This window comes from Bradyrhizobium sp. Leo114 (assembly GCF_055229415.2).
In genome coordinates this window covers 285,188-340,432 of sequence record NZ_JBUYEN020000002.1, presented here as the reverse complement: position 1 = coordinate 340,432, position 55,245 = coordinate 285,188, and the positions used below count along the sequence as shown (strand labels likewise).

Annotated in this window: 58 protein-coding genes (2 of these 58 only partly in view); 33 read left to right on the top strand and 25 right to left on the bottom strand. The window is 64.0% G+C overall.

What is annotated here, in order from left to right:
- A protein-coding gene (locus ACZIRK_RS03895) for a dienelactone hydrolase family protein (RefSeq protein WP_130230663.1) crosses the window boundary here: on the bottom strand, positions 1–252 show its start. Its footprint begins 483 nt before the window's first position; 252 of the gene's 735 nt are visible here — the first part of the coding sequence; its start codon is at positions 250–252; its stop codon lies beyond the left edge, outside the window.
- 163 nt (positions 253–415) lie between these two features.
- On the opposite strand from ACZIRK_RS03895, the gene ACZIRK_RS03890 reads away from it, so the two are divergent.
- The 4 genes from ACZIRK_RS03890 (at position 416) to ychF (ending at position 3,555) form a co-directional block, all read left to right on the top strand.
- Positions 416–679 (top strand): accessory factor UbiK family protein, encoded by a 264-nt coding sequence (locus ACZIRK_RS03890; RefSeq protein ID WP_130230665.1) that lies wholly within the window; start codon positions 416–418, stop codon positions 677–679.
- A gap of 365 nt (positions 680–1,044) precedes the next feature.
- Entirely contained in the window at positions 1,045–1,755 is a 711-nt protein-coding gene (locus ACZIRK_RS03885) for a 50S ribosomal protein L25/general stress protein Ctc (RefSeq protein WP_028163892.1), read from the top strand.
- 27 nt (positions 1,756–1,782) lie between these two features.
- The gene (gene pth / locus ACZIRK_RS03880; RefSeq protein WP_130231213.1) at positions 1,783–2,388 is read left to right on the top strand and encodes an aminoacyl-tRNA hydrolase; all 606 of its coding nucleotides are present in this window, start codon (positions 1,783–1,785) and stop codon (positions 2,386–2,388) included.
- Between the two features lie 69 nt (positions 2,389–2,457).
- Positions 2,458–3,555 carry a redox-regulated ATPase YchF gene (gene ychF / locus ACZIRK_RS03875; protein WP_130231215.1) on the top strand — a complete coding sequence of 366 codons (1,098 nt, stop codon included), beginning with the start codon at positions 2,458–2,460 and terminating at the stop codon, positions 3,553–3,555.
- Here ychF and ACZIRK_RS03870 read toward each other — a convergent pair whose 3' ends face one another.
- Positions 3,556–3,855: a DUF4282 domain-containing protein gene (locus ACZIRK_RS03870; protein ID WP_028163889.1), complete on the bottom strand. Its 300-nt coding sequence runs from the start codon at positions 3,853–3,855 to the stop codon at positions 3,556–3,558.
- 208 nt (positions 3,856–4,063) lie between these two features.
- Between ACZIRK_RS03870 and ACZIRK_RS03865 the strand changes: the two genes are divergently transcribed.
- From ACZIRK_RS03865 to ACZIRK_RS03855, 3 genes are all read left to right on the top strand, one after another.
- Positions 4,064–4,525 (top strand): MaoC family dehydratase, encoded by a 462-nt coding sequence (locus tag ACZIRK_RS03865; protein ID WP_028163888.1) that lies wholly within the window; start codon positions 4,064–4,066, stop codon positions 4,523–4,525.
- A gap of 5 nt (positions 4,526–4,530) precedes the next feature.
- A complete protein-coding gene (locus ACZIRK_RS03860) occupies positions 4,531–5,010 on the top strand; it encodes a MaoC family dehydratase (RefSeq protein WP_463326976.1) in 480 nt (159 codons plus the stop codon).
- A gap of 141 nt (positions 5,011–5,151) precedes the next feature.
- Positions 5,152–5,295: a hypothetical protein gene (locus ACZIRK_RS03855; protein ID WP_028163886.1), complete on the top strand. Its 144-nt coding sequence runs from the start codon at positions 5,152–5,154 to the stop codon at positions 5,293–5,295.
- A 40-nt stretch (positions 5,296–5,335) separates the two neighbouring features.
- Here the strand turns inward: ACZIRK_RS03855 and ACZIRK_RS03850 are convergent, their stop codons facing one another.
- The 9 genes from ACZIRK_RS03850 to ACZIRK_RS03810 all read right to left on the bottom strand — a co-directional run bounded on the left by ACZIRK_RS03850 (position 5,336) and on the right by ACZIRK_RS03810 (position 14,413).
- On the bottom strand, positions 5,336–5,473 hold the full coding sequence (locus ACZIRK_RS03850) for a hypothetical protein (RefSeq protein WP_165435628.1): 138 nt from the start codon (positions 5,471–5,473) through the stop codon (positions 5,336–5,338).
- 235 nt (positions 5,474–5,708) lie between these two features.
- Positions 5,709–6,137 carry a hypothetical protein gene (locus ACZIRK_RS03845; RefSeq protein ID WP_028163885.1) on the bottom strand — a complete coding sequence of 143 codons (429 nt, stop codon included), beginning with the start codon at positions 6,135–6,137 and terminating at the stop codon, positions 5,709–5,711.
- Between the two features lie 157 nt (positions 6,138–6,294).
- Positions 6,295–7,227, bottom strand: a complete 933-nt coding sequence (locus tag ACZIRK_RS03840; RefSeq protein ID WP_245475155.1) for a hypothetical protein — start codon at positions 7,225–7,227, stop codon at positions 6,295–6,297.
- 228 nt (positions 7,228–7,455) lie between these two features.
- The gene (locus ACZIRK_RS03835) at positions 7,456–7,896 is read right to left on the bottom strand and encodes a nuclear transport factor 2 family protein (protein WP_028163883.1); all 441 of its coding nucleotides are present in this window, start codon (positions 7,894–7,896) and stop codon (positions 7,456–7,458) included.
- Positions 7,897–8,094: 198 nt separating this feature from the next.
- Positions 8,095–8,361 (bottom strand): hypothetical protein, encoded by a 267-nt coding sequence (locus ACZIRK_RS03830; RefSeq protein WP_130231219.1) that lies wholly within the window; start codon positions 8,359–8,361, stop codon positions 8,095–8,097.
- A gap of 1,034 nt (positions 8,362–9,395) precedes the next feature.
- Positions 9,396–12,314 carry an excinuclease ABC subunit UvrB gene (gene uvrB / locus ACZIRK_RS03825; protein WP_463326975.1) on the bottom strand — a complete coding sequence of 973 codons (2,919 nt, stop codon included), beginning with the start codon at positions 12,312–12,314 and terminating at the stop codon, positions 9,396–9,398.
- A gap of 320 nt (positions 12,315–12,634) precedes the next feature.
- Positions 12,635–12,835, bottom strand: a complete 201-nt coding sequence (locus tag ACZIRK_RS03820; RefSeq protein WP_035690098.1) for a hypothetical protein — start codon at positions 12,833–12,835, stop codon at positions 12,635–12,637.
- A gap of 11 nt (positions 12,836–12,846) precedes the next feature.
- Positions 12,847–13,086 (bottom strand): hypothetical protein, encoded by a 240-nt coding sequence (locus ACZIRK_RS03815; protein WP_035690096.1) that lies wholly within the window; start codon positions 13,084–13,086, stop codon positions 12,847–12,849.
- Between the two features lie 397 nt (positions 13,087–13,483).
- The gene (locus ACZIRK_RS03810) at positions 13,484–14,413 is read right to left on the bottom strand and encodes a LysR substrate-binding domain-containing protein (RefSeq protein WP_463326974.1); all 930 of its coding nucleotides are present in this window, start codon (positions 14,411–14,413) and stop codon (positions 13,484–13,486) included.
- Positions 14,414–14,509: 96 nt separating this feature from the next.
- Here ACZIRK_RS03810 and ACZIRK_RS03805 point away from each other — a divergent pair, with 96 nt between their 5' ends.
- Together ACZIRK_RS03805 and ACZIRK_RS03800 are read left to right on the top strand one after the other, a co-directional pair.
- Positions 14,510–15,271, top strand: a complete 762-nt coding sequence (locus ACZIRK_RS03805; RefSeq protein WP_130230854.1) for a sulfite exporter TauE/SafE family protein — start codon at positions 14,510–14,512, stop codon at positions 15,269–15,271.
- A 13-nt stretch (positions 15,272–15,284) separates the two neighbouring features.
- Entirely contained in the window at positions 15,285–15,518 is a 234-nt protein-coding gene (locus tag ACZIRK_RS03800; protein ID WP_028163877.1) for a hypothetical protein, read from the top strand.
- 30 nt (positions 15,519–15,548) lie between these two features.
- On the opposite strand, the gene ACZIRK_RS03795 is transcribed toward ACZIRK_RS03800, so the two are convergent.
- Both ACZIRK_RS03795 and ACZIRK_RS03790 read right to left on the bottom strand, forming a co-directional pair.
- Positions 15,549–16,154, bottom strand: coding sequence for an SCO family protein (locus ACZIRK_RS03795; protein ID WP_028163876.1), 606 nt, complete (start codon positions 16,152–16,154; stop codon positions 15,549–15,551).
- Positions 16,151–17,266, bottom strand: coding sequence for an MBL fold metallo-hydrolase (locus tag ACZIRK_RS03790; protein WP_130230852.1), 1,116 nt, complete (start codon positions 17,264–17,266; stop codon positions 16,151–16,153). Before ACZIRK_RS03790 ends, ACZIRK_RS03795 begins: the two co-directional genes overlap by 4 nt.
- Positions 17,267–17,474: 208 nt before the next feature.
- Here ACZIRK_RS03790 and ACZIRK_RS03785 point away from each other — a divergent pair, with 208 nt between their 5' ends.
- Positions 17,475–18,182 carry a glutathione binding-like protein gene (locus ACZIRK_RS03785; protein WP_130230850.1) on the top strand — a complete coding sequence of 236 codons (708 nt, stop codon included), beginning with the start codon at positions 17,475–17,477 and terminating at the stop codon, positions 18,180–18,182.
- A gap of 132 nt (positions 18,183–18,314) precedes the next feature.
- Positions 18,315–19,010, top strand: a complete 696-nt coding sequence (locus ACZIRK_RS03780; RefSeq protein ID WP_130230846.1) for a glutathione S-transferase family protein — start codon at positions 18,315–18,317, stop codon at positions 19,008–19,010.
- A 95-nt stretch (positions 19,011–19,105) separates the two neighbouring features.
- Here the strand turns inward: ACZIRK_RS03780 and ACZIRK_RS03775 are convergent, their stop codons facing one another.
- Positions 19,106–19,777 (bottom strand): HAD family hydrolase, encoded by a 672-nt coding sequence (locus ACZIRK_RS03775; RefSeq protein ID WP_463326973.1) that lies wholly within the window; start codon positions 19,775–19,777, stop codon positions 19,106–19,108.
- Between the two features lie 363 nt (positions 19,778–20,140).
- On the opposite strand from ACZIRK_RS03775, the gene ACZIRK_RS03770 reads away from it, so the two are divergent.
- A complete protein-coding gene (locus ACZIRK_RS03770) occupies positions 20,141–21,691 on the top strand; it encodes a DUF1800 domain-containing protein (RefSeq protein ID WP_130230840.1) in 1,551 nt (516 codons plus the stop codon).
- 2 nt (positions 21,692–21,693) lie between these two features.
- Positions 21,694–22,917, top strand: coding sequence for a DUF1501 domain-containing protein (locus ACZIRK_RS03765; protein WP_463326972.1), 1,224 nt, complete (start codon positions 21,694–21,696; stop codon positions 22,915–22,917).
- Between the two features lie 144 nt (positions 22,918–23,061).
- Here the strand turns inward: ACZIRK_RS03765 and ACZIRK_RS03760 are convergent, their stop codons facing one another.
- The 3 genes from ACZIRK_RS03760 to ACZIRK_RS03750 all read right to left on the bottom strand — a co-directional run bounded on the left by ACZIRK_RS03760 (position 23,062) and on the right by ACZIRK_RS03750 (position 26,007).
- Entirely contained in the window at positions 23,062–23,874 is an 813-nt protein-coding gene (locus ACZIRK_RS03760) for a hypothetical protein (protein WP_463326971.1), read from the bottom strand.
- A 74-nt stretch (positions 23,875–23,948) separates the two neighbouring features.
- Positions 23,949–24,890, bottom strand: a complete 942-nt coding sequence (locus ACZIRK_RS03755; RefSeq protein WP_130227932.1) for an aldo/keto reductase — start codon at positions 24,888–24,890, stop codon at positions 23,949–23,951.
- Positions 24,891–25,182: 292 nt separating this feature from the next.
- Positions 25,183–26,007 carry a PAS-domain containing protein gene (locus tag ACZIRK_RS03750; protein ID WP_130227931.1) on the bottom strand — a complete coding sequence of 275 codons (825 nt, stop codon included), beginning with the start codon at positions 26,005–26,007 and terminating at the stop codon, positions 25,183–25,185.
- A 226-nt stretch (positions 26,008–26,233) separates the two neighbouring features.
- On the opposite strand from ACZIRK_RS03750, the gene ACZIRK_RS03745 reads away from it, so the two are divergent.
- Entirely contained in the window at positions 26,234–26,587 is a 354-nt protein-coding gene (locus tag ACZIRK_RS03745; RefSeq protein ID WP_130227930.1) for a DMT family protein, read from the top strand.
- A gap of 64 nt (positions 26,588–26,651) precedes the next feature.
- On the opposite strand, the gene ACZIRK_RS03740 is transcribed toward ACZIRK_RS03745, so the two are convergent.
- The 3 genes from ACZIRK_RS03740 to ACZIRK_RS03730 all read right to left on the bottom strand — a co-directional run bounded on the left by ACZIRK_RS03740 (position 26,652) and on the right by ACZIRK_RS03730 (position 27,830).
- Positions 26,652–26,792 (bottom strand): hypothetical protein, encoded by a 141-nt coding sequence (locus ACZIRK_RS03740; protein WP_165435374.1) that lies wholly within the window; start codon positions 26,790–26,792, stop codon positions 26,652–26,654.
- 67 nt (positions 26,793–26,859) lie between these two features.
- Entirely contained in the window at positions 26,860–27,009 is a 150-nt protein-coding gene (locus ACZIRK_RS03735; protein WP_165435373.1) for a hypothetical protein, read from the bottom strand.
- 164 nt (positions 27,010–27,173) lie between these two features.
- A complete protein-coding gene (locus ACZIRK_RS03730) occupies positions 27,174–27,830 on the bottom strand; it encodes a glutathione S-transferase family protein (RefSeq protein ID WP_130227936.1) in 657 nt (218 codons plus the stop codon).
- A 339-nt stretch (positions 27,831–28,169) separates the two neighbouring features.
- Here ACZIRK_RS03730 and ACZIRK_RS03725 point away from each other — a divergent pair, with 339 nt between their 5' ends.
- The 7 genes from ACZIRK_RS03725 to ACZIRK_RS03695 all read left to right on the top strand — a co-directional run bounded on the left by ACZIRK_RS03725 (position 28,170) and on the right by ACZIRK_RS03695 (position 35,864).
- The gene (locus ACZIRK_RS03725; protein WP_130227929.1) at positions 28,170–29,372 is read left to right on the top strand and encodes a pyridoxal phosphate-dependent aminotransferase; all 1,203 of its coding nucleotides are present in this window, start codon (positions 28,170–28,172) and stop codon (positions 29,370–29,372) included.
- Between the two features lie 547 nt (positions 29,373–29,919).
- Positions 29,920–30,402, top strand: a complete 483-nt coding sequence (locus ACZIRK_RS03720; RefSeq protein ID WP_130227928.1) for a DUF992 domain-containing protein — start codon at positions 29,920–29,922, stop codon at positions 30,400–30,402.
- Between the two features lie 366 nt (positions 30,403–30,768).
- On the top strand, positions 30,769–32,817 hold the full coding sequence (locus ACZIRK_RS03715; protein ID WP_130227927.1) for an elongation factor G: 2,049 nt from the start codon (positions 30,769–30,771) through the stop codon (positions 32,815–32,817).
- Positions 32,818–32,868: 51 nt separating this feature from the next.
- Positions 32,869–33,657 carry a GNAT family N-acetyltransferase gene (locus tag ACZIRK_RS03710; protein WP_130227926.1) on the top strand — a complete coding sequence of 263 codons (789 nt, stop codon included), beginning with the start codon at positions 32,869–32,871 and terminating at the stop codon, positions 33,655–33,657.
- 3 nt (positions 33,658–33,660) lie between these two features.
- On the top strand, positions 33,661–34,293 hold the full coding sequence (locus ACZIRK_RS03705) for a YoaK family protein (RefSeq protein WP_463326970.1): 633 nt from the start codon (positions 33,661–33,663) through the stop codon (positions 34,291–34,293).
- Positions 34,294–34,331: 38 nt separating this feature from the next.
- A complete protein-coding gene (locus tag ACZIRK_RS03700; RefSeq protein ID WP_463326969.1) occupies positions 34,332–35,174 on the top strand; it encodes a shikimate dehydrogenase in 843 nt (280 codons plus the stop codon).
- Between the two features lie 111 nt (positions 35,175–35,285).
- Positions 35,286–35,864, top strand: a complete 579-nt coding sequence (locus ACZIRK_RS03695; RefSeq protein WP_463326989.1) for a hypothetical protein — start codon at positions 35,286–35,288, stop codon at positions 35,862–35,864.
- Between the two features lie 199 nt (positions 35,865–36,063).
- Here the strand turns inward: ACZIRK_RS03695 and ACZIRK_RS03690 are convergent, their stop codons facing one another.
- Positions 36,064–37,200 carry an alpha-hydroxy acid oxidase gene (locus ACZIRK_RS03690; RefSeq protein ID WP_028163858.1) on the bottom strand — a complete coding sequence of 379 codons (1,137 nt, stop codon included), beginning with the start codon at positions 37,198–37,200 and terminating at the stop codon, positions 36,064–36,066.
- A gap of 105 nt (positions 37,201–37,305) precedes the next feature.
- Here ACZIRK_RS03690 and ACZIRK_RS03685 point away from each other — a divergent pair, with 105 nt between their 5' ends.
- The 12 genes from ACZIRK_RS03685 (at position 37,306) to ACZIRK_RS03630 (ending at position 50,853) form a co-directional block, all read left to right on the top strand.
- Complete coding sequence (locus tag ACZIRK_RS03685; RefSeq protein ID WP_165435371.1) at positions 37,306–37,470, top strand: hypothetical protein; 165 nt, start codon at positions 37,306–37,308, stop codon at positions 37,468–37,470.
- Positions 37,471–37,686: 216 nt separating this feature from the next.
- A complete protein-coding gene (gene glmM, locus ACZIRK_RS03680) occupies positions 37,687–39,039 on the top strand; it encodes a phosphoglucosamine mutase (protein WP_028163857.1) in 1,353 nt (450 codons plus the stop codon).
- A 315-nt stretch (positions 39,040–39,354) separates the two neighbouring features.
- Positions 39,355–40,614 (top strand): MFS transporter, encoded by a 1,260-nt coding sequence (locus ACZIRK_RS03675; protein WP_463326968.1) that lies wholly within the window; start codon positions 39,355–39,357, stop codon positions 40,612–40,614.
- 302 nt (positions 40,615–40,916) lie between these two features.
- Positions 40,917–41,771, top strand: coding sequence for an outer membrane protein (locus ACZIRK_RS03670; RefSeq protein WP_130227924.1), 855 nt, complete (start codon positions 40,917–40,919; stop codon positions 41,769–41,771).
- Positions 41,772–41,955: 184 nt separating this feature from the next.
- Positions 41,956–42,780, top strand: coding sequence for an outer membrane protein (locus tag ACZIRK_RS03665; RefSeq protein ID WP_028163854.1), 825 nt, complete (start codon positions 41,956–41,958; stop codon positions 42,778–42,780).
- A 78-nt stretch (positions 42,781–42,858) separates the two neighbouring features.
- Positions 42,859–43,449: a glutathione S-transferase family protein gene (locus ACZIRK_RS03660; protein ID WP_130227923.1), complete on the top strand. Its 591-nt coding sequence runs from the start codon at positions 42,859–42,861 to the stop codon at positions 43,447–43,449.
- A gap of 17 nt (positions 43,450–43,466) precedes the next feature.
- On the top strand, positions 43,467–43,937 hold the full coding sequence (locus ACZIRK_RS03655) for a GNAT family N-acetyltransferase (RefSeq protein ID WP_028163852.1): 471 nt from the start codon (positions 43,467–43,469) through the stop codon (positions 43,935–43,937).
- 237 nt (positions 43,938–44,174) lie between these two features.
- The gene (locus ACZIRK_RS03650; RefSeq protein WP_028163851.1) at positions 44,175–44,363 is read left to right on the top strand and encodes a hypothetical protein; all 189 of its coding nucleotides are present in this window, start codon (positions 44,175–44,177) and stop codon (positions 44,361–44,363) included.
- A gap of 78 nt (positions 44,364–44,441) precedes the next feature.
- Positions 44,442–45,614 carry a phosphoserine transaminase gene (locus ACZIRK_RS03645; protein ID WP_130227922.1) on the top strand — a complete coding sequence of 391 codons (1,173 nt, stop codon included), beginning with the start codon at positions 44,442–44,444 and terminating at the stop codon, positions 45,612–45,614.
- 126 nt (positions 45,615–45,740) lie between these two features.
- A complete protein-coding gene (gene serA, locus ACZIRK_RS03640) occupies positions 45,741–47,330 on the top strand; it encodes a phosphoglycerate dehydrogenase (protein ID WP_130227921.1) in 1,590 nt (529 codons plus the stop codon).
- Between the two features lie 333 nt (positions 47,331–47,663).
- Complete coding sequence (locus tag ACZIRK_RS03635) at positions 47,664–48,836, top strand: thiolase family protein (RefSeq protein WP_130227920.1); 1,173 nt, start codon at positions 47,664–47,666, stop codon at positions 48,834–48,836.
- Between the two features lie 343 nt (positions 48,837–49,179).
- The gene (locus ACZIRK_RS03630; protein ID WP_130227919.1) at positions 49,180–50,853 is read left to right on the top strand and encodes a mucoidy inhibitor MuiA family protein; all 1,674 of its coding nucleotides are present in this window, start codon (positions 49,180–49,182) and stop codon (positions 50,851–50,853) included.
- A gap of 154 nt (positions 50,854–51,007) precedes the next feature.
- Here the strand turns inward: ACZIRK_RS03630 and ACZIRK_RS03625 are convergent, their stop codons facing one another.
- From ACZIRK_RS03625 to ACZIRK_RS03610, 4 genes are all read right to left on the bottom strand, one after another.
- Entirely contained in the window at positions 51,008–52,363 is a 1,356-nt protein-coding gene (locus ACZIRK_RS03625; protein ID WP_463326967.1) for an esterase-like activity of phytase family protein, read from the bottom strand.
- A gap of 209 nt (positions 52,364–52,572) precedes the next feature.
- On the bottom strand, positions 52,573–53,367 hold the full coding sequence (locus ACZIRK_RS03620) for a heme ABC transporter ATP-binding protein (protein WP_130227917.1): 795 nt from the start codon (positions 53,365–53,367) through the stop codon (positions 52,573–52,575).
- Positions 53,364–54,461, bottom strand: coding sequence for a FecCD family ABC transporter permease (locus ACZIRK_RS03615; RefSeq protein WP_463326966.1), 1,098 nt, complete (start codon positions 54,459–54,461; stop codon positions 53,364–53,366). The genes ACZIRK_RS03620 and ACZIRK_RS03615 overlap by 4 nt, the downstream gene beginning before the upstream one ends.
- A protein-coding gene (locus ACZIRK_RS03610) for a heme/hemin ABC transporter substrate-binding protein (protein WP_130227410.1) crosses the window boundary here: on the bottom strand, positions 54,458–55,245 show its 3' portion. 163 nt of this gene lie beyond the right edge of the window; only the last 788 of its 951 coding nucleotides appear in the window; its start codon lies off the right edge, out of view; the stop codon is at positions 54,458–54,460. Before ACZIRK_RS03610 ends, ACZIRK_RS03615 begins: the two co-directional genes overlap by 4 nt.

Sequence of the window (55,245 nt, the reverse complement as noted above, 5' to 3'; positions counted from 1 at the left end):
GCGCTCGGGCGATTCCGGGTCGGGATTGATCGGCCCGAGCTCCATGACGCCGGCGCGGTAATAGAGGTTCGGCAGCATCACATAGTAACCGGACGTCCCGAGCCGGCGCGCCATATCGCGCAGCTCCTCGCGGATCGCCGGCGCATCCATGTAGAAAATGATCACCGGAAACGGTCCGCCGCGCTCGGGGTGGGTGATGAAAGTGGTGATCTTGCCGTCTTTGGTCGGAATATCGATCTGCTGGTCGATCATGGGCGCTTCTTCGGTTTGCGATTCTCTACTCCTGCGCGCTGAATACGATTGCAAGGAAAACGGAGCATGACAAGGCGAGCGGCATCATGGGTCATTTGCGGCCTTGAACCCCGCGCCTTTGATTGCCATTGTCTTGGTCGCCCAAGGGAGTGCGGAGAGTTAGATGACCCAGACCACGAACCGTTTTTTTGACGAGATCGGCCGCCTCATGAACGACGCCGCCGGGGCCGCCCAGGGCGTCAAGCGCGAAGTCGACTCGGTCATGCGCAACCAGGCCGAACGCGTCCTGCGCGACCTCGATGTCGTCCGGCGCGAGGAGTTCGAGGCGGTGAAGGACATGGCCCGCCTGGCGCGCGAGGAAAACGAGGTGCTGAAGGCGCGGATCGCAGCCCTGGAGGCCAAGCTCGGGATCGCGCCGAGCACGTGAAGGCGGACGGGTAGGGCCGTTTCCCACGCACTCTACCGTGATGCCCGGGCTTGCCCGTCTTCGCTATCGCTTCGCCGGACTGACATTAGAGTGCCCGGCGAAGCCTCGGCGGAGTCGGGTCCCGGGCATCAACGTTCTTTCTTCCTGTCGACCGAAGGGCGTGGATGGCCGGGACAAGCCCGGCCATGACGAGCTAGGAGGCGTATCGCTTCCCAGATCGCCAGCCATTTTCCTTGTCATTTCGGCCCTTTGGAGCTAAAAGCCCGCGACGTCCGCAGCCCCCGCACCCCTGGAGGCTTGCTGCGGGACGCGAAACGGGGCCGCGATGCGGCCTTTAACTTTTTGCAAAACAAGGACTTAGACTGATGGCGACCGTCAAGGAATTGAAGGCGACCGCACGTCCGAAGAGCGGCAAGGGGGCCGCCCGGGCTGAGCGTCGCGCCGGGAAAGTTCCCGGAGTGATCTATGGTGACAACAAGCCCCCGCTGACCATCTCGGTCGACGACCGCGAGCTGCGCCAGCGCATCCTCGCAGGCCGCTTCCTGACGACGCTGTTCGACATCGATCTCGACGGCAAGAAGCACCGCGTGATTCCGCGCGACTATCACCTCGACCCGGTGAAGGACTTCCCGCTCCATGTCGACTTCATGCGGCTCGGTGAAGGTGCGACCATCCGCGTCAGCGTTCCGCTGCACGTCATCAACGCGGAAACGGCGCCCGGCGTGAAGCGCGGTGGAACCGTCAACATCGTCACCCACACAATCGACCTCGAATGCTCGGTCGAAAACATTCCGCAGTACATCGATGCCGATGTCGGCGCGCTGGAAATCAGCTATTCGCTGCATCTGTCCGACATCAAGCTGCCGAAGGGCGTGAAGGCGCTGTCGCGAGAGGACGCCACGCTGGTGACCATCGTGCCGCCGTCCGGCTACGCCGAAGAGCAGAAGGCGGCGGCAGGTGCGGCCCCGGCGGCAGGCGCTGCGGCTCCGGCTGCAGGTGCGGCTGCTCCGGCGGCGGGTGCTGCGGCTCCAGCGGCGGGTGCCAAGGCACCGGCCGGTGGCGACAAGAAGAAGTGATAGCGCGCCAGCGCGGGATGCCGCGTCATGCGACTCTTTGTTGGTCTCGGTAATCCCGGCGCGAAATACGCTGATAACCGGCACAACATCGGCTTCATGGCCGTCGAAGAGATTGCGCGGCGTCATGGTTTCGCACCATGGCGCCGCCGCTTTCAGGGCGAGACATCCGAAGGCCTGCTCGGTCACGAGAAGGTCCTGCTGCTGAAGCCGACCACCTACATGAACGAGTCCGGGCGCGCGGTGCAGGAAGCGCAGAATTTCTTCAAGCTTCCGGCGGGCGACATCACTGTGTTCCAGGACGAGCTCGAGCTGCCGGCGGCGAAGGTGCGCGTCAAGGTCGGCGGCGGCATCGCCGGGCACAACGGCTTGCGCTCGATCTCCGCGCATATCGGCAACGACTATCGCCGGGTCCGGCTCGGGATCGGTCATCCCGGGATCAAGGAACTCGTGCACAGTCACGTGCTGTCGGATTTCGCCAAGGGCGACTGGCCGTGGGTCGATGCGCTCTGCGAGGCCGTCGCCGACAATGCCGGCCTGCTGGCCGCGGGACAGGACTCGTCGTTCCAGAACAAGGTGCATCTGACGATGCAGGCAAAGGGCTTTTTCGACAGCAAAGAAGAGGGCGGAAAGTAACGCTCGTCATCGAGGGCGACCTCAGTCAATTCAGCCGCTGCACATTCGCGCGGGAGATCGGAAAGTACGATGGGATTCAAATGCGGGATCGTCGGGCTGCCCAATGTCGGCAAGTCGACGCTGTTCAATGCGCTGACCGAGACGGCCGCAGCGCAAGCGGCCAATTATCCGTTCTGCACCATCGAGCCGAATGTCGGCGAGGTCGCTGTCCCCGATCCGCGGCTCGACAAGCTCGCGGCCGTGGCAAAGTCGGCGCAGATCATTCCGACCCGGCTGACCTTCGTCGACATCGCCGGACTGGTCCGCGGCGCTTCCAAGGGGGAAGGGCTCGGCAACCAGTTCCTCGCCAACATCCGTGAGGTCGATGCGATCGCGCATGTGGTGCGCTGCTTCGAGGATTCGGACATCACCCATGTCGAGGGCAAGATCGCGCCGCTGGCCGATATCGAGACCATCGAAACCGAATTGATGCTCGCCGATCTCGACAGCCTCGAGAAGCGCGTCGACAATCTCACTAAGAAGGCCAAGGGCAACGACAAGGACGCCAAGGAACAGCTCGATCTCGTCAACCGTACGCTGGTGCTGCTCCGTGAGGGCAGGCCCGCGCGTGCGCTCGAGCGCAAGGTGGAAGAGGAGCGCGCCTTCCGCATGCTCGGGCTTCTGAGTTCCAAGCCGGTGCTCTATGTCTGCAATGTCGAGGAGAGCTCGGCCAAGGATGGCAACAGTTTCTCGAAGCAGGTGTTCGCGCACGCGAAGCAGGAGGGCGCGGTCGCCGTCGTGATCTCCGCCAAGATCGAATCCGAGATCGCGACGCTGTCACGCGAGGAGCGCACGGAATTCCTGGACACGCTCGGGCTCGAGGAAGCCGGCCTGGACCGCCTGATCCGCGCCGGCTACGAGTTGCTCCATCTCATCACCTATTTCACGGTGGGGCCGAAGGAAGCGCGCGCCTGGACCATCGACCGCGGCACCAAGGCGCCGCAGGCGGCCGGCGTGATCCATACCGATTTCGAGAAGGGCTTTATCCGCGCCGAGACCATCGCCTATGACGACTACGTCGCGCTCGGCGGCGAAGCCGGCGCCCGCGACGCCGGCAAGCTGCGCCTGGAAGGCAAGGACTACGTCGTCGCCGACGGCGACGTGATGCATTTCAGGTTCAATACCTGATCACCGCATTCCGCCCTGGCCCTGATCGCGGATCGCGCCAAGATGCTCGTTGATGCGGAACACGATCAGGATGAATTCGGCGACGATGCGCGAGAGCACGATGCCGACCACGATGCTGGTGAGCGAGGCGAGCAGCAGGATGAAGCCGCCGAACGGGCTGATCGCCATTGCGGCCAGGCTCCAGAGGATTCCGTAAATGCCGAACAGCACGATCACGCCGATGACTAGCCAGTAGAACGTCTTGATGATCGTGGGGGTGATAAAGCGGTCCCACTGAAACAGGTCTTGAAAATCGAACATCGGTGGATTCTCCCGGCCAATCGATCTTGAGTCGCGCGCAAGCAGGGCTAGCTCCGAACCTCAGTCCGGGCAAGTCGGGGGGCGGTACGCAAGGACGATGCTTCCCCGCTATGGTGGTCCCCCTTGAAAGCAAGCCATGCGGGCGGGCGGGTTGAGATTGCCGCAAATAACGGCCACAATCAGGCCCCTCTCTCCTGAAATCCCCAACATGACCACGCTCACTTTCGAAGACTTCAACATCGGCCATTTCGGCACCTTCGGGCCGCGCCACGTCACGCGCGAGGAGATACTGGCCTTTGCCGCCGAGTTCGATCCACAGCCGATGCATCTCGACGAAGAGGCGGCGAAACGATCGATGCTCAAGGGCCTGTCCGGCTCGGGCTGGCATCTCGGCTCGCTCACGATGCGGATGCTGGCCGACGGCTTTATCTGCCGCACGGCCTCGCTCGGCTCACCCGGCGTCAACGAGATGCGCTGGCTGTCGCCACTACGCCCGGGCGACGATTTGACGCTGGATGTCGAGGTGGTGGAAGCGCGCGTCTCGCAGAGCCGACCTTCGACCGGCATCGTGACGTTCAAGTGCACGGTGCGCAATGCGGCCGGCGTGATGTTGTGCGAGATGGAGTCGCCGATCATCATCGGTCGGCGCGCGGAAGCGGTGACGGGGTAGCATCGATGCGCTTCTTCGAGGACATTGAGATCGGCGCGCGGCGCGAGCTCGGCTCGTTCACCTTCACCGCCGAAGACATCAAGCGCTTCGCGGCGCAGTTCGATCCGCAGCGCTTTCACCTCGACGAGGAGGAAGGGCGAAAGTCGCTGTTCGGCGGACTGGCAGCGTCGGGCTGGCACGTCGCCTCCGTCTGCATGAAGCTCCTGGTGGCCGACGGCAAGCGGCTGGCGCAGGAGATGGCCGCGCGCGGGGACGAGGTCGCGGTATGGGGACCTTCGCCCGGCTTTCGCGAACTGCGCTGGATCAAGCCGGTCCTGGCCGGCGACACCATCAGCTACGCCAATGTGGTCGAGACCAAGCGCACCTCCGAGAAGCGTCCCGAATGGGGCATCCTGCAAGGCCGCAACACCGGCACCAACCAGCGCGGCGAACTCGTGTTCTCGTTTCTGGCCACCGCCTTCGTTCCGCGCCGCAAGGCGGCCTGAAACACAGCCGGCGTGGTTACGGGAACCTTGCCGCGCTCTTTAACCGTATTCGACGAATTCCGGATACGATCTATTTGCTAACCCATTTTGAACTTTCTGCCGGCCATATCAGACGCAAGGGTAAGCACCGTGGGGACGACTATGGCAGATCGTGTCGGACTGAAAGTTCTGGGCGCAATTTTCGCGACCATCACGGTTGCGGTGATGCTGACCACCGGCATGGTGGTGAAGGGCTATGCCGACGGCGCCTTCACGCTCGAGGGCAGCGCGATCGTCCGACGCTGATCTTCAGCTTCTGCTAACCATCAGCGGCCATCGTGCGGTGTCAGCGGCTCCAGATCAACACCATCACCACGGTCGCCGCGATCAATAGTCCGACGAAGCGGAGCATGATGGTGCCGACACTGTGCGGCGATTGCCGCAGCGGGATGGGATCGGTGTTGTCGGGCCGAACGCTTTGCATCAGTGCTGTTTTCCCCAAGAAACGGCGTGCCAAAGCGGCAGCATCCGTCGCGGCGTGATCCAGATTCACGCTCAGTCACAAATCATTACGCTCTAAGTTCGAGCATGATCTTTTCCCGATCACGCTCAGGCGCGCGTTGCGCTTTTATCTTTCAAATCATTTTAGTCAAATAGAAACCGCCGCATCCTCCGCATGGGCGATGCGGCGGTCATGAACTCCCAAGCAATCGCCGAGACTAGCTGTTGCGCAGCCCGTCGGCGGCGCGCTTCCACTGCGTGACGTTGTCGGCGATCATGCGAGTCGACTTCATCGCGGCCTGGCTGAGCTGGGCATAGCCCGAGATCTCGCGCTGGACGCGCTGGCCTTCGGCATGCAGGAGGTCGCGCAGGCTTTCGAGCTCGGAGATCAACTTCTCGATCTCCGCGAGCGACGTGCCGGCGACGCGCTGGATCAGCGAGTTGACATTGTTCACGGTGGCCTCGGTGTTGGGCTCGAGTGGTTCCGTGTTCACCTGCGGCTGCGGCGACCGGCGCAGATAGGCGATATCGTTGCGCACGAATTCGCGGATGCCGGCCTCGACGTCCGAGACGGCGGCGAGGTTGTTGTCGACTTCCGTCCCTTCTACTTCTGTTTCAACTTGCTCGGAACGATTGGTGGCGTTCATCGGCTATTCCTCTGTTACGCAATGACGCGAGCGCGGAAGTCCCCCCGCCGCACGACGACGTGAAGGGGCAACCATAGGCGCCCGATTTTGACCGCATCTAGGCCAAGTTGCGGCAATGGTTCGATCATTCCTTAAGGGATTGCGACCGCGGCCGGCCTCACCAGCTCCGCTTGAACCCGGCCGTTAGGCTCTTGTTAACCGGGCCCTGGGCGCTTTCGCCGATCGAGCCGGAGATGGTGACGCCGTCGAACAGCTTCTGCTCCGCGCCGATCCGGTGCAGCCATTTGTCGTCGCCGGTCGCGAGCGTCTGGCCGGCGATGAAGCTGGTTCCGCTGCTGTTGATGCTCAGCCTGGCCGATTGATCGGCCTCATAGCTCCGCGAGGGATGGCTGACGATGCCGGGCACCGGCACCACGCCCTGCTGGATCAGGTTGTAGCCGTTCTGCAGCGTCAGCGAATACTGGTCGGCGAGCGGCACCGATTTGCTGATTGAGGTCCCGAACCGGGTTTGGTCGCTACCGGGATCGACTCGGGCCTCGACCGAGGTCTTGTCCCAGATCGAGGCAACGCCCGGCGCGGTGATCGCGGCCCAGGCGGTGCCGGAGGATTGCGGCAGGCTGCCGCCATTGGCGAGCCGTTCCGACAGCAACTCGGAATTGGTCAGCGTGCCCTGGCGCGCGACCGTCATGTCGACGCCAATCCGCGTGTCCCAGAACGGCGAGATCGATTGCTTGACCGAGACCGCGGACGTGCCGTTCGCGTTGTTGTTCGACGACCATGCGGCATCACTGCCATCCGCCTTCTTCGGCGCGGTGGCCTTCTTCGGCGTCAACACGGTGTCGGAAGGCGAGGCATCGGCGCTGAGCAGGCTCCAGTCGAGCTTGTCCACGTCGACGTCCTTCATCACGTCGGCGTTATTTGCCTCGGGCTCGGACGCAGCCTCCTCGGCGGCCGGCGTCTCATCGTGGATACCGCTCCAAGGAGAAATTTGCGGCGACGTCTGCGCCATCGCCGGCAGCACCATCGCGATGCCAAGGCCTGCAGCCAGCATCGGCAACCACGCCCAGCCAGATCGTTGTTTGGAAGTCATTCCCGCAGCCCGCATTCCAGCCAGAGCGATACGTGATGGTAGCGCAAAATTATGACGGCGACATCGTTGTCCGGCGTGACAGCATGTAGCACGGATCGGATCGTCGTGGCCGGGCACAAGAGCGTGAAGGTGTCAGCTGATGTCCCGGCCATCCACGCCTTCCCGGGGCTGGCGAAGGAAGGCATTTGGATACCCGAGAGCGCCCGGGTACGACGAAACTGGAGGTGACTATTGCGCTGCTGCGATCCGCGGCAGGTGGATCGGATAGCCGACGGTCTGCTCGACCAGGTCGAAGCTGTCGACCAGCACGCGCAAGCGGGTCAGCAGGCCGCCACGGAATTGCGCGAAATGCGCGATCCGCACCGCGATCGGCTTGTTCGAATCCTGCGCAGTCAGCGAATAGCGCATCATCGATGCCGCGGAATCGACTCCAAGCATGATGGACTCGCGCTCGAAGCGGCGGACGCGGAAGTTCTCGCCGATCTGCCTGATCACCTCGAGCGCAGCGGGCTTGCCGTGGCGCGCACCGAAGAAAGAAAATAGATCGATCGGTCCATAGATCGCCCATTCGACGTCCTCGTCGAGCAGGGCGGCAATATCCGCGAATTGGCGTTCGTTGATCGCGCGGTGAAACGCGCGCGAAAAACGCCAGAGACTATGCTCTGTCATTCATCGTCTTCCCGAATCTGGATTGCAAATCAGCAACGGCAAAAAGGGCGTCCGCACCGACGCCGCGCCAGATTGCTGCACCTCAAATTTCACCGTTTCAAATAGAGCGACCGTGCCAGAACGCAATTGTTATTTTTGCATTGCACAAATGCAGACTTTTTTGCGGGATTTTGCCTGAATCCGCCGACCGCGGCCCCGTCAGCGGTCGCGACGGGCGACATGCTCGTGCTCGATTGCGACCTCGGCGTCGCGGATCGCGAGCACGGCGAACAGCAGCGCGCCGCCAATGCCGCCGATCACAGCGCCCAGCGGCATGAAGGTGAAGAACACCAGCGCGCCGCCATCGCCTTCAAAATTCGAGGTTTTGAAGATTCCGATCCAGGCAAGCCCAGCACTGATGCCGAGCGCGGCGCCGCTGAGCGCCCCGAATGCCAGACCCAAGAGCGCCAGCAACGCGATTTTCATGATGTCTTGTCAGCCCCGTCGTCCGCAGCATCCCGCGTAATTGGTCACGCAAGCGCCGGTGAGGTTCAACGTGACGGGGAAGTAATGCGAGTGTCGTTCCGTCGCGCGTGGAGCGGTCACAGCGTGTAAGTCGCGCTCTCGCATCTCACTCCGCTGTCGTCCCGTCGAAAGACGGGACCCATAACCACAGGCAGTTGTTATTGGGCGAGCAAGCGGTTGCAGCGAAGCGCATTACAAAGGCCAGTGGTTATGGGTCCTGGCCTTCGCCAGGACGACGGAGGAGAGGTTCTGATTCGAATTTCAAACAGCGGACCCGTAGGATGGATAGAGCGAAGCGAAACCCATCGGCTTCGGAACAAGCCGCGCAAATGATGGGTTTCGCTTCGCTCTACCCATCCTACGTCTGATTCAAGCGGCGGATGTGAGTTCGCGTTCTCGCGACGCGTTGCGTCCGAGGTTTGCTTCACTTTCCACCCTCCTCGATATCAGAGGGCGCAGGGAAAGCCGGGTGCTGGTTGCACCCGTGGGTCCCGTGCAACAAAAAGCACGGGGGTAGGACCACAGGTTCAACCGAAGCATTCCGGCTTTCCCTGCGCAGTGGTTTTAACGGTTTCCTTCGCGCTCTCCCCGGTGACCGGGCTTTCTTGCCACCGTCATCTCTCGCGCAAACTTGTTCGCGCAAAAAACTTAGCGCCAGCGTCGGGGCGCCAGGACCACACGACTTCGCCGTCCGTGCTGCGCGTGCTCGTCAGTCACACGCTTCACGTCCACCGCATCTCACCGCAACGTTCGTGACGATCGCGACCCGCCCCTCATTCGCCGTGAGACGCGCGGAGTTAAATCACTGATTTGCCCGACGACGGAAGCAGAATGTTTTTTCCGCAAGGGCTGGACAGGCTTTGGCTGATTTGCCCGTCGTGTTGATTTGTCGCACCTACTGCTTCCACTTCGTCATTGCGAGCGCAGCGAAGCAATCCATAGCGCCACACGCGGAGGCATGGATTGCTTCGCTGCGCTCGCAATGACGGGTATTGTCATCGCTTCTTCCACCCGCCTCTTTTCCCCGGCAGCCCGCCGCTCGATCGTGGCGACGGGCCGAACTCCGGCCCTGACTGCCGCGAGTCGGTTGGCTGGATGATCCGGCTGGTACTGCCGAACGGCTTTGCTGGCTTCGCACCAGGATTCGGGCGGAAGGGTAGGGACTCCGGGCCGTGCATTTCGTCGAGATGGGGCTTGTGGATTTTTGATCCGGAGCTGCCGCCGGCCTTGATGGCCGACGACACGCTTTTCTTCTTCATTGCGCTGACCGGCAAATTGGCGGCGTCGCCGTATTTCCTGGTGCCGGCGTAGGCGCCGGCCTTGCCTTGCACGGTGCGCTGCTTGACGGTGGGATCGTCGACGACGGCCATTTCGGTGGCGCGCAGGCGCTTGACCTCGTCGCGCAGGCGCGCGGCTTCCTCGAAGTTCAGGTCGGCGGCGGCTTCGCGCATCCTTGTCTCGAGATCGGCGAGCACCGCCTCGAAATTGTGGCCAATCGAGATCACGTCGTCGGTCACGCTGCCGTCGCGGATATCGACCAGCACATGGTCGCGCTCGTAGACGGAGTTGAGGATGTCGCCGATCGACTTCTTCACGCTCGCCGGCGTAATGCCGTTGGCGGCGTTGTATTCCATCTGCTTTTCGCGGCGGCGGTTGGTCTCCGCAATCGCGCGCTCCATCGAGCCGGTCATGCTGTCGGCATAGAGGATCACCTTGCCGTCGACGTTGCGCGCGGCGCGGCCGATGGTCTGGATCAGCGAGGTCTCGCTGCGCAGGAACCCTTCCTTGTCGGCGTCGAGGATTGCGACCAGCGCGCATTCGGGAATGTCGAGACCCTCGCGGAGCAGGTTGATGCCGACAAGCGCGTCGAACGCGCCGAGGCGGAGGTCGCGGATGATCTCGATGCGCTCGATGGTGTCGATGTCCGAATGCATGTAGCGCACGCGGATGCCCTGCTCATGCAGATATTCGGTGAGGTCCTCCGCCATGCGCTTGGTCAGCACGGTGATCAGCGAGCGATAGCCCGCCGCTGCCGTTGCGCGAACCTCGCCGACGAGGTCGTCGACTTGCGTGCGTGCGGGACGGATGTCGACTGGCGGATCGATCAGGCCCGTGGGGCGGATCACCTGCTCGACGAAGACGCCGCCGCTCTCGTTGAGCTCCCAGCCGCTGGGCGTGGCCGACACCGCGACCGTCTGCGGCCGCATCATGTCCCATTCCTCGAACCGCAAGGGTCGGTTGTCCATGCAGGAGGGCAGGCGGAAGCCATATTCGGCCAGCGTTGCCTTGCGGCGGAAGTCGCCGCGGAACATGGCGCCGATCTGCGGGATCGAGACGTGGCTCTCGTCGGCGAACACAAGCGCGTTGTCGGGCACATATTCGAACAGCGTCGGCGGCGGCTCGCCGGGACGGCGTCCGGTGAGGTAGCGCGAATAGTTCTCGATGCCGGCGCAGCTCCCGGTCGCCTCCATCATCTCGAGGTCGAAGGTGGTGCGCTGCTCAAGCCGCTGCGCTTCGAGCAGCCGGCCCTGGTCGTTGAGTTGGTCGAGCCGCTGCTTCAGTTCGCTCTTGATCGACTTGATCGCCTGCACCAGCGTCGGCCGCGGCGTCACATAGTGCGAGTTGGCGTAGATCTTGATGAATTCGAGCTCGTCCTGCTTGTGGCCGGTGAGCGGATCGAACTCCTCGATATTCTCGACGACGTCGCCGAACAGGTTCACGCGCCAGGCGCGGTCCTCATAGTGCGCCGGGAAGATGTCGATGACGTCGCCGCGGACGCGGAAGGTGCCGCGGGTGAAGTCGGCCGAGGTGCGCTTGTACTGCAGGGCGACGAGGTCGGCGATCAGTTGGCGCTGGTCGATGCGCTCGCCCTTCTTCAGCGCGAACGTCATCGCGGTATAGGTTTCGACCGAGCCGATACCGTAGATGCAGGAGACCGAGGCGACGATGATGACGTCGTCGCGCTCGAGCAGAGCGCGCGTCGCGGCGTGACGCATGCGGTCGATCTGCTCGTTGATCGAGGAATCCTTCTCGATATAGGTGTCGGTCCGCGGCACATAGGCCTCGGGCTGGTAGTAGTCGTAGTAGGAGACGAAGTATTCGACCGCGTTGTCCGGGAAGAAGTTCTTGAACTCGCCATAGAGCTGCGCGGCGAGCGTCTTGTTCGGCGCCAGGATCAGGGCAGGGCGCTGCGTCGCCTCGATCACCTTGGCCATGGTGTAAGTCTTGCCCGAGCCGGTGACGCCGAGCAGCACCTGGGTACGGTCGTTGCGGCCGATGCCTTCGACCAGTTCCGCGATGGCGGTCGGCTGGTCGCCCTTCGGCTGATAGTCGGACTTAATCTCGAAGCGGACGCCGCCCTCGGACTTTTCCGGGCGCGGCGGACGGTGCGGGGTCCACACCCGCATCGAGCCGTCGTCTTTCCGGAACTCGGGACGGCCGTCGCGGATCAGGTTCTCGAGCGCCTCGGCGGTCGCCTTGACCCCGAGCGCCTCCATCTTGTTGCGCGGCGGGCGGGCCAGCGCCTCCTCATCGTCCTCAGCGGTGGGCAGGCCGAGCTGTCGCGCCAGCTCCGGATCGAGCGTGGGCACCGTCGCCGCGGTGCCGTAGTTGGCCTGGGGCGCCTCGTCGAAGCCGCCATGCTGGTCAGCCGGAGCCAGGCGATCGCTCGGAAATTCCTTCGGCGTCGAGGCGCGCGCGCGGTGCGCTGCGGCCTCGCCGCCGGCGCGGCGGTCGCGTGAATTGTCCGGCGGCGGCTGCAGGCCCGTGGACGAGCCGATGCCGCTTTCGCCGCGGTTGATGGCGGGGTTCAAGAGTTCGGCGAGCGCCGGCGCGATCGGGAGAACGTCGGGCCGATGCGCTTTTGACTTGGGGGATTTGCCGGGCTTTTTGGGGGTATCAGGTTTCTTCGCCATGGGGCGAATATGGGACTGAAACCGCCGCCATGAAAGGGCAAACGTGGCTGTGGGCCCGCTCTGTCAGCAGGTGTCAGCAGGGGCGAAATGGCGGAGATTTTCGACGCGGCGGTTGCCTCTTCGCCTCTCCCGCTTGCGGGAGAGGCCGGATTGGGAGCGTGGCGACCAATCCGGGTGAGGGCTGTTTCCGCTTGTTAAGTCCAATGCTGTGTGACCGCGTCAGCGTGCGTTGTCGGTCACCGCATTCGCGGAGGCACCCCTCACCCGGCGCTGCGCGCCGATCTCTCCTCGCGAAGGGCGGGGCGAGGTGAAGCGAGCCGTCAGCAGGCGGGCGAGGTCTTCTCGACGATGTTGAGATGAATCCCGCCGCAGCCGGTGCAGCGCATTGCCCAGTATTCGGCCCTACCGGGAATGACGCGGAGCAGGGCGAGCTCGGCCTTGCATTCCGGGCAATTGTTCAGGAACGGCCGCGCGGGCGGAGGTGACGGCGCCGGCTCGGCTTCGCAGCGCGGCGCGACCACGGCGGTGCCGATTATCGCGAAGTCGGCGACGGTTCGGTTGAGATCACCCCATAGCGCCGGCCGTAGCGGTCGATCTGCGCTTTCGCGTGGGCGATCGCCGCATCCCGATCGGACCACGCAAAGCCGAGCTCGAGTGTCGGAAACGAGATGCCATCGATGACGACCGGCTCGCGATCGGCTCGTTGAATCCTGGCGTGCCATAGCCCCTTCCCTGCCTCAAATGAGTTGATCTCAAAGGCGCCGTAAATCATGCCTGCGATCCCAGGTTTTTCCCGCGGGGGACCAAAGCACGCCCTGGGCGGCGAACTTTGTGAACTGGATCACACTGCGCAAGAATCTTTCGTTACAGGCGCGCGGACCGGTGCGGAAGTGGCGTGACGAGCTCACTCCCTCCGGTAAGGCGCGCAAATGTATCGCTCCGTTGATGTGCAGACTCGGGAAAAGCTCGGCGCGGTTGGTGAATGCCATGCAACAACTCGTTCGCAATCATCTTCGGTGTGAGAGCGACCAGGAGAACTCTGCCCTTGGACATGGCGTTTTCCATCAACGCGACCAGGGGGTCGTCAAATATAAATGCAACCAATAATTGTTTATTATTGCCAGTCTCGGTCGCGCTGTCCAGCCGTCAGGGCTGCGACAATGTGATCATTACCTGCTCGTCTCGTCCCTCACGAGGGATCGCTGCCCCTTGGCCCGCGTGGCGGGCTCGGCCGCGGCGCGGATGATCCAGCGGCGGAAGGCGGCAAAGTCGCGCTGACCGGTGCGGAAGCCATGATAGACGAGATACCAGCGCATGCCCTTCGGCACGCTCAGCTCGAACGGCGCGACCAGCCGCCCCGCGGCGAGGTCGTCGTCGATATAGGGACGGATTCCCATCGCGACGCCAAGGCCGTCGACGGCCGCCTGCAGCGCCTGGCCGTAAAATTCGAACTCAGGCCCGCGCGCCGTGACCCTGGCAATGCTCGCGGCCTTCAGCCATTTCGGCCAATCGTCGGGCGAGTGCGCGACGCGGAGCAGGCTTCTCCCCTTCAGGTCGCTCGCGCGCTTGAGCTGGCTCGCCAGCCGCGGCGCGCACACCGGGAGGAGATCGGCGGCGAACAGCGGCTCGGCCACCAGCCCCGGCCAGTCGCCGTCCCCGAGCTTGATGCCGCAGCTCCAGTCGTCGCTGAACGGCTCCGGCGCCGCGGCGCCCCCGGTGGTGATGCGGACCTCGATCTCGGGCTCTTCCTTCTGGAAATCGGCAAGCCGCGGGATCAGCCATTTCATCGCAAACGTCGGCCCGACGCCGATAGTCAGGACACGGACGCTCGCGGGCGCGGTCACCTGTGCCGTCAGGCTCGCCAGCGCATCGAAGATCGGCGTCAAGCCGCTCTGGTAGAAGCGGCCGGCCGCCGTGGTGACGAGGCGATTGGCCTTGCGTTCGAACAGCGCCACCCCGAGCCGCTCTTCGAGCAGATGCACCATCCGGCTGATCGCGGCGGCCGTGACGTTGAGCTCGGCGCCCGCGGCGGCAAAGCTGCCGGTGCGCGCCGCCGCCTCGAATGCCTTGATGCCGTTGAGAAAGAGCAGCCGCCGCAAGCCTGTTACCCTCAGGAAAACTGATGCCAGGAGGAGATAACTCAGTTTGCGCGCCGTGTCCAAGCGGGGCAGAAAACATCATCAGGAGGAAACACGGTGAGCCCGCTTGTGATTGCAGCCCTTGGCGTGCTGATGGTCGCGACGGCATTCCTGTCGGGGCTGTTCGGCATGGCCGGCGGGCTGATCCTGATTGGCGTGCTGCTCACCATCCTGCCGCTGCCCTCGGCGATGGTGCTGCATGCGATCACGCAGATGGCCAGTAACGGCTGGCGCGCCTTGCTGTGGCGGGCGCATATCCGCTGGCGGCCGGTCGCGGTCTACCTGATCGGCTGCGGCGTGGCGCTGGCGATCTGGTCGGCGGCGCGCTACGTGCCGGACAAGCCGATCGCGCTGCTCCTGCTTGGCGTCACGCCCTTCATGGCACGGCTGATGCCGAAGGGAATAAAGCCGAACCCCGACAGCATCTGGCAAGGCAGCTTCTACGGCTCGGCCTGCATGGGGCTGATGCTGATGACCGGCGTCTCCGGCCCGCTGATGGACACCTTCTTTCTCGGCGGCAATTTCGGCCGCCGCGAAGTGGTCGCGACCAAGGCGACCTGCCAGGTGGCGAGCCATTTCACCAAGCTGATCTATTTCGGCGGCATCATCGACCAGGCCGCGACGCTCGATCCGGTGTTGGCGGGCGTGGCTGTCGCGGCCTCGATGCTCGGCACCACGCTGGCGCGGCGAATCCTGGAAGCGATGAGCGACACGCAATTTCGCACCTGGGCGAACCGGCTGATCACGACGGTTGCAAGCTACTACATCCTCTATGGCGGCTGGCTGCTCGTCGCGCGTAACAGCGCGATGGCGCATTGACGGAGGAAGTCCGATGGCGGAGGCGACGGATGCGTTGGTGCTCGATCTCGTCGAATGGATCGCGCGCGAGCCGCGGCCTTATGCCGAGGTGATCGAGACCTGGCGCACCTCGTGCCCACGGCTGACGATCTGGGAAGACGCCGTCGACCGCGGCTATGTCATGCGCCGCCCGACAGTCGAGGGTTTGCGGGTGGTGGTCACCGAAACTGGCGAACGATTCCTGCGCGAGCACGGCCGCGCTGGCTGAGTGCCCTATAACAGCGCAGTGGCAAACGCTCTACCTGGCGAGGTGCGGGCGGATGATCTCGATCATGCGGTCGGCCGAGGTGCCCGGCGGGAAGAAGCCGAGATAGCCGCCATCGCGATCCATCAGATAGATGAACGCGGTGTGATCGACAGTGTAGTTGTCTTTCCCAAGCGGCACCTTGGCGCTGTAGACCTTGTAGGCGTCCGCTGCCTTGCGGATCGCATCAAGGCTTCCGGTCAATCCGATCAGGCGCGGATGAAACAGCGGCACGTATTCCGCCAGATGCTGCGGCGTGTCGCGTTCGGGATCGACGGTGATGAACAGGGGTTGCACCTTGTCGGCATCATTGCCGAGCCGGTCCATAGCAAGCCCGATCGCCTGCAGATCGGTGGGGCAGACATCGGGGCAATAAGTAAAGCCGAAATAGACCAGCATCAGCTTCCCGCGGAAATCGCGCTCGGTGCGGATATGGCCGGTGTGGTCGACAAGCTCGAACGGACCGCCGACCGGCTCCCGGTTCCACATCAGGATGTCCATGATCTCAGCCGCCGATCGCGCCGGCGCATCGCCCGCGCAGGCAGGCGCCAGCATCAGCCACAGGCCGATGCCGACACTGCTGATGGCGCGCAGGATCATGCCCCGAAGGAGAGGCGGCTGCCCGTCGTGGTGACGAGCACCTTGTCGCCCATCTGCGCGCTTGCCTCCTGGACGAAGTTCAGCCCGCTGCAATGCATGGGCACCACGACATCAGGCTCGAGTTTCTTCATCTCGGCCACGACCTCGGTGAGGTAGTCCTTCGGCGCCGGTCCGAGATGGAAGCCGCCGACGACGGCGTGCACCTTCTGGATCCCTGAGACCTCCTGCGCCTGCTTCACCGAATTGACGATGCCGACATGGCCGCAGGAGCTGATCACCACCAGCCCCTTGTCTTTCACGTTGAAGCAGGTCGCATGCTCGTGGATGTGCTCGTCCGGGACGATCTTGCCGTCCATCTCGGCCGGCAAATAGTGGCTGGCGTTGCAGCCGAGCCCATCCTTCATGCCGAACTCGACCCAGGTCTGCGGCAGGATACGCTCGATGCTGCGTCGCGTGATCTTGCCCGTCGTGAACGCATGGCCGGCGATCACGGTCGGCGTTTCGCAGAGAACGGTCGTGACGTTATGCGCGGCAAGCTCGCGGCGGTCGAGCGTGCCGAAATCGGCGAACTGACCCTTGGTCGGCGTCGCGTTGACGCGATGGCAGAAATTGTCCTCGCCGCCGGCGTAGAGCTTCACGTCCGCCGGAAGCTTGCCGCGATATTTATCCAGAAAGCCGATCAGGCCGCCGAAATGATCGTAGTGCCCGTGGCTGACGATCAGCGCGTCGAGCTTCGCCGGCTCGACGCCCACCAGCTCCATATTGTTGATGAGCACGTCGGGCGTGTAGCCGTAGTCCAGCATCAGCGTGCGCTGGGTGTCTGCGGCCTGAGATTCCAGCCACAGCGACAGGCCCCATTCATTGTGCAGCGACTTGCGGAAGTCTGCGCTTCGTGCCGGCGGCGCGATCGATACGCCGTTTGCCTGTTTCGGGCGGAAGAACATGTCGTAGCTGCTGTCGACCAGCACGCGGATCGACAGTCTGTCGACGGTCGGCACCTCGATCGGCGCTGCACTCGCGATCTCGACGCAGGAAAATCCGCCGGCAGCCGCGATGCCGGCGAGCGCGGCTGAACCTTTCAGAAAATCACGTCGTGGCAAATCTCTCGTCATTGAATCCTCCCAGACGACATTCTGACTGCAAAGAGCGCTCAAGCGTAGGACCGAGGCGAGCCCGCCTCAATCGCGCGGCGGTGCACCCGCCGATCAAATTCGCGCGCATGGCGTCAAGAAGCGGATTGACTCGGCACCGGTTCTGCGAGATTCATGCATTCGCATCTTTCTCCGATGCGCGTTCCCTCCCAGCCGCAGGATCATGCCCATGATCGACCTCCATTACTGGACCACGCCGAACGGCCACAAGATCACGATGTTCCTCGAGGAGACTGGGCTCGACTACAAGATCATCCCGGTCAACATCGGCAAGGGCGAGCAGTTCGCGTCGGAATTCCTGGAGATCGCGCCCAACAACCGGATTCCTGCGATCGTCGACCATGCGCCGAAGGGCGGCAGCAAGCCGATCTCGCTGTTCGAGTCCGGCGCGATCCTGCTCTATCTCGCCGAGAAGACCGGCAAGTTCCTGCCCGCCGATCTCTATGGCCGCTATGACGCGATCCAGTGGACGTTCTGGCAGATGGCCGGCCTCGGGCCGATGGCGGGGCAGAACCATCACTTCCGCAACTATGCGCAAGAGAAGCTGCAATATGCCATCGACCGCTATGTGAACGAGACCAACCGGCTCTATGGCGTGCTCAACAAGCGCCTGATCGACCGCGAATTCGTCGCCGGCGACTATTCGATCGCCGACATGGCGAGCTATCCCTGGGTCGTCGGCTACCAGAACCAGGGCCAGAACATCGACGATTTCCCGCATCTGAAGCGCTGGCTGGAAACGATCCGGGAGCGGCCCGCCACGGTGCGCGCCTATGCCAAGGCGAAAGAGGTCAATCCGAATTTCGGCCAGCCCGCGATCCGCACCGAGGAGGAGCGCAAGATCCTGTTCGGCCAGACCGCGGCGGTGGTGCGGTAGCGCTGTTGTTGCCGTCATTGCGAGCGCAGCGAAGCAATCCATGTCGCCGCGTGCGGAAGCGTGGATTGCTTCGTCGCTTGCGCTCCTCGCAATGACGGCTAGTCTGACGGCCGACATCAGCGGGATTGATCCATGGCCATGAAACTGTTCGAACTCGTCGGCACGGACACGTCCCGTCCGTTCAGCCCGTATTGCTGGCGCATACGGATGGCGCTGGCGCACAAGGGGCTTGGCGCCGAGTCGATCCCCTGGTGCTTCACGCACAAAGAAGCGATCGCGCCGCACAAGTCCGACAAGGTGCCGGTGCTGCTCGACGGTGACACCACGGTGACCGACTCCTGGGCGATCGCCAATTATCTCGAGGACACCTATGCCGACCGTCCCTCGCTGTTCGGCGGCGAGGGCGGGCGCGCCATGGGGCGGATGCTGAACTGGTGGGGCGATGTCACTGTGGTCGGCGGCATCTTCCCGCTGATCGTCGCCGATATCCCCGCGCATCTCGCGCCTGACGACGTTGCCTATTTCCGTAGGACGCGCGAGGCGCGGCTCGGCAAGCCGCTGGAAGAGGCCGCGGCCACGCGCGATCACGCGGTCGAAGGCTTCTGTAGGAGTCTCGATCCGCTGCGGCTGACGCTGCGGACGCAGGCCTATCTCGGCGGCGACAAGCCGAATTATGCCGACTACATCGTGTTCGGCGGCTTCCAGTGGGCACGCGTGGTGAGCCCTTTCAAGCTGCTGGTCGAGAACGATCCGGTCTATGCCTGGCGCGAGCGCCTGCTCGACGCCTTCGACGGCATGGCGCGGAAGTCGCCGGGATACGAGGTGTAGAGTTCACCGTCATTGCGAGGAGCGAAGCGACGAAGCAATCCATGTCTTCACGCGCGGAGAGATGGATTGCTTCGCTGCGCTCGCAATGACGAGTGCTACAGCGCGCCGCGTTCGCGCAGCATCGCCAGCGCCGCGTTGAGGTCCGGCAGAACCGCGGCGCATTTGGCGCGCGTTTCCTCGGTCGGCGGGATCATGTCCGGCACCGTCAGCGTGATCGCACCGGCGGCGTGGGCCGCGGTCACGCCATGGTTGGAATCCTCGATCGCGACGCAGGCTTGTGGCTTTACGCGGAGCCGTTGCGCAGCCAAGAGATACAGATCCGGGCTCGGCTTGCAGTGCGTGACGTCGTCCCGCGTCAGGATAGTGTCAAAGCGCGCGCGGATTCCTGCGAGCGTGAGGTGCTGGTCGGCAGAGCGGCGCGAGGAGGAGGTCACGATCGCCATCGGACATTGCGCGGACCGAAGCGCGTCGAGCAGCTCGACGGCGCCGGCCTTCAGCGGCAACCCTGCGCGAAGCATTTCGTCACGGTTGGCGGCGAAAGCCTTGTTGATCTCGGCGAGCGGGAAATCGTCGCCGTAGCGCCTCACCAGCATCAACTCGCATTCCGGCCCGGGAAGGCCGATCATGGCGTGGCAGAGGGTAGTGACATCGTCGGTATAGCCACGCGCGTTCAGCGCCGCGACCAGGCTGTCGAAATACACCTTCTCGGTATCGAGCAGCGTTCCATCCATATCGAGCAGGACGGCGCTGATGTCCCAGCGGCTCATCACATCGCGGCCGTATCGGTTTGCTGACTCGCGAGCGCGCGGAGGCAATCCGGGCACAGGCAGTCGCCGCCATCATGGGCCGGCATCGGCAGGCGGAAGGGTTCCGCCGCGCACCAGCACTCGCCCGACAGGTCGCAGGTGAAGCCCGTGCCGCAGCGTCTGCAGGAAAGCTGACGCGGGGTGCTTTCTTTCCGATTTGTCATGTAACCGGCCGCTCTCCTATTGCGGAATTAATCCGTGGTTCATCCGCATGCGCGCTATAATGTTGCGCTTCTTTGTTTGAGCATGATCTTTTCGGAAAACCGGTTCCCACTTTTCCGGATCATGCAAATCATAGACCGAGGACGCCCGAAGGGAAATCCGATGGCCCGCGATTCGCAAGCAGCCCTTGTTGCGCTCAATCGCTTCGGCTTCGGCGCCCGCGGCGGCGCTTCCGGCGATTTCGTCGACGCGGCATCCGATCCGCGCGGCTTTGTCAAATCAGAACTCAATCGCGCCAATGCCGCGCTCCTGGAGATGCCCGGGCTTTCCTCGACGCCGGCGCTCGGCAAGGCCCTGTTCGACTATCAGTTCGAGATTCAGCAGGCGCGCGACGCCGTCGCAAAATCGGGAGCAGTAACGGAAGCGCCGCCGACGGAACCCAAAGCGCAGCGCCGCAATCCGTCGATATCCTCGATCGCCACGGACATGACGGCCAAGGAGTCGATGGCATCATCCGCCGACGGCAATAACGTGAATGCCGCGATGGCGCGGCCGGATGCGATGCAGCCCAATCCGCCGAAGCCTCCGCCGCAACCGCCCAATGTCATTCAGAAGACGTTTCGCACTGAAGCGCTGGCGCGCATCCAGCGCGCCAGCTTCGCCGATTGCGGATTCGTCGAGCGCCTGGTCGTGTTCTGGTCGAACCATTTCTGCATCTCCGCCAATAAGGGCGGTCTGGCGCGGATCTGGGCTGGCTCGTTCGAGCGCGAGGCGATCCGGCCGCATGTGCTCGGCCGCTTCGCCGACATGCTGATGGCGGTCGAGCAGCATCCGGCGATGCTGTTCTTCCTCGACAACCAGCAATCCTTGGGTCCGGACTCGCGCGCCGGCATTAACCGCAACCGCGGCCTCAACGAAAACCTCGCGCGCGAGATCATGGAGTTGCACACACTCGGCGTCGGCGGCGGCTATACCCAGGACGACGTCACCGCGCTCGCGCGCGTCATCACGGGCTGGACCTTTGCCGGCCGGCAGGGCCAGCTCGGTCCGCCCGGTACCTTTGTGTTCAACGCCAATGCGCATCAGCCCGGCGCGCAGCGCGTAATGGGCAAGGTCTACGAGCAGAGTGGCGTGGCGCAGGGCGAGGCCGTGCTCGCCGATATCGCCCGCCATCCTTCGACGGCAAAATTCATCGCCACCAAATTCGCGCGCCACTTCGTGGCCGACGATCCGCCGCCGGCCCTGATGGCGCGACTGCAGGATGTCTTCGGAAGGACCGACGGCGATCTGAAGGCGCTCGCGACCGCGCTGGTGGATTCCAGTGAGGCGTGGGACGCGCCGCCGACCAAGATGCGCTCGCCTTACGAATTCCTGATCGCCTCCGGCCGGCTGCTCGGGCGCAATCCCGAAGATCCCTCCCGCTATCTGGGCGGCCTCAACGTCCTTGGTCAGCCATTGTGGTCGCCCGCCGGACCGAACGGTTTTCCCGATACCAGCGCGGCATGGGCCGCGCCTGAAGGCATGAAGCTGCGGCTCGATATCTCGGCGCAGATCGCCTCGCGCCTTGGCGACGGCATCGACCCGCGCGAGCTGCTCGATCTCGTCGCCGCGGATGCCGCCTCGCCGGACACGCGGCGCACCGTCGAGCGCGCGGAATCGCGGCAGCAGGCGCTGGCGCTGCTGTTGATGTCGCCGGAATTCCAGAGGAGGTGACGATGCAATGCTGTGAAGGGCTGCGATCACAGGCCACCTCGCGCCGCTCTCTGCTGCTTGGCGGCGCTGCGTTCGCCGCCTGGGCGTACTTGCCGAAATTTGCGCGCGCGGCTGACGGAGGCGATCCGCGGCTGGTCGTGGTGATCCTGCGCGGTGCGCTGGATGGCCTTGCGACAGTGGCGCCGATCGGCGACCCTGAATACGCCGGCCTGCATGGCTCGATCGCGCTCCGGCCGGATGGCCCGAACGCAGCCGTCATGCTCGACACCTTTTTCGGCCTGCATCCGGCGATGCCGGAATTCGCGCGAATGTATCGCGCCAAACAGGGCGCCGTGATCCATGCGGTCGCGACTTCCTATCGCGAGCGCTCGCATTTCGACGGACAGGACGTGCTCGAAAGCGGATTTGCCGGTCCGGGCAGGGTGCAATCGGGCTGGCTCAACCGCGCGCTCGAAGCGCTGCCGAAAGGCGAGCGCGTGACGCGCGCGCTCGCTGTCGGCCCGACGACGCCACTGGTGCTGCGCGGCGCGGCGCCGACCGTCGGCTGGGCGCCAGTCGCGCTGCCGCAGGCCGATGACGACACCGCGATGCGCCTGCTCGAGCTGTATCAGCATCGCGATCCCGCGCTCGCCTTGGCGCTCACGCAGGGCTTGCAGCTCGAGAAAGTCGCGAAAGGCGACGAGATGAAGCCGAAGCCCGGCACCAATGGCATCGGTGCGATGCGGCTGGTGGCGCGCGGCGCCGCGAAACTGATGGCGGCCGATGACGGGCCGCGGATCGGCGCGCTCGCTTTCGACGGCTGGGATACCCACGCCAAGGAGGGCGGGCCGGTCGGCCGTCTCGCGCAACTGCTCGGCGGCCTCGATGGCGCGCTGGCGGAATTCGAAGGCGGGCTTGGCGACCGCTGGCGCGATACCGTGATCGTGGTTGCCACCGAATTCGGCCGCACCGCGCGCATCAACGGCACCGAAGGTACCGACCACGGCACCGGCACCATTGCGCTGCTCGCCGGCGGCGCGGTGAAGGGCGGACGCGTGATCTCGGATTGGCCCGGCCTGAAGCCCGCCAATCTCTATCAGGGCCGCGACCTCGCGCCGACCACCGATTTGCGCGCCGTGATGAAGGGGGTGCTGCACGACCAGTTCGGCCTCGCCGAGCGCGTGCTGGCGGAGAGCGTGTTTCCAGACAGCCGCGCCGCCAAGCCAATGCAGGGGTTGGTATCGTAAAGCTCACACCCCAGCCGCGCCGTCGTCCCCGCCCTTGAGCCGGGACCCACAACCACAGATGCTGATTGTAGAAAGCGACCGGAGCCCTAGCGTCTTCATGACCAACGTCTGCAATGAATTGACTCAGCTTTGTACGAGCGTCGACTATTGCGGGCGTGACCTGCTTCTCGCTTGTCGCTCGACGGTCTTTCGCGGGGAAGTCACCAGCCGCAACCAGTCGATAGCGCCTGGCGTGTTCGCCCATCCGGCCCGGAAATCCACCACATAGTAGATCGCTTCATCCTCGTCACCAGGGCTGATGTATGACGGCAATGATTTGGGAACTGGTCTCTCGCCCAACAGGTAAGCCACCACATGGCCGTTGTCAGTCACAGCTTGCGTCAGTCGCGCCCGGCTTTCCTTGCAGTCGCCGGCTCGCCGAAATGCCGCCAATGCCTCCGTCCAGGACCATGCGGCTGCACCGTCATCCGGATAGTCCTTGAGAAGCAAGGCGAGGTCGTGGTCCCGTTGCGCTTTGACAAGCAGCGCCGCCAGAACGTACCTAGCCCCCTGGTTATCGTTCGGGTTTAGCCGCAGGATGTCACGAAGGTGGTCGATTGCCTCGCCCTGAACACCGCGGGCCCACAATGCTCGCGCTAATCCAAAACGCGCGCGCATGTAGGGCCGTGTTTCTAAGAAGCCCCAGAACTCTCCCACGTACTCTTCGAAGGCAGCATCACCAAGGGCCTGCCTTCCGACTTCGACGCCACGACGCCAAAGATTAAGCTCCTCATCCGAACTTGGCTTGGCATGCTCGGCCAGCAAAACATAGGCGTCCGCGCACAGTGGACTGATTGTCAGTGCCTCCTCGGCAAGTGCGATACGGCGCCTAGCCGTGCCTGCCTCCCAAGCGTCATAGATGAGGTCTTGCGCCCGGGCGAGCGCATCATGAGCATCTTCTTCGGACTTACGAGCCATTCCCTGATGCCTTTGCGATCGAGCAAGAGCAGGTTAAGGCATCGCCGACCCGACAGCTAGAGCGCAAATAGGACTTATCCCTTCGTAATCGCGTCGATCTGCGTCAGCTCTTCCGCGCTCAACGTCCAGCCGATCGCCTTGACGTTCTGCTCGACCTGCTCGACGCGCGTGGCGCCGGCGATCACGCTCGAGACTTGCGGGCGGGCGGCGAGCCAGGAGAAGGCGAGCTCCAGCAAAGTGTGGCCGCGCTCCTTGGCGAAGGCCTGAAGCTTGTCGACGATGTCCTCGTTGCGCGGCGTGACGTAGCGGTCGCGCAGCATCGGCACCTTGCCAAAGCGCGTGTCCGCCGGCGCCACTGCGCCGCGCTGATACTTGCCGGTCAGCAGGCCGCTCGCGAGCGGGAAGAACGGCAACAGGCCCAGATTGTATTCCTGCGCCGCCGGCAGCAGGTCCTTTTCGATATCGCGCACGAGAAGGCTGTATTCGTCCTGGCAGGAGACGAAGCGGTTCACGTTCATCGCACGCGCGACATATTCGGCTTCGGCGATGCGCCAGGACGGGAAGTTCGAATTGCCGATGTAACGCACCTTGCCCTGCCGTACGAGATCGTCGAGCGCGCGCAGGGATTCATCGATCGGGGTCAGCGGGTCGTAATCATGCTGCTGGTAGAGATCGATGTAGTCGGTCTTCAATCGCTTCAAGCTCGCTTCGACCGCCGACATGATGTAGCGCCGCGAGGCACCCTGCTTGGTGCCGTCAGTCGCCATCGGCTTGGAATATTTTGTCGCCAGCACGATGTCCTTGCGGCGATCGCCGAGCACGGTGCCGAGCACCGTCTCCGAGCCGCCCATGCCGGCATAGATGTCGGCGGTGTCGAACAGGGTGATGCCGAGGTCGAGCGCGCGGTGGATCACTTGGCGCGAGGTTTCGAGGTCGGTGCGCTGGCCGAAATTGTTGCAGCCGAGGCCGACGGCGGAAACGCGTAAGCCCGAGCCGCCGAGATTGCGAATTTGCATGGAGCGATCCGAAAATTGGAGGAAAGAGAATGTATTGTGGCCCGCACGCCAGTTCCTCGCAAGGCGGCGGCGGGCTCGCACATCATCGTCGGCTGCAGTGCAGCCATGAGCGGATGTCGCGCAAAAAAAAGCGGCCCCGGTCAGACGCGGCGACTGACGGGGACCGCTCGGGGGGCGTGTGATCCGAGACGGGGGGCCTGATCAAACGCGTAAGAAAGCCTAGCCGTGCTTTGTTACGCGCGGGTGACAGGCAAGTTATCCACAGCCGGCGGCGTGGCTCGCTTAATTCATGCTATTCGGCGGCGCGCAAAGCCGGGCCAAGCCCGCGATCAAGGGCGCGACCGATGCCGCGCAGGGAACGATAATAGTCAGCCTTATCAGGATCGTCGGTGCTGCGCACCAGATCGGTCACCGGCGTGTAGCTCAGCATGCGGCCGCCGTCGGGCAGCGCCGTGCAACTGAAGCGCAGCACCTGGCCATCGGCGAGGTTGATGTTGATCGGGGTGGAATCGCCGATCCGCATCATCTCGATGCGTCGCGCGATGAAGTCGTTCAATTCGTGCTTCGGCAATTCGTAGGCGCCGGTGTCGCGGCCATGATACATCAGCGCGATGAACGGCGGTTTGCTTTCGGCTTGCTCGTCGGCAAGCGCGAAATAGTCGCGGAAAGCGCGATTGATGAACTCCGCCCGCGTGTCCGAATCCAACAGCACGATGCCGATGTCGACCCGGTCGAGCGCGGCCTTCAGGCGCTCGGCAGTGGCATGATGCTTCTGCTCCCAGGCGAAGGCATCGATCCATTTTCGCCTGAGCAGACCGGTGATGACGGCTGTGACAATGGCGGTCGCCGCCAGCATCGCCATCCGCGCCAGGTCCGACAGGTCGTAGCCTGGCGTGGCGCGATGGTTGAGGAAGAAGATCGCCGAGCCCGCCACCGCGATGGCCGCACTCACGAGTCCCGACGCGATGCCGCCGATGGAACTTGCCAGCGCGACGATGCAAACGAACAAGGGCGCCGGATTCGGCACGGCGGCGAAATGTCTGTCGACGGCGAAGGCGGATAGCGCTGTCGCCATCGTCAGGGCAGGGCCCAGGATCGTGCGCCAGTTCAACTGCATGTTTGCGCCTCGTTACAACCGACGATAGGCGCGCAGTTTGACGACGGATTTCGCTTGCGGCGGGATTTTGCGCGTCACGCTTAAGAGCGGTTTGATGGCGCGCGCCAAGCTTTCGCATTGTTGGAGTCAAATGCTATGCGAATTGCGTCAAACCAGTTCCGTGGCATGGAGCGCTCAAGAAGATCTGCTCGGTCATGCTGTGGCGGACCATTGCAAGAGGATATCGATGCCCACGATTTCGCCGACCATCCTGCCGATCCTGATGCTGTTTGCCTCCAACGTCTTCATGACCTTTGCCTGGTACGGGCATCTGAAGTTCAAGGCGAGCCCGCTGCCCGTGGTGATCTTGGTAAGCTGGGGCATCGCCTTCTTTGAGTATTGGCTCGCCGTGCCGGCCAACCGCTGGGGCAGCGCGGTCTATTCGGCGGCGCAGCTCAAGACCATGCAGGAGGTGATCACGCTGGTCGTGTTCGCGGGCTTTTCGGTGCTCTATCTCAAGGAGCCGCTCGGCTGGAACCACGCACTCGGCTTTGCGCTGATCGCCGCCGGCGCGTTCCTGATCTTCCATAGGTTCACGTGATGGGTTGCGGCACTGTTTTGAGTGGAGAGGGAATCCCTGCCGCTCCAAGCGGAACCATCTCGCGCTACTTCGCGGCGCGAGGCAGGACCCGCACCACCGGCGCACCATCCTCGCCACGGGTGCTGGTGACGATCAACAGCGAGGCCGCGAGCAGGATCGCGACGGTCAGTCCAACTGTTACCAGTCCAACAGGTGTCTTCAACATGCTCTGGTCGCGATCTCAGTCATCGCGCCTTGCGTTGGTGACGATTGTAGAAAAGGAAACCACCGGATCAGGTCGAAAGCGGCATCGCCATCGTGACCTCGACACACAGTGACAACGCGCCGATCGTGACCGAAATGGCGATTGCGCTCGCCAGTCGGGACGGGACTGCTGGCGCGGGGCGGCTCTTGGAGCCGGCCGTGCCGGGCGACCATGTCATGGTCAAAATCCTCGCATGCGCGGGCGAATCACCCGCGTTGTCTGGCCCGAGGATTCGCAATCGTCGCCGGCAATATTGCGGCGGTGACCGTGAGAAAAATGGCAGAACCACGGCATAGCGCGAGGTTTTACCCGTAATTCTACGGGCTATGCCCGCAATTCCCGCTATTCAGCCCCTGCCGCGATGCCGGTGGCGTCGTCGAATTCGGCCTCCGGCCGCCAGTCCATCGCGACGAAGCCGGGGACCTGCTCGACCCGCCTGAGCCAGGCGCGGATCGCGGGAAAGGTGACGAGGTCGAAATCACAGCGGTCGGCGAGGTGGGTGTAGCCGTAGAGCGCGATGTCGGCGACCGTGAGCTGGTCGGCGGCGAAGAAGCGCGCGATCTTGAGATGGTTTTCCATCACCTGCAGCGCGGCATAGCCGCGCTCCATCCAATCCTCCAGCGCATGGGTCTGGAGGTCGCGGCCGCCCTTCACCAGCGATAGCCAGAAATAGGCCGCGCCGATATTCGGCTCCAGCGCATGCTGTTCGAAGAACATCCACTGCAGCGCCTCGGCCCGCTCGATCTTCGACTCCGGCGCGAGCGGCGTGCCGCCGGCGACATACCAGAGGATGGCGTTGGATTCGGCGAGATAGCGGCCGTTCTCGACTTCGAGCAGCGGCACCTGGCCGCTCGGGTTCTTCGCCAGAAACTCCGGCGTGCGACTCTCGCCGCGCAGGATGTCGACCTCGACCGCCTCATAGGGCGTATTGAGCAGCGCCAGCGCAAGGCGAACCTTGTAGCTGTTGCCGGAGCGCTGCATCGAATAGAGCTTGTACATCTTGCCCGAGTTCACCAATCGAAGCGCGTGAGCGGCAGTTTGGCGCCGCAAACGCAACCCCACAATGATGCCGATGGGGGTGCGTCGCAAGAGCTGCGGGATGGAAAAAGTCGAAAACCGCTCCCGCAACGCACGCGTGCAGAATGATTCCATTGGCGCAGCAATGATCACGCCTCTGCTATCAGGTGATGGCAGCGGGTCTGATCGAGGGTCCGCCACGTGAGGCTGCGGCAAAAGTGCCGAGGAAACCCCGCTTTTCGCTTGCCGCTGCACCGCAACAGTCCTAGAAACGAGGTCGCGCTGTTGTTGCGCTTTTCCCAACATAGTCCGGAGACGATGATGTCCTTCCTGTCCGCTGCGCTTGACCGTGTGAAGCCGTCCGCGACGATTGCGGTCACGGATAAAGCACGCGCGCTGAAAGCGGCGGGCCGCAACGTCATCGGGCTGGGCGCCGGTGAGCCGGATTTCGATACGCCGGCCAACATCAAGCTGGCGGCCATACATGCGATCGAGGCCGGCAAGACCAAGTACACCGATGTCGGCGGCATTCCCGAGCTGAAGGAGGCGATCATCGCCAAGTTCGAGCGGGAGAACGGCCTCACCTACAAGCCGAACCAGGTGATCGTCGGCACCGGCGGCAAGCAGGTGCTCTACAACGCGCTGATGGCGACCATCAATCCGGGCGACGAGGTCATCATTCCCGCGCCCTATTGGGTGAGCTATCCGGAAATGGTTGCGCTCGCGGGCGGTGAATCGGTGCCGGTGGTGTGCACGGCCGAGCGCGGCTTCAAGCTCAGCGCGGAGGATCTTGAAAAGGCGATCACGCCGAAGACCAAATGGATCATCCTCAACTCGCCGTCGAACCCGACCGGCGCCGCCTATACGCGCGCCGAGTTGAAGGCGATCACTGATGTGTTGGTGAAGCATCCGCATGTCTGGGTGATGACCGACGACATGTACGAGCACCTCGTCTATGACGATTTCGTCTTCACCACGCCGGCGCAGATCGAGCCGAAACTCTACGACCGCACGCTGACGGTGAACGGCGTCTCCAAGGCCTATTGCATGACCGGCTGGCGCATCGGCTATGCCGGCGGGCCCGCGCAGCTCATCAAGGCGATGGCGACGATCCAGTCGCAGTCGACCTCGAACCCGTCGTCGATCTCGCAGTGGGCCGCCGTCGAAGCGCTCAACGGTCCGCAGGAGTTCATTCCCGTGAACAACAAGGTGTTCAAGGAACGGCGCGACCTCGTGGTCTCGATGCTGAACCAGGCGGCCGGCATCGACTGCCCTCGGCCGGAAGGCGCGTTCTACGTCTATCCGTCCTGCGCCGGCACGATCGGCAAGACATCGCCGGGCGGCAAGGTGATCGAGAACGACGAGGACTTCGTCACCGAGCTCCTGGAGAGCGAGGGCGTCGCGGTCGTCCACGGTTCTGCCTTCGGCCTCGGCCCGGCGTTCCGCATCTCCTACGCCACCAAGACCTCGGATCTCGAAGATGCCTGCAAACGCATCCAGCGCTTCTGCGGCAATCTGCGATAGTTCGATCGGTCGAGCGAGAATGAGAGGCCCGCGCAAGCGGGCCTTTTTCGTGTTCGCACGCTCTCTCTCCGCCGTCATTGCGAGGAGCGTAGCGACGAAGCAATCCATATCGCCATTTGTGGAGGCATGGATTGCTCGGCTGCGCTGAGAAGAAAGTGAGTTCCAAGCCGCTGGCCATGGTCCGGGGCACGCGTAGCGCGAGCCCGGAATCCATCTCACCGCAGACTACGGCGCCCGATGGATTCCGGGCTCGTCCTTCGGACGCCCCGGAATGACAGCGGTGATGGGCGCGTCTCTGCGCATCAGTAACGCTCCGCTGCTTTCATCGATCCGGGTCGGCTTCGCAGGCCGGTCCGAAACTCGCAATGACGTTGGGCTGATCTGACTTCGTATCGTGCGTCCTGAAGATGACGACGCGGTACAACTTGGTTGTGTCGCCAATCTGGCACTGCCTTGAAGCTTGTGGCATAGACGGACACGCGCCGCGGGCGGGCGCGCGGTCCTTCGTCTCACCTCACGTCAGATTTTTTCAGCCGGAGATATCTTCATGCGTCGCTTCGTCCTTCGCGCGGGCACGGCCATCGTCATGCTCGCATCCCTCATCGCCGGCGCCAGCGCGCAGCAGCCAGAGCGCGTGCGGGTTGGCGTTCTGGAATGCCGCGGCGGCGCCAGCGTCGGCTTCATCGTGGGGTCGGTCACTCATCTCGGCTGCGTGCTGCGCGCCGAGGGCGTACCGGAGGACCGCTATATCGCGACGATCCAGAAGGTGGGCCTCGATATCGGCATCACCGAGGAGACGGCGCTGGCCTGGGGGGTCTATGCGCCAGTCTCGCGCATCGGGCCCGGTGACCTCTCCGGCAATTATGCGGGCGCGCAGGGCAGCGCGACGCTCGGCGTCGGTGTCGGCGGCAACGTGCTGGTCGGCGGCTCCAACAATTCGATCGCGCTGCAGCCGCTGAGCCTGCAGGGCCAGGTCGGCCTCAACGTCGCCGCCGGCCTAGCGAGCCTGGAACTCCGGCCGGGACGCTAATACAAGCGTGGGCAAAGCGTAGCGCCCACCATCCAAACCATGCGTGCGCACTGCCAGTTGGCGCGCCTTCTCCCCTTGTTGTGGGAGAGGGCAGCTCAGGCGCGGGCTACCAACACGTTTGGGTGAGGGGTCCTCTCCACGAGCACTGTCGCCCGCGGAGACAATCCCTCATCCGTCGCGCATTGCATGCGCGCCACCTTCTCCCACAAGGGGAGAAGGGAAGGAGTCGTGCACGCTTCATTGCATTACATCGCAACGCAGCGACGTTTTGGCGCGTGTTCCCGCTTGCCAAACGCCCGCGACGGGCGGAGCATTGTTGATTGCCGACCCAATCAAGGGCCGAGCTCCAGACGAGGAGACGGCAATATGGGACAAGACGTCAGAAGTCCCCGAGGTCCACGGTGCGTCGCACTGGTGGGCCCTTTCCAAAGCGGTAAGACCACACTACTCGAAGCGATCTTGGCGCGAACCGGTGCGATCCGGTCAGCCGGCAGTGTCGATGCCGGAACTTCCGTTGGCGATGCCAGTGCGGAAGCGCGCAATCACAAGATGAGCGTCGGTCTTACCGCCGCCACCACGACCTTCATGGGCGACAGTTACACCTTCCTCGATTGTCCCGGCTCGGTCGAATTCGCGCACGACATGCGCATGGCGCTTCCCGCGGTCGATGCCGCGGTCGTGGTCTGCGAGGCCGACGAGAAGAAGCTGCCGCAATTGCAGCTCATCCTGCGCGAATTGGAAGAGCTCGCCATTCCCCGTTTCCTGTTCCTGAACAAGATCGATCGCGCCAACAACCGCGTCCGCGAGACGCTCGCGACGCTGCAGCCGGCCTCGCGCGTGCCGCTGGTGCTCAGGCAAATTCCGATATGGAACGGCGATCTGATCGAGGGTTTCGTCGATCTGGCGCTGGAACGCGCCTTCGTCTATCGCGAGCACAAGCCGTCGGAGGTGGTCGCGCTCGAAGGCGGCAATCTCGATCGCGAGAAGGAAGCGCGCTTCTCGATGCTGGAGAAGCTCGCCGACCATGACGACGCGCTGATGGAGCAGTTGCTCGAGGACATCCAGCCGCCGCGCGATGCCGTGTTCGACGATCTCGCCCGCGAACTGCGCGAAGGCGTGATCTGCCCGGTGCTGCTCGGCTCGGCGCTGCGCGAGAATGGCGTGCTGCGCCTGCTGAAGGCGCTGCGCCATGAATCGCCCGGTATCGCCGACACCGCCAAGCGCCTTGGCGCCCCCGAAACCAAGGATGCGCTCGCCTACGTGTTCAAGACGGTGCATTTGCAGCACGGTGGCAAACTGTCGCTGGCGCGGCTGCTCGCCGGCCGTCTCGACGATGGCGCGACGCTGACGTCCTCGTCCGGCGAGACTGGCCGCGTTTCCGGTATCCTCGCCGCTGGCGGCGCGTTTGACACCAAGCGCGCCTCCGCGGAAGCCGGCGATACGGTTGCGCTCGGCAAGATCGACGCGATCAAGACCGGCGACACCGTGGCGAGCGGCAAGACCGCGCCGCCCTCGCTGGTGAAGGTCGAGCCGACCTCGCCGGTGCTCGCGATGTCGGTCGCGGCAACCGACCGCAAGGACGACGTCAAGCTCGGGCAGGCGCTGCTGCGGCTGAACGAGGAGGATCCGTCGCTGACCCAGATCCAGAACGCACGCACGCACGATACCGTGCTGTGGGGGCAGGGCGAGATGCATCTGCGCGTCGCGGTGGAACGGCTGCGTGACCGCTTCGGCGTCAACGTCAAATCGCACCCGCCAGCGATCGGGTATCAGGAGACCATCCGGAAACCGATCACCCAGCGCGGCCGGCACAAGAAGCAGTCCGGCGGCCACGGTCAGTTCGGCGACGTGGTGCTCGAGGTAAAGCCCTTGCCGCGCGGTTCCGGCTTCAGCTTCGAGGAGACCGTGGTCGGCGGTGCAGTGCCGCGGAACTATATCGGCGCGGTCGAAGAAGGCGTGGTCGACGGCCTGCAGAAGGGGCCGCTCGGCTTTCCCGTGGTCGACGTCCATGTGTGCCTGACCGACGGTTCCTACCACAGCGTCGACTCCTCCGATCTCGCGTTCCGCACCGCAGCGCGGATCGGCGTCAGCGAGGCGCTGCCGAACTGTCATCCGGTGCTGTTGGAACCGATCCACATGGTCGAGATCGTCTGCCCGACCGACGCCACCGCCAAGATCAACGCGATCCTGTCGGCGCGGCGGGGCCAGATCCTCGGTTTCGACACCCGCGAGGGCTGGGCGGGCTGGGACTGCGTCCGCGCCACCATGCCGGAAGCCGAAATCGGCGACCTGATCGTGGAACTCCGCTCGGCCACCGCCGGCGCCGGCAGCTTCACCCGGCAGTTCGATCACATGGCTGAAGTGACCGGCCGGACCGCCGATCAAATTATTGCGGCGCATCGCGTGGCGGCATAAGTGTTGCTAGGATCATGGCCCCGGATCGAGGGTCATGATCCCCGCATCGCCATGGACGTTGTCGATCTCTCCTTGAAAATGCGGCGGCTGACGCAATGGCTGGACGGCCGTTGTCAGCCCTACCGCCTCGTGCGCCGGCAGTTCGACGGTCCGCCGTTCGGTCACTGCTACGTGACCATCGATCCCGAACGTCAGGCGCCCTTTCCATCCGCCAATCTCAATCGCGTCTATCTCTGCGGCGCTGATCCCGCGATGGCGGATGATGCGGTCCCGCGCTTCATCGATCTGTTCACGGCTGAGGGTGTGAAGCGCTTCTTCGTCTGGTTGAGCCCGGGTCCCGATATGGACGTGATGCGGGCGCGGCTCGAGGCGTGCGGCCTGTCGCGCGCGCGTCGCACCGGATATCCGACCTTGTGGCGCACGGCCTGTTCGCCGCTTCAATTCACGACCGGTCTTGGCATCCGCGAAGTGACCACCGACGAGATCGACGCCGCGCGCGATCAGCTCGGCGACACGCTGTGGCCGGAATATGCGCGCTCGGCCGGCCGCAGGGGCTTCGTTCACTACATGGCGTTCGACGGCAATCAGCCGGTGGCGATTGCCGCGCTCTGCCTGTTCGAGGACATCGGCTATCTCCTGGCCGCGACCACAGCCGAAAGCCATCGCAAGCGCGGCGCGCAGCAGGCGCTGATTGCGAAGCGGGTCGAACGTGCCGAGCAGATGGGCTGCAGAGTGCAGGTCTCCGAGACCATGTACATGCTGGAACATTCGTACCGTAATCTGCTGCGCGCCGGCTTCACCGAAGCCTACGAGAAAGAGGTCTACGAGTGGACGGCGTGACGCATGCTTGACTCGCGCCGTAACATGACGCTGGCCTGCGCGCTGAGCGCGCTCGCCGGTTATCTTGACGGCATCGGTTATCTGCATCTCGGCGGCCTGTTCGTCTCCTTCATGAGCGGCAATTCGACGCGTCTTGGCGTCAACCTGACCGAGGCGAACTGGTTCGCGGCGGCGCAAACCATCGGCATCATCGTGACCTTCGTGTTCGGCGCGGCGGCGGGCAGCCTGATCGTGCTCGCGCGCGGCGGCCGTCGCCAGACCTGGCTGTTGCTGACGGAAGCGCTGCTGCTCGTCGGCGCCGCGCTCGCCTACACATTCGGCTGGCCGACGGCCGCGGTTGGCGGCATCGTGTTCGCGATGGGGCTGGAGAATGCGACGTTCCAGATCCGCGGCGGCGCCGGCCTCGGCCTCACCTATGTCACCGGCGCGCTGGTCAAGGCTGGCCAACTCCTTGGGGCGGCGCTGACCGGCGGCCCGCGCTGGGCCTGGCTGCCGAACCTCCTGCTATGGGCGGCACTGGTGCTGGGGTCGACCGTCGGCGCGCTCGCTTATCTCCACCTCAATCTGTCCGCGGTCTGGTTCGCCGCTGGCGCCGCCGTCGGGCTTACGGCGTTCGTCGCGGTGCGGGATAAGTGAATGTTGACAGTCCGCATTGCTTGTCCGATTGGACTGCAATGACCGCACCGACCAAAGCCCGCGCCGCATGCCTGATCGGATGGCCGGCCGCGCATTCGCGCTCGCCGCTGATCCATCACTACTGGCTGAGGAAGCTCGGCATCGAGGGCGGCTACAACATCGAAGCGATCCCGCCGGAAGGCTTTGCCGAGTTCGTGTTGCATCTCGCGTTCCACGGCTTCGTCGGCGCCAATGTCACGATCCCGCACAAGGAGCGCGCGCTGGCGCTGTCGCTGCCTGACGAGCGCGCCCGTGCGGTCGGCGCCGCCAACACGCTGTGGTACGAAGGCGGCGAGCTGCGTTCGACCAATACCGACGTCGAAGGCTTCGTCAACAATCTCGACGCCTCCGCGCCCGGCTGGGACCAGGCGACGGAAGCGCTGGTGCTGGGCGCCGGCGGCTCGGCGCGCGCCGTGGTGTTCGGATTGCTCGATCGCGGCACGACGCGCATTCACCTCGTCAATCGCAGCATCGAGCGCGCCCGCGCGCTTGCCGATCAGTTCGGTTCTCGCGTCGAGCCGGCTGGCTGGGATGCGCTTGCCGATCTGTTGCCGCGCGCAGGGCTGCTCGTGAACACCACCTCACTCGGCATGCACGGCCAGCCGGCGCTCGCGCTCGACGTCGGCTTGCTGCCGTCAAATGCTGTTGTTGCCGACCTCGTCTATGTTCCACTGAAGACGCCGCTGCTTGCAGCCGCCGAGGGGCGCGGATTGAAGACGGCCGACGGGCTCGGCATGCTCCTGCACCAGGCGGTGCGCGGCTTCGAACTGTGGTTCGGCCAGCGCCCGCAAGTGACGCCGGAACTGCGTGCGCTGGTCGAGGACGATCTCACAAAGGCTTGAGGGCGGGAAATATCGCCGCGAAAGCGGGGTCTCTGTAGAGATGATCCACCCGGAGCTCTCGCTATGCCTCCCTACCGTTCCACGCTCGCCCGCCCGCTGTTTGCCGTCGCCATGGTTGCGGCATCAACCCTTTATGCGATCGCGCAGCAGCCGCCGGTGTCGTCGCGCCTGCGCGGCACCATCGAAAGCGTCGACGGCGACACGCTCGCGGTCAAATCGCGCAGCGGCGAGGAGGTCAAGCTGCATCTGACGGGCGATGCGCGTGTCGCCGGCATCGTCAAGATCGCGTTATCCGACATCAAGGTCGGTTCCTTCATCGGCGCTACGACCGTGCCGGGTTCCGACGGCACGCCGAAAGCGGTGGAGGTTCACGTCTTCCCGGAGGACATGCGCGGCACCGGCGAGGGCTCGCGGCCCTGGGACACGCGCCCCAACAGCAGCATGACCAATGCGACGGTCGCCGAATCCGTGGTCAGCAATGACGGCCACACGCTGCTCGTCAAATACAAGGACGGCGAGAAGAAGATGCTGGTCTCGCCCGATACGCCTGTCGTGACCTACGTCCCCGGCGACAAGTCCGAGCTCAAGGCGGGCGCCAAGATCATCGCATTCACCAAAAAGTCGCCCGACGGCTCGCTCGAGGCCGACCGCATCAGCGTCGGCCGCGACGGCATCACGCCGCCGATGTAAGTGCGGGTTGCTGCCTTCCCTTCTCCCCTTGTGGGAGAAGGTGGCGCGCATCAAATGCGCGACGGGTGAGGGGTTCTCTCCGCGGGCGACTGCACTCGCGGAGAGAACCCCTCACCCAAACGCGCTCGATGCCGATGCCGGAGCTGCCCTCTCCCACAGGGGGCGAGGGCACATCAATCGGCATCGCGCGCGTGTTGACTTAAACCGCCAGCACCTTGTCGTCGATCTCGGCGATGGTGTTGACGCCGCACAGGCCCATGGTCGTCAGCAGTTCCTTCGCCAGCACGTTAATCGCCTCGGTGACGCCGGCCTGTCCGCCGGCGCCGAGGCCGTAGGCATAGGCGCGGCCGATCATGCAGGACTTCGCGCCGAGCGCGAGCGCGCGCATCACGTCCATGCCGGTGCGGATGCCGCCGTCAAACATGACTTCGACCTGCGAGCCGACGGCGTCCACGATCTCGGGCAGCACCTCGATCGAGGAGGGGGCGCCGTCGAGCTGGCGGCCGCCATGGTTGGAGACCACGATCGCCTGCGCCCCGGTCTTGGCCGCGATCTCCGCGTCCTCGACGTCGAGGATGCCCTTGAGGATCAGCTTGCCCGGCCAGATGCTGCGGATCCAGTCGATGTCTTTCCAGTTCAGCGAAGTGTCGAACTGCGAATTGATCCAGGTCGACAGCGACGTGATGTCCTGGTCGATCTTGAGATGGCCCGCCAGATTGCCGAAGGTGCGGCGCTTGCCGCGCAGCACGCCCGAGACCCAGGCAGGCTTGGTGGCGAAATCGATCAGTTTCGACAGCGACCATTCCGGCGGCACGGTCATGCCGTTCTTGATGTCCTGGTGCCGCTGGCCGATCACCTGCAGGTCCACGGTCAGCACCAGCGCGCTGCACCTGGCGGCGATGGCGCGCTCGATCAGCGCCTTGATGAAGCCGCGGTCCTTCATGACGTAGAGCTGGAACCAGAACGGCTTGTCGACGGCGGCCGCAATGTCCTCGATCGAGCAGATCGACATCGTGCTCTGCGTGAACGGAATCCCTGCGGCCTGTGCGGCGCGGCAGGCATAGATCTCGCCGTCGCCATGCTGCATGCCGAGCAGGCCGACAGGGGCGAGGATCAGCGGCATCGCGGCCGGCTCGCCCAGGATCGTGGTCCTGAGGTCACGCTTGGAGACGTCGACCAGGATGCGCTGGCGGAATTTGATCTGCTGAAGATCCTCGCTGTTGGCGCGCAGCGTGTCCTCGGTATAGGAGCCGCGGTCGGCATAGTCGAAAAATGCCTTCGGCACGCGGCGCTTGTGTAGCTGGCGCAGATCTTCGATGCAGGTGATGTGCTTCATGGACGCTCCCGGCCCGTCTTGTATTTCGCGAATGCGCCGTCATCTAGCATGGTTGGATCATCTGCCAAATCGCCCCCGCGAAATCCGACCTAGTAGGAGGCCACCATGACCGGATCGACCCCCAAGCCGAAAGATGCCGAGAGCGAAAAGCGGGCGCTCGAGGAGTCCCTGGAGGAGGGGTTGGAGGAGACTTTTCCGGCCTCCGACCCGGTCAATGTGACCCAGCCGGCGCCGTCCAAGGACGACCATCACATCCTCCGCAAGCGCTAGAGTGGCTGCCGGCCGCTGTCCGTAGGAACTCCGGCCTCCGAAATATACATTATTTTACAATATATTAACCTAAACTCTTGCCTTCAGGCGACGGTAATGATTCATCATATATTTTGAAGCCGTCTTGGCGGCCGACGCACTATAACGCCTGCCTGATGATGTTTCGGGCTTCTCGCTGAGGTGGCTGGAGAAGCCCAGGCCTTACTTGGGGGTGATATGAGCCGTAAATATTTCGGGACCGACGGGATTCGCGGCCGTGCCAATGGTCTGATTACGCCGGAGCTCGCCCTCAAGGTGGGGCAGGCCGCCGGCCTGGTGTTTCAGCGCGGCGACCATCGCCATCGCGTGGTGATCGGCAAGGACACGCGGCTGTCCGGCTACATGATCGAATATGCCATGGTCGCGGGCTTCACCTCGGTCGGCATGGACGTGCTGCTGCTCGGCCCGATGCCGACGCCGGCGGTCGCGATGCTCACCAAGTCGATGCGCGCCGATCTCGGCGTGATGATCTCAGCCTCCCACAATCTGTTCGAGGACAACGGCATCAAGCTGTTCGGGCCGCAAGGCTTCAAGCTGTCCGACGACGTCGAGAAGCAGATCGAGCAACTGCTCGACGAGCCGATCGAGCGCCGGCTCGCTCAGAGCGCGAGCCTCGGCCGCGCCCGCCGCATCGACGGCGTCCATGACCGCTACATCGAATTCGCCAAGCGCACGTTGCCGCGCGAATTGAGCCTCGACGGCCTCCGCGTCGTGATCGATTGCGCCAATGGCGCCGCATACAAGGTGGTGCCGGAAGCGCTGTGGGAGCTCGGCGCCGACGTCGTGCAGATCGGGGTCGAGCCCGACGGCTTCAACATCAACAAGGAATGCGGCTCCACCGCGCCGGAAACGCTGGCCAAGAAGGTGCGCGAGATGCGCGCCGATATCGGCATTGCGCTCGATGGCGACGCCGATCGCGTGATCCTGGTCGACGAGCGCGGTCATGTGGTCGACGGCGATCAGTTACTCGCAGTGATCGCGCAGAGCTGGAAGGACGAGGGCCGGCTCGCCAAGCCCGGCATCGTCACCACCGTGATGTCCAATCTCGGGCTCGAGCGTTTCCTGCAGGGCATTGGCCTCGACATGGTGCGCACGCCGGTCGGCGACCGCTATGTGCTCGAGCGGATGCTGAGTGATGGCTACAATCTCGGCGGCGAGCCGTCGGGCCACATCATCCTTTCCGATTACGCCACCACGGGCGACGGCTTCGTCGCCGCGCTGCAGGTGCTTGCCGTGGTGCAAAAGCTCCGCCGCCCGGTGTCGGAAGTCTGCCACCGCTTCGATCCGCTGCCGCAGATCCTGAAGAATGTGCGTTATCGCAGCGGCAGGCCGCTCGATGATGCCGAGGTCAAGTCCGCCATCGTCGACGCCGAGAAGCGGCTCAACGGCCACGGTCGCCTCCTGGTCCGCTCCTCCGGCACCGAGCCGGTGATCCGCGTGATGGGCGAGGGCGACGACCGCCTCCTGGTCGAGGAAGTCGTCGATCACATCGTCTCCGCACTCGGCCATGCCGCGGCTGCTGCTGCGTAACACAGTAGAGAAGCGGACGCGCCCACCTCGCCCCGCCTGCGGGGAGAGGTCGGATCGCATCGCAGATGCGATCCGGGTGAGGGGGAGCCTCCGCGAATTCGTCGGTCACCGTGTTCGCGGAGAGAGCCCCTCACCCAACCCTCTCCCCGCGAAGGGCAGGGAGAGGGAGAAGCACCGCCATCGCTTCTCTAAATGCTCTTGATCCAACGCGCGCCGGTAGCATCGCAGCCATCATCTATTGTCGGTGGTCGCAGCGTTTGCTGCGGCGTAAGCAGCACCGATTGCCGCTTCGCCGCTCCCTGCCAGGAATTTCCGTTGAACAAGCCCGTTGCCGTCTCAGAAGAAGCGCTGGCTGAACCGGTGCTGGTATCAGACGTGACGCCGCGCGTGGCAGCCCGCGCGACCGCGGTGGGGCCGGCTTACATCGTACTGGCGGGCATCAGCTTCTCGCACTTCCTCAACGACACCATGCAGTCGTTGATCGCCTCCGTCTATCCGATCCTGAAGGACGCCTACGCGCTGGACTACACGCAGATCGGCATGATCACGCTGGCGTTCCAGTTCACGGCGTCGCTGCTGCAGCCGCTGGTCGGGCATTTCACCGACAAGAAGGCGCAGCCGTTCTCGCTTGCGATGGGCATGGGCTTCACCTTCTTCGGCCTGCTGCTGCTCGCTGGCGCGCATCACTACGGCATCATCCTGATCGCGGCGTCGCTGGTCGGGCTCGGTTCGGCGGTGTTCCATCCGGAATCGGCGCGGATCGCGCGGCTCGCTTCGGGCGGCCGTTACGGCTTTGCGCAATCGGTGTTCCAGCTTGGCGGCAGCTTCGGCACCTCGATGGGCCCGGTGCTCGCGGCGCTGATCGTGGTGCCGTTCGGGCAGCTCTCGATCGCGTGGTTCTCCTCGATTGCGGGTCTTGCGATCCTGATCCTGTGGCGCATCGGTGCCTGGTACAAGCCGCAGATCGTGACCAGGAAGGCGGCGGTCGTCGAGCGGCACCCGGACGCGCCCACCGGGCGGCGGGTGACGATCGCGCTCGCCGTGCTGGTCGCGCTGTTGTTCTCGAAGCAGCTCTATGTCTCGAGCCTCTCGAGCTATTACATCTTCTATCTGATCGAGAGGTTCGACGTCTCGACGCAAGCGGCGCAGTTCTATCTCTTCATCTTCCTTGCAGCGAACGCAGCTGGCGCCTTCGTGGGCGGACCGCTCGGCGACCGCTTCGGCCGGAAATACGTGATCTGGTTTTCGATCCTCGGCGCGCTGCCGTTCACGCTGGCACTGCCCTATGCCGGCCTCGTCACCAGCGCCGTGCTCAGCGTGTTCATCGGCCTGATCATCTCGTCGGCGACGCCCTCGATCATCGTGTTCGCGCAGGAACTGATGCCGCATCGCTTCGGCATGATTTCCGGCCTGTTCTTCGGCTTTGCCTTCGGCATCGGCGGTTTGGGCGCGGCGGTGCTCGGCAAGCTTGCCGATCACACCGACATCGCCTTCATCTATCAGCTCTGCGCGTTCCTGCCGGCGATCGGGTTGCTTGCGGTGTTCCTGCCGAAAATGCCGAACCACGCGCATTAAAGCGTTTTCGAGCGAAGCACGCCCTCGGACTTGATCTGAGAGTGGATTCCGGTTCGCGTGAAGAAATCGCGAAGACAAGAGCCAAGATTTCGTCAACGCATCGTTAGCATTTGTGGCGCGACCGCTTTCTGTTCGACAGCGGGAATAGCGCAATACCGCGAGCTTTCGGGAAAATCGTCAGAGGTTGTCAACCTTAATAATTAGGGTTAAGCGCCGCTTAAGCATTTAGTGCCATCGTCCGGCCGTGGGTTTTCAGACGTGAGGCTTCCCTGCTCGCCTCACTGGCCAAAAGGACGAAGCCAATGCGTTGCGTTAAATCTCTCTTTGCCGCTGGTGCGGTCTCCTTGATTTCCTCGGTGGCATTCGCCGCCGATATGCCGATCGCGCCGCCTCCGGCCTATGGACCGCCGCCGGTAGAAGATTTCGGCGGCTGGTATCTGCGCGGCGATATCGGCTTCAGCAATCAGAGCGTGAAGGAAGTGCGCAACGGCAACAACGCCTTGTACGCGCCGCTGCTCTCCTTGAACCAGCAGACCGGCTTCGACACCGGCGGCATCTTCGGTCTTGGTGTCGGTTATCAGTTCAACAACTGGTTCCGCGCCGACATCACCGGTCAGTATCGTGGAAGGACGAATTTTCACGGACAGGATCTCGTGACCTATCCGCTTGGCGGCGGAGTTATTGGCGCAGGGTCCGACAACTACAACGCAAGCAAGTCGGAATGGCTTGTCCTTGCCAACGCCTATGTCGATCTCGGCACCTGGTGGTGCGTGACGCCGTTCATCGGCGCCGGTGTTGGCGCAGCGCGCGTGACCGTCTCCAATTTCACTGATCAAGGTCTTGCCGATTTCTCACCCGGCGTGATTGCGCCGGGCTTTGCGACCGCCGCTTCGGCTTCCAAGTGGAATTTCGCATGGGCGGCGCATGCAGGTCTTGCCTACAAGGTCAGTCCAAACCTGACGCTCGAAGTCGCCTATAGCTACGTCGACCTCGGTTCGGGACTGACCGGACCCGTGACGACGTTCCAGGGCTTCACGACCAACAATCCAATGAACTTCAGGGATATCACCTCGCACGATCTCAAGCTCGGCGTGCGCTGGAATCTGGACAGCCCGCAGCCGGTCTACGCACCGCCGCCGCTGGTGCGCAAAGGTTAATACGAACCTTCATCGGTTAACGATTGCAAACGGCGCGGGATGCTCCCGCGCCGTTTTCGTTTTGTGGAAAGCGCGGCCATCACGCGGAAGATTGTGGCAAACGCGGCGCGTGACAACCATTGGTTAAGGTTAACGAGCGATGATCGTCTCCGGGTTTGGTTAAGTCGATTTGGGGGCGTGTGCGATGCGTAGGTTTCTGCTGGCGGCGGCAATGTGTGGCGCGGTGACGAGCGCAGAGGCCGCCGATCTTCCCGATCTCCCGGTGCTTCGCGGCAGCTTCACCGATGGGCTGACAACCTCCAGAGCTTACTGGGAAGGTCTCTACATTGGTGGCCAAGCCGGCTACGGATCGTCCGATGCCAATTTCGACAGCAAGCCGTCATCTTTGATCTCCTCGCTGATTTCCGACAACATCGTCCAGCAGATGGGCGTTGCGCAATGGAATCTCGGTCTCGGAAAGCAGACGGCGCGTTCGTCCGCATACGGAGCCTTTGTCGGATACAACTGGCAATGGAGTGACGTCGTGCTCGGCCTGGAGGCGAGCTACGTGCACGGCAGCTTCGGCGGCGCGGCCAGCGCCAGCAAGGAGCTTGTGAGCGGCGCCCCTCTCACCGACACCCGCTACCATGACGTCGGAGTCACCTCGGCGTCCTCGATCTCGATCTCGGACATCGCGACGTTCCGGGGGCGCGCAGCCTATGCGTTCGGATGCTTCCTACCTTATGCGTTCGGCGGCTTCGCGCTAGGCAAGGCCGACATTTCGCATAGTGCACTCGTTACGGACGCGGTGAGTGCCGATCCGTTTGGACCTTTCAGGCCGTTGATGCCATTGCGCGCGACCGATGCCGTGCACAATCACCTGATCTACGGCTACACGGCCGGCCTTGGCATCGACATCAATCTGGTCGGGGGCCTCTTCATGCGCGCGGAATGGGAATACATCCGCTTCACCACAACGGTCGATACCAACATCAACACAGTGCGCGCCGGTCTCGGCTACAAATTCTAGGCGCATTTGTGCCCCATGTGTTGACAGCTTCTGTTTCCACTGGTGCTCTGTCATTCGGGAGCAGGACAGCAGCCAGCCATGAAAATCTACGGTGACGACAAATCGGGCAATTGCCTGAAGGTGAAATGGGTGTGCGATTACCTCGCGCTGCCCTACACATGGATCGACGTCGACATCCTCAAGCAGGAGACGCGCAGTGCGGACTTCCTGAGCATGAACAGCGCCGGACAGGTGCCGACGATCGTGCTCGACGACGGCCGCGCTTTGGCGCAGTCCAACGCCATCATCCGCTATCTCGCCCGTGGCAGCGACCTCATCCCGTCAGATGATTTCGCCGCCGCGAAGATGGATGAGTGGCTGTTCTGGGAGCAATACAGCCACGAGCCCTATATCGCCGTGTGCCGGTTCCAGATGCGCTATCTCGGCAAATCCGCTTCCGAGCTCGATCCGGAGAAGGTCAAGCGCGGCCATGCGGCGCTGGCGCGGATGGAGCAGCAGCTTGCGCTGACGCCGTTCCTGGCCGGCAAGGCGCTCTCGCTCGCCGATGTGGCGCTGCTTGCCTACACGCGGCTCGCGCATGAGGGCGGCTTCGATCTCGGCGGCTATCCCGCGCTTCGCCGCTGGATTGGCGAGGCCGAGAACTCACTCGGGCTTGTGCCAGCACGCTAATTTTTTCGGAACACATCATGGCAACTGCGTCCTCGATCACGATCCGCCGCGCCCGTCGCGACGATGTTCCCGTCATCGTCGGCATGCTTGCGGATGATCGGCTTGGCAGCGCGCGCGAGCGGATCGAGGATCCCTTGCCTCAATCCTATTTCGCCGCGTTCGAGAAGGTCGATCGCGATCCGAATTTCAAGCTCGTGGTCGCCGAGGACGCTGACGGCGCAGTGGTCGGCTGCCTGCAACTATGCATCCTGCCGGGCATAAGTTCGCAAGGCGCCTCGCGCGGCCTGATCGAGGATGTGCGCGTTGCAACCCACTGCCGCAGCCGCGGCATCGGCGAGCAGATGGTGCAATGGGCGATCACTGAAGCGCGCGCGAGCGGTTGCATCCTCGTCGAACTGCTGACGCATCACACCCGCACCGACGCGCAGCGCTTCTATGAACGGCTTGGATTTCAACGCAGTCATATCGGCATGACGATGCGCTTCTGACTTGCGCCAAGCTGCGCGGGCAAGATCGCTGATCGCAGTGGTAGTCGTCGCTCTGCGTTCCGGTTAACAAGCGATAAACTACGCCGGCCTCCGTAATTTTACGGCCGGGAACGCTGCTGCTAGTTACGCGTCTCCCAGCGGCAGAACATGATCCGCAAGAGATCATGATCAAGCAAAGATCGAACGCGATGCCGGTCCAAAGTCTTCGCGTTCTGGGACAGCTTGGGGATATTTCAGATGAAGCGATATTCAATCGTCAGGGCGGGCAACGAATACATCGTGCAGGCCGATGAAAAGAGCATCATGAGAGTCTCCAGCCGGCGGAAGGCCGTCAAGCTGGTGAACGATGCGGCCGGACTGCTTGATCAGGCGCCATCGCCCGACGAGGCGCCATCAATCGCCTGTGATCATCAGGAAGTTCCTTGACGAGTCTTTACCCTTCCACTATCTCCGGCGGCGGGAAACCTCTCCCCACCGAGAGGCAGCTATCTGGAAGGGTAGATCATGACTGCAGCGAAGCCCGCTTCGCGGCCGAACGTGCCGCATTTCTCCTCCGGCCCCTGCGCCAAGCGCCCCGGCTGGACTCCCCAAAATCTCAAGGACGCCGCGCTCGGCCGCTCGCATCGCGCGAAGATCGGCAAGGCCAAGCTCAAGCAAGCTATTGAGCTGACGCGCGAAGTGCTGGAGGTGCCGGCCGACTACAAGATCGGCATCGTGCCAGCCTCCGACACCGGCGCTGTCGAGATGGCGCTGTGGTCGCTGCTCGGTGCGCGGCCCGTCACGACGCTGGCCTGGGAATCGTTCGGCGAGGGCTGGGTCAGCGACATCGTCAAGGAACTGAAGCTCAAGGACGTTACCAAGCTCAACGCCGGCTATGGCGAGATCCCGGATCTCTCCAAGGTCGATCCGGCAAGTGACGTCGTCTTCACCTGGAACGGCACCACCTCTGGTGTCCGCGTGCCGAACGCCGACTGGATCAGCGCGACCCGCGAAGGCCTCACCATCTGCGACGCGACCTCGGCGGCATTCGCGCAGCCGCTCGACTGGCCGAAGCTCGACGTCATCACCTTCTCCTGGCAGAAGGCGCTGGGCGGCGAGGCCGCGCATGGCATGCTGATCCTCTCGCCGCGCGCGGTGGAGCGGCTCGAGACCTACAAGCCGGCCTGGCCGCTGCCGAAGATCTTCCGCATGACCAAGGGCGGCAAGCTCAACCAGGGCATCTTCGAAGGCGAGACCATCAACACGCCGTCGATGCTCTGCGTCGAGGACTATCTCGATGCGCTCGACTGGGCGAAATCGATCGGCGGCCTGAAGGCGCTGATCGCGCGCGCCGACGCCAGCACCAAGGTGCTCGCCGACTGGAAGGCGCGGACGCCGTGGATCGATTTCCTGGCCAAGGATCCCGCGATCCGTTCCAACACCTCGGTGTGCCTGAAGATCACGGATCCCGCGATCACCTCGCTCGCGCCGGACCTGCAGGCCGACTTCTGCAAGAAGCTGGTTGCCCTGGTTGAGAAGGAGAATGCGGGCTTCGACTTCGCGCACTATCGCGATGCGCCGGCAGGCCTGCGTATCTGGTGCGGCGCCACCGTGGAAGCCAAGGACGTCGAACTGCTCACGCAGTGGATCGACTGGGCCTTCGCTGAGACCAAGGCCTCGCTGCCGAAGGCCGCGTAAGTAACGTCACCTCTTCATCGTCATGGCCGGGCTTGACCCGGCCATCCATCACGAAAAGAAGATGGATTCGCGAGGCAGGTTCGCGGGTGACGCCATCAGTGCATCGTCCATCGAGGGACCACTCCCATGAGCAAACCCAAAGTTCTCATTTCCGACGCCCTGTCGCCCGCGGCCGTGCAGATCTTCAAAGATCGCGGCGTCGAGGTCGACTTCCAGCCCAATCTCGGCAAGGACAAGGAAAAGCTCGCCGAGATCATCGGCAACTATGACGGCCTCGCGATCCGCTCGGCGACCAAGGCGACCGCCAAGATCATCGAGAAGGCCACCAGGCTGAAGGTGATCGGCCGCGCCGGCATCGGCGTTGACAACGTCGAGATCCCGGCGGCGACGGCCAAGGGCATCATCGTGATGAACACGCCGTTCGGCAATTCGATCACGACCGCCGAGCACGCGATCACGCTGATGCTGGCGCTCGCTCGCGAGATCCCGCAGGCCGATGCCTCGACGCAGGCCGGCAAGTGGGAGAAGAACCGCTTCATGGGCGTCGAGATCACCAACAAGACGCTCGGCGTGGTCGGCTGCGGCAATATCGGCTCGATCGTCTGCGACCGCGCGCTCGGCCTGCGCATGAAGGTGATCGCCTTCGATCCGTTCCTGTCGCCGGAGCGCGCCAAGGATATCGGGGTCGAGAAGGTCGAGCTCGACGATCTCTTCAAGCGCGCCGATTTCATCACCCTGCACACGCCGCTCACCGACAAGACCCGCAACATCATCGATGCCGCAGCGCTTGCGAAGATGAAGCAGGGCGTCCGCATCGTCAATTGCGCCCGCGGCGGCCTCGTCGACGAGCAGGCACTGGTCGACGCGCTCAATTCCAAGCATGTCGCGGGCGCCGCCTTCGACGTGTTCTCCGAGGAGCCGGCGACCTCGAACATCCTGTTCGGCCATCCCAACGTGATCTGCACCCCGCATCTCGGCGCGTCCACCACGGAAGCGCAGGAGAATGTCGCGCTGCAGGTCGCCGAGCAGATGTCGGATTATCTGCTCACCGGTGCGATCTCCAACGCCATCAACTTCCCCTCGATCACGGCCGAGGAGGCGCCGAAGCTGAAGCCGTTCATCGAGCTCGCCGAGAAGCTCGGCTCGTTCGCCGGCCAGCTCACCGAGAGCGGCATCGTCAAGACCCAGATCACCTATGAGGGCCATGTCGCCGAGATGAAGATCAAGGCGCTGACCTCGGCGGTGCTGTCGGGCCTGCTGCGGCCGATGCTGGGCGACGTCAACGTCGTCTCCGCGCCTGTCGTTGCCAAGGAGCGCGGCATGGTGGTCGACGAGGTGACGCGCGCCGCGCAGAGCGACTATGAGAGCCTGATCACCGTGACCGTGACGACGGAGCGGCAGGAACGCTCGGTGTCCGGCACCGTCTATCACGACGGCAAGCCGCGGCTGGTCGACATCAAGGGCATCCGCGTCGACGCCGAGTTCGGCAAGTCGATGATCTATGTGACCAACGAGGATAAGCCGGGCTTCATCGGCAAGTTCGCAAGCCTGCTCGGCGACGCCAAGATCAACATCGCGACCTTCCATCTCGGCCGCGTCGCGCAAGGCGGCGACGCGATCGCGCTGGTCGAGGTCGACGGCCCGGTGCCGGCGGACGTGCTCGCCAAGGTGCAGGCGCTGCCGCAGGTCAAGCAGGTCAAGGCGCTGGTGTTCTGAACGCACGAGGTGCCAATTGCCGCGCCCTCGCCCCTTGTGGGAGAGGGCAGCTCCGCCGTCAGCACCAGACTCATTCGGGTGAGGGGTTGTCTCCACGAGCGCCGTCGCCCGTGGAGACAACCCCTCATCCGTCGCGCATTGCATGCGCGACACCTTCTCCCACAAGGGGAGAAGGGAAGGCAGTCCCGCCGCTAGATCCAGATATTCCGACCTGCGGAACATGACGCCGCCTCCGGCATCGGAGGCGGCGTTTGTCGTTTGGCACCCGACAAAATCCGTGTACGAATGGGCCAAGACCGGTCATCAGGCCGTCCGAACAAGGGAGAAAACACAATGCGTGAAGCCGTTATTGTTTCCTATGCACGCACGGGGCTGGCGAAGTCCGCCCGCGGTGGGTTCAACATCACCCCGCCGATGTCGCTGGCGGCGCACGCCATCAAGCATGCCGTCGAGCGCGCCGGCGTCGACAAGGAATATGTCGAGGATTGCTATCTCGGCAATTGCGCCCACGGCGCGCCCAATATCGGCCGTCAGGCCGCGCTGCTCGCCGGCCTGCCGAAGTCGACCGCGGGTGTCTCGGTGAACCGCTTCTGCTCCTCGGGGCTGCAGACCATCGCGATGGCCGCCAACTCGATCCGTTCCGATGGCGCCGAATGCATCGTCGCCGGCGGCGTCGAGAGCATCTCGATTCCCGGCGGCGGCACGCCGAAGGAATCGGTCGATCCGGAGCTGCTCAAGACCGCGCCCGACATCTTCATGGCGATGATCGACACCGCCGACATCGTCGCCGAGCGCTACAAGCTGAGCCGCGAATATCAGGACGAGTTTTCGCTGGAGTCGCAGCGCCGCATGGCGGCCGCACAGCAGGCGAACAAGTTCAAGGACGAGATCGTCCCGATGAAGACCCAGATGAAGGTGGTCGACAAGGTGACGAAGGAAGAGAGCATCAAGGACTATGTCGTCGACCGCGACGAGTGCAACCGTCCCGACACCACGATCGAGGGTCTCGCGAAGCTCGAGCCGGTGAGGGGCGCCGGCAAGTACATCACCGCCGGCAATGCCAGCCAGCTTTCCGACGGCGCCGCCGCCGTGGTGCTGATGGAAGCCAAGGACGCTGAGAAGCGCGGCCTGCAGCCGCTGGGCCGCTTCGTCGCCTGGGCGACCGCCGGCTGCGAGCCGGACGAGATGGGCATCGGACCCGTGTTCGCGGTGCCGAAGCTGTTGAAGCGCCACAGCCTGAAGATCGACGACATCGATCTCTGGGAGCTCAACGAAGCCTTCGCCAGCCAGTGCCTCTACTGCCGCGACCAGCTCGGCATCGATCCCGAGAAGTACAATGTCAATGGCGGCTCGATCGCGATCGGCCACCCCTTCGGCATGACCGGCGCGCGCCTCACCGGCCACCTGCTGCAGGAAGGCCGCCGCCGCAAGGCCAAGTGGGGCGTCGTCACCATGTGCATCGGCGGCGGTCAGGGCGGCGCCGGGCTGTTTGAAATCTATAGCTGAGAACGGCTTCGGCTGAACGCGAGATGAACCAAAGCACGGCGCCCCCAAGCGCCGTGCTTTTTTTGTGGGCCGCGCTCTCCCCTCCCGTCATTGCGAGCGCAGCGAAGCAATCCATTGCCAGCCTCGAACGCGGACGGATGGATTGCTTCGCTGCGCTCGCAATGACGGGGGAGGGATTAGCGCGCAACTGGATACCGCAGGTTTGTGGTCTCCATCTTTGTGGCACCCCAATCGAACCGGTTTCTTTCTCGCTGCGTCTCACCACCGATGGGGGTGTGACATCAGCCACTGTCCGGCAGTGCCGACAGGCTGAAGTCTGCGCGCTATGCAGGAAAGGAATCCAATGCGTTTGATTGCCAATTGTCTTGTCACCACCAGTCTGGTGCTGGTCACCGCGCTTGCCGCTTTGCCGGCGCGCGCGGCTGACATCGATGCATCTTCGACGGTGGATGCGGTGACCGTCTATCCCGATGGTGCGAGTGTCACCCGCGTCATCACGCTCGATCTGCCGTCCGGCGACAGCACGCTGGTCGCCAGGGATTTTCCGCTGTCGCTCGATCCATCCTCGCTGCGCGTTGAAGGCGACGCCGACGGCAAGCTGACGATCGGCTCGATCGACGCGCGCCAGCCGCGCGCGGCGCCGCCGGTCAACCTGCCCGAGCTCGACAAGCGGATCGAGGCGCTGAAGGACGAGCACGCCAATCTGCAAGGGGCGATCGACGCCGCCAGGGCCCGCCGCCAGTTCGCCGCGCGTTTTGCCGAAGCCGCCCCGGTCGGCATCGGCGAGAAGGGCGAGGCGCGGCCGCTGTCCGAATGGCGCGCCGCTTTTGCTGCCGTTTCCGAGGAGATCGCGATCGCCGATACCGCGATCCGCGAAGCCGAGCGCAAGCAGCGCGATCTCGACCGCGAGATCGCGCGGCTGGAATCCGACCGCGCCGCCAAGCCGCCAAGCAAGCTCGAGGTCCGTATCGACCTCGCCGCCGCGACTGCTGCGAAAGCCACCCTGCGCGTCACCTATTCGGTGCGCAATGCGCGCTGGGCGCCGATCTACGACGCGCGCCTCGATACCGCCGCCAGAGATCGAAAACCCTCGCTGGAACTGGTGCGCCGCGCCGAGATCACGCAGTCGACCGGCGAGGACTGGTCGAACGTCGCGCTCGGCGTCTCCACCGTGCGCATTGCCCGTGGCGACAGCGCGCCCGAATTGAATTCGCTGCTCGTGCAGTATCCTCAGCCTCCGCGCCCGGTGCCGCTGTCAAGCGCCGTGCCGGAGCTGGCGCGGCCGGCGACCGCACTGCGCTCGGCGCCAGCCGCGAAGGCCGCCGAGGCGTTCGATGCGCGCGAGCGCGCCGACGAGCAGCAGGCCGTGGCCGAGATCGGCGACTTCCAGGCCACCTTCAAAATCCCCGGCCGCGTCAGCCTCGGTGCCAGCGAGGGAGCCAAGAGCCTGCGCATCGGAAGCAGCGGGATCGCGCCCGAGCTGACGATCCGCGCCGTGCCGGTGCTCGATCCGACGGCGTTCCTGGAGGCGAGCTTCAAGCAGGCCGAGGACGCGCCGCTGTTGCCCGGCCGCGTCGCGATCTATCGTGATGGCGTCTTCGTCGGGCGCAGCAAAATCGCGTCCGCCGGCAAGGGCGAAACGGTGCGGCTCGGCTTCGGCGCCGACGACAAGGTCAAGGTCGAGCGCTCGGTGGTCAAGCGCAACGAGGGCTCGGCGGGTCTGATCGTGACGACATCGAAGACCGACGAACGCGCGTTCAAGACCAGCATCCGCAACGGCCATGATTTCCCGATCCGCGTCGCGATCGAGGATCAGCTCCCGGTCAGCGAGAGCGAGGAGATCGTGGTCGAGATGCTGCCGCAGACCACGCCGCCGACCGCGACCAATCTGCGCGACAGGCGCGGCGTGCTGCAATGGACGTTCGATGCGAAACCAAGCGAGCTGAAGGAGATCAACTTCGCCTGGCGCATCCGCTGGCCCAAGGACAAGGGCGTCGTGATGACGCCGGCAGGGTAGGTGGTTCTTACCTCGCCCCGCTCTTGCGGGGAGAGGTAAGATTGCGAAGCAATCCGGGTGAGGGGCTCTCTCCGCGAATACATCTGCCACCGTAATCGTGGAGAGAGCCCCTCACCCAACCCTCTCCCCGTGAAGAACGGGGAGAGGGAGTCACTCACTTCGCCTTCAGGAACTCACCCACTTCCAGCAGCACGAACTCGTTGTCGTCGGCCTTGTTAGGATCGCGGCTCGAGGAGAACGGCAGGTTGTTGTCGTTGCCGACGATGATGTGGGTGTCGTCGACCTTGTCGACGTTCTCGATGGTGAAGAACGGAAAGGTCAGCACGCCGTCATTGAGCGGCTTCTTCGCCTTCTTGTCGGGATCGCGGATCTTCATCAGGTCGATATAGGCGACCTTGCGCACGGGCTTGCCGACATTGGCATCCGAGAGCTCGACCTTGTAGACGCGCTTGAACTTGGCGAGATCGGGGAAGCAGTTCTCGCCGCGCTGTCCCTGCGGGCACGCCTTGTCCGCGGTGCCCTCGCCATTGTCGCGCTCGATGATCAGGCCTTGGATCGGGTCGATCATGTTGAAGTCGCCGATGGCATTGCCGTTCTGCTCGAACACATAGTGCCAGTAGCGGCCGGTGAATTTCTCGTTCGCGACGTCGAACTCGAGGATGCGAGAGGCTTCCTTGCCGTCGACCTTCTCCCAGTCCTTCTTCTCGGCATCCCACAGCGGGCCCTCGAGCAGGCCGTACAGGAACTTGCCGTCCTTCGAGGAGGCAAAGCCTTCGTAGCCCTTGGAGCGGCGCAGGTTGACGGTGGTGTAGCTGGCGCCCGGCGCGCCCGGCGACTGCACCGACCAGTGATCGGGCGAGCGCACCGGCTTGCCGTCGGCGATGCTGTCGAACACGGCCAGCACCTTGCCGGTCTTGTCAGCCTTGATCACGTAGGGCCCGAACTCGTCGCCGATCCAGAACGTGTCGCCGATGATCTGGAAGCCTTCGGTGTCGAAATCGGCGCCGGTGAGATAGCGCTTGGCAGTATCCTCATGCACGATGCGGAACGGCACCTTCTTGTCGGGGTCGTGCAGGAACACGGTTTCCTGACGCTCGATCTTGCCGCTTGTCCAGTCGATCTTGTGCCGGTTCAGGTACAGCATCGAATCGGCTGAGTTGTAGCGCGAGCCCATGCCATTGTCGGTGAGCACCCAGAACGTGCCGTCCGCCATCACCTTGATGCCGGAATGGCCCTGCAGCGGCTGGCCCTTGAACGGCAGCGAGACGCCGGTCGGCCGCTCGTAGGACTTGCCCATCACGGTGCCGGTGGCGTCGACGCGGCGGCCGGTGGTGTATTTGCCCGAGGTCTTGAGATCGTTTGGTGCATCGGCCGGCGCGTCGATGAAGCTTTCCGCCGGAAGCACGGCGTGGCCCTTGAGGGTCGCCGGATATTCGCCTTCGCCCTGCGCGAAGGCGGCTCCCGAGAGCAGCACGATGGACGCGACGGAGCAAAGCAGTGATTTGCGCATGTTGATCTCCCCTGAAGATAAACGCGGCGGAGTTCTGGGAGGCGCGTGTTACATGGCGCTGACAGTTTTGTGACGGCTAGAGCATATTCGGTTCTGATGGAATCAGAACCGAAGCTCTAGATTCTTGTCTTGACGCGTTTCTTCACGCGAACCGGTGTCCACTTCGCTCGAAAACGCTCTAACGATTGCCGCTGGATATGCCTGCGGCGTTACGTCACCGGTCGCATCGTTTGCGGCAGCAGGAAGGGGATGCCGCTCTCAGTATGGTCGATCGTGGCGTCGATCTCGAAGATGGTGCGGATCGTCTCCGCGGTCATCGCCTCGCTGCGGCCGCCGTCGACCGCAAGCCGGCCGCGATGCAGGAGAACGAGACGGTCGGCAAAGCGCATCGCGAGGTTGAGGTCGTGCAGGATCGCGATCACAGCGGTGCCGTTCTGCGCGCGGCGGCGGGCGGTCTCGACCAGGTCGATCTGGTGCCTGAGATCGAGGCTCGAGGTCGGCTCGTCCAGCAGCAACAGGCCCGCACCGTTCTGTGCTTCGCCGCAGGCGAGCTGCACCAGCACGCGGGCGAAATGCGCGCGCTGCTGCTCGCCGCCCGACAGCGTCGGCAATTGGCGATGGCGGAAGCCGCTCAGCCCGACCTCATCCAGTGCGGACTCGACCAGCGGCGCGGCCGTCGCGCGCGAATTGTCGCCCGCGCCCATGTAGACGATTTCCTCTACCGTGAACGGGAAGGTGACGTTGACATGCTGCGACAGCATGGCGCGATGCCGCGCCAATTCGCGCGGCGGATAGGCGCGGAGCGCGCGCTGCTTCAATTCGACCGTGCCGCGGGTCGGCGTGATGTCGCCGGACAGCATGCGCAGCAGCGTCGACTTGCCGGCGCCGTTCGGCCCCACGATCGCGATCATCTCGCCCGGATTGACACGCAGATCGACGGCATCGACCAGCGTGGCGCCACTGACCACGACCGAGACCGCCTTCGCCTGCAGCATCGGTGTCATAGCGAAACCAAGCTGCGCTGCCGCAGCAGGATGGCGAGGAAGAACGGCGCGCCGACTGCCGCCGTCAGGACGCCGATCGGCATTTCCGCCGGCGCCACGATAGTGCGGGCCATCGTGTCGGCGCCGACCAAAAGCACGGCGCCCAGCAGCACCGAGGCCGGCAGCAGCAGCCGGTGCGCCGGTCCGATCGCGAGCCGGAGCAGATGCGGCACCACGATGCCGACAAAGCCGACGACGCCGCACACGGAGACCGCGACCCCCGTCATGGCTGAAACCAGGATGATGGAAATCCGTTTCAATCGCTCGACGTCGACGCCGCTGTGAAAAGCCTCGGCCTCGCCGAGCACGAGCACATCGAGCCCGCGCGCGATCGACAGGCACGCGAGCAGCGCAACAGTGAGCACCGGCGCCAGTGTCGCGATCTTACCCCAGGTCGCGCCGCTCATCGAGCCCAGCATCCAGAAGGTGATGTCGCGGAGCTGGCGGTCGTCGGCGACGAAGACCAGAAGCCCGATGCCCGCATTGGCGATCGCGGCGATCGCAATTCCCGCCAGCAGGAAGATCGCGATCGACGTCCGACCGGCGCGGCTTGCGATGCTGTAGAGGAGGATGGTCATCACCAGCGAGCCGACGAACGCCGACAGCGGCAGCAATTGGTGCTGCATAAAGCGAACGCTCTCGCCGATGTGGCTGTCTGTGAAGACGATCGCGGCGGCCGCAGCAAAGGCACCGCCGCTGGAGACGCCGACAAGCGCGGGATCGGCGAGGGGATTGCGGAACAACCCCTGCATGATCGCGCCGGATGCCGCCAGGAGGCTGCCAACCATCGCGGCGGCGACGATCCGCGGAATCCGGATCGACCACAGCACGAGCTGGTCGCGCGCAACCAGCGGATTGGCCGCTCCGTCGCCCCACAGGCCGAGCGCGGCGGGAAGGCGGGCGAGGGGGATTCCGGCGGCACCCAGGGTCACCGCAATGAGCGCAGTGCCGACGAGCGCGGCGCAAAGGCAAAGCAGCGTCAGCGTTGCCGGCGGCCGCGAGCGCTTGGTACGAGGATCGGCAGTATTGCCACGCGCGTCCGCCAAGGCGCTCATCGCCGGCAATTCGCCGCGAGCGCCGCGGGCACGAACTTCTCTGCCTGAGGCGCCAGCGCCGGGTATAGCTTCGTGGAAAGGTCGCGCGCTGCAGCCGCCGTGCGCGGTCCGAAGCCAAGCAGATAGAGTCCTTCCATCGAGATGAAGCTCTTGTTCGCCGCGACCGGCGTCAGCGCGAAGGCCGGATGCGCATAGATCGCCTCGGCTTCCAGCGAATCCTTGCCGCGCTGGATCGACAGCACGACGTCGGGCTTGGCGGCGACGATCGCCTCGTCGCTGACGATCTTGTAGCCGTCATAGCCCTCGACCGCATTGACGCCGCCGGCGAGCTGGATGATCTCGTTCGCCGCCGTTTTCCGGCCTGCCGCCATGGCGCGGCCGTTGAGCAGCGACATCACGAACATCACCCGCACCGGCTTTGTGACCTTGGCGCGCAGCTCGCGCAATTGCGCGAGATCATGCGCGACGGCGGTGGTCAGGCATTCGGCGCGCGGATCGGCATCCATGGCGTGGCCGACCAGTTTGATCTTGTCGAGCAATCCCTGCTCGGAGAAGGTTTCGGGCACTAGCACCAGCGGCACCTTGGCCGCTTCCAGCACGTCCATGGTTTCCTTCGGTCCCGAACCCTGCACCGCCAGCACCAGCGACGGGTTGAGCCCGAGCACGCCCTCGGGCGAGAGCTGGCGCATATAGCCGACATTGGGTTTGTCGCGCAGCGCGGCGGCCGGATAGAGGCTGGTCGCATCGACGCCGGCGACACGGTCTTCGAAGCCGAGCGCATAAA

Bases quoted from the DNA above. Each gene is read 5' to 3' on its own strand.
- ACZIRK_RS03890 (WP_130230665.1), top strand. From the start codon at position 416: ATGACCCAGACCACGAACCGTTTTTTTGACGAGATCGGCCGCCTCATG.
- ACZIRK_RS03885 (WP_028163892.1), top strand. From the start codon at position 1,045: ATGGCGACCGTCAAGGAATTGAAGGCGACCGCACGTCCGAAGAGCGGC.
- pth (WP_130231213.1), top strand. From the start codon at position 1,783: ATGCGACTCTTTGTTGGTCTCGGTAATCCCGGCGCGAAATACGCTGAT.
- ychF (WP_130231215.1), top strand. From the start codon at position 2,458: ATGGGATTCAAATGCGGGATCGTCGGGCTGCCCAATGTCGGCAAGTCG.
- ACZIRK_RS03870 (WP_028163889.1), bottom strand. From the start codon at position 3,855: ATGTTCGATTTTCAAGACCTGTTTCAGTGGGACCGCTTTATCACCCCC.
- ACZIRK_RS03865 (WP_028163888.1), top strand. From the start codon at position 4,064: ATGACCACGCTCACTTTCGAAGACTTCAACATCGGCCATTTCGGCACC.
- ACZIRK_RS03860 (WP_463326976.1), top strand. From the start codon at position 4,531: ATGCGCTTCTTCGAGGACATTGAGATCGGCGCGCGGCGCGAGCTCGGC.
- ACZIRK_RS03855 (WP_028163886.1), top strand. From the start codon at position 5,152: ATGGCAGATCGTGTCGGACTGAAAGTTCTGGGCGCAATTTTCGCGACC.
- ACZIRK_RS03850 (WP_165435628.1), bottom strand. From the start codon at position 5,473: ATGCAAAGCGTTCGGCCCGACAACACCGATCCCATCCCGCTGCGGCAA.
- ACZIRK_RS03845 (WP_028163885.1), bottom strand. From the start codon at position 6,137: ATGAACGCCACCAATCGTTCCGAGCAAGTTGAAACAGAAGTAGAAGGG.
- ACZIRK_RS03840 (WP_245475155.1), bottom strand. From the start codon at position 7,227: ATGACTTCCAAACAACGATCTGGCTGGGCGTGGTTGCCGATGCTGGCT.
- ACZIRK_RS03835 (WP_028163883.1), bottom strand. From the start codon at position 7,896: ATGACAGAGCATAGTCTCTGGCGTTTTTCGCGCGCGTTTCACCGCGCG.
- ACZIRK_RS03830 (WP_130231219.1), bottom strand. From the start codon at position 8,361: ATGAAAATCGCGTTGCTGGCGCTCTTGGGTCTGGCATTCGGGGCGCTC.
- uvrB (WP_463326975.1), bottom strand. From the start codon at position 12,314: ATGGCGAAGAAACCTGATACCCCCAAAAAGCCCGGCAAATCCCCCAAG.
- ACZIRK_RS03815 (WP_035690096.1), bottom strand. From the start codon at position 13,086: ATGATTTACGGCGCCTTTGAGATCAACTCATTTGAGGCAGGGAAGGGG.
- ACZIRK_RS03800 (WP_028163877.1), top strand. From the start codon at position 15,285: ATGGCGGAGGCGACGGATGCGTTGGTGCTCGATCTCGTCGAATGGATC.
- ACZIRK_RS03795 (WP_028163876.1), bottom strand. From the start codon at position 16,154: ATGATCCTGCGCGCCATCAGCAGTGTCGGCATCGGCCTGTGGCTGATG.
- ACZIRK_RS03790 (WP_130230852.1), bottom strand. From the start codon at position 17,266: ATGACGAGAGATTTGCCACGACGTGATTTTCTGAAAGGTTCAGCCGCG.
- ACZIRK_RS03785 (WP_130230850.1), top strand. From the start codon at position 17,475: ATGATCGACCTCCATTACTGGACCACGCCGAACGGCCACAAGATCACG.
- ACZIRK_RS03780 (WP_130230846.1), top strand. From the start codon at position 18,315: ATGGCCATGAAACTGTTCGAACTCGTCGGCACGGACACGTCCCGTCCG.
- ACZIRK_RS03775 (WP_463326973.1), bottom strand. From the start codon at position 19,777: ATGAGCCGCTGGGACATCAGCGCCGTCCTGCTCGATATGGATGGAACG.
- ACZIRK_RS03770 (WP_130230840.1), top strand. From the start codon at position 20,141: ATGGCCCGCGATTCGCAAGCAGCCCTTGTTGCGCTCAATCGCTTCGGC.
- ACZIRK_RS03765 (WP_463326972.1), top strand. From the start codon at position 21,694: ATGCAATGCTGTGAAGGGCTGCGATCACAGGCCACCTCGCGCCGCTCT.
- ACZIRK_RS03760 (WP_463326971.1), bottom strand. From the start codon at position 23,874: ATGGCTCGTAAGTCCGAAGAAGATGCTCATGATGCGCTCGCCCGGGCG.
- ACZIRK_RS03755 (WP_130227932.1), bottom strand. From the start codon at position 24,890: ATGCAAATTCGCAATCTCGGCGGCTCGGGCTTACGCGTTTCCGCCGTC.
- ACZIRK_RS03750 (WP_130227931.1), bottom strand. From the start codon at position 26,007: ATGCAGTTGAACTGGCGCACGATCCTGGGCCCTGCCCTGACGATGGCG.
- ACZIRK_RS03745 (WP_130227930.1), top strand. From the start codon at position 26,234: ATGCCCACGATTTCGCCGACCATCCTGCCGATCCTGATGCTGTTTGCC.
- ACZIRK_RS03740 (WP_165435374.1), bottom strand. From the start codon at position 26,792: ATGTTGAAGACACCTGTTGGACTGGTAACAGTTGGACTGACCGTCGCG.
- ACZIRK_RS03735 (WP_165435373.1), bottom strand. From the start codon at position 27,009: ATGACATGGTCGCCCGGCACGGCCGGCTCCAAGAGCCGCCCCGCGCCA.
- ACZIRK_RS03730 (WP_130227936.1), bottom strand. From the start codon at position 27,830: ATGTACAAGCTCTATTCGATGCAGCGCTCCGGCAACAGCTACAAGGTT.
- ACZIRK_RS03725 (WP_130227929.1), top strand. From the start codon at position 28,170: ATGTCCTTCCTGTCCGCTGCGCTTGACCGTGTGAAGCCGTCCGCGACG.
- ACZIRK_RS03720 (WP_130227928.1), top strand. From the start codon at position 29,920: ATGCGTCGCTTCGTCCTTCGCGCGGGCACGGCCATCGTCATGCTCGCA.
- ACZIRK_RS03715 (WP_130227927.1), top strand. From the start codon at position 30,769: ATGGGACAAGACGTCAGAAGTCCCCGAGGTCCACGGTGCGTCGCACTG.
- ACZIRK_RS03710 (WP_130227926.1), top strand. From the start codon at position 32,869: ATGGACGTTGTCGATCTCTCCTTGAAAATGCGGCGGCTGACGCAATGG.
- ACZIRK_RS03705 (WP_463326970.1), top strand. From the start codon at position 33,661: ATGCTTGACTCGCGCCGTAACATGACGCTGGCCTGCGCGCTGAGCGCG.
- ACZIRK_RS03700 (WP_463326969.1), top strand. From the start codon at position 34,332: ATGACCGCACCGACCAAAGCCCGCGCCGCATGCCTGATCGGATGGCCG.
- ACZIRK_RS03695 (WP_463326989.1), top strand. From the start codon at position 35,286: ATGGTTGCGGCATCAACCCTTTATGCGATCGCGCAGCAGCCGCCGGTG.
- ACZIRK_RS03690 (WP_028163858.1), bottom strand. From the start codon at position 37,200: ATGAAGCACATCACCTGCATCGAAGATCTGCGCCAGCTACACAAGCGC.
- ACZIRK_RS03685 (WP_165435371.1), top strand. From the start codon at position 37,306: ATGACCGGATCGACCCCCAAGCCGAAAGATGCCGAGAGCGAAAAGCGG.
- glmM (WP_028163857.1), top strand. From the start codon at position 37,687: ATGAGCCGTAAATATTTCGGGACCGACGGGATTCGCGGCCGTGCCAAT.
- ACZIRK_RS03670 (WP_130227924.1), top strand. From the start codon at position 40,917: ATGCGTTGCGTTAAATCTCTCTTTGCCGCTGGTGCGGTCTCCTTGATT.
- ACZIRK_RS03665 (WP_028163854.1), top strand. From the start codon at position 41,956: ATGCGTAGGTTTCTGCTGGCGGCGGCAATGTGTGGCGCGGTGACGAGC.
- ACZIRK_RS03660 (WP_130227923.1), top strand. From the start codon at position 42,859: ATGAAAATCTACGGTGACGACAAATCGGGCAATTGCCTGAAGGTGAAA.
- ACZIRK_RS03655 (WP_028163852.1), top strand. From the start codon at position 43,467: ATGGCAACTGCGTCCTCGATCACGATCCGCCGCGCCCGTCGCGACGAT.
- ACZIRK_RS03650 (WP_028163851.1), top strand. From the start codon at position 44,175: ATGAAGCGATATTCAATCGTCAGGGCGGGCAACGAATACATCGTGCAG.
- ACZIRK_RS03645 (WP_130227922.1), top strand. From the start codon at position 44,442: ATGACTGCAGCGAAGCCCGCTTCGCGGCCGAACGTGCCGCATTTCTCC.
- serA (WP_130227921.1), top strand. From the start codon at position 45,741: ATGAGCAAACCCAAAGTTCTCATTTCCGACGCCCTGTCGCCCGCGGCC.
- ACZIRK_RS03635 (WP_130227920.1), top strand. From the start codon at position 47,664: ATGCGTGAAGCCGTTATTGTTTCCTATGCACGCACGGGGCTGGCGAAG.
- ACZIRK_RS03630 (WP_130227919.1), top strand. From the start codon at position 49,180: ATGCGTTTGATTGCCAATTGTCTTGTCACCACCAGTCTGGTGCTGGTC.
- ACZIRK_RS03625 (WP_463326967.1), bottom strand. From the start codon at position 52,363: ATGCGCAAATCACTGCTTTGCTCCGTCGCGTCCATCGTGCTGCTCTCG.
- ACZIRK_RS03620 (WP_130227917.1), bottom strand. From the start codon at position 53,367: ATGACACCGATGCTGCAGGCGAAGGCGGTCTCGGTCGTGGTCAGTGGC.
- ACZIRK_RS03615 (WP_463326966.1), bottom strand. From the start codon at position 54,461: ATGAGCGCCTTGGCGGACGCGCGTGGCAATACTGCCGATCCTCGTACC.